Origin of the sequence: Streptomyces sp. NPDC048197 (assembly GCF_043202395.1) — a bacterium.
Classification (GTDB): Bacteria; Actinomycetota; Actinomycetes; order Streptomycetales; family Streptomycetaceae; genus Streptomyces; species Streptomyces siderophoricus.
Genome location: NZ_JBIDAJ010000024.1, coordinates 56,741 through 106,290, shown reverse-complemented (window position 1 = coordinate 106,290; position 49,550 = coordinate 56,741). Strand labels below are relative to the sequence as shown.

The following is a 49,550-nucleotide window of genomic DNA, read 5'->3' as shown; positions in this document are numbered from 1 at the left end:
GCCACTCGCTACGACAAGACCACCGAGTCCTACCAGGCCGCCGTCACCCTCGCCTCGCTCCTGATGTGGGCGTGACATTTGAAGACATCTCCTAGCGAGCCCCGCACCTCCCCGTACGCGGCCGCCGGGGCCCCGTACGACCCGGCTGGCCCCGCCGGGCTGGCGCGCGTCGCGGTCCGCCCGGAAGCTGGCCTGGTCAGCGGTTCACCGCCCGCCGGCTGCAGCAGGAGGACCCGTGCCTCCGCGGGACGTGCGCCTCGGTAGGAAAGTGTCCCGGGAAGGTGTTCTCCCATGGCGGAGCGATCGCCCCTCATCTATCTGCGTGGGTACGCCGGCCCGCCCAGCGGGGTGGACAAGCAGGTCGACGACCCGTTCTACGGGCTCAACAGCGGCGCCACCCACATCCGCGTGGACGGCGACGGCGCGCCGCGCTTCTACCAGTTCGAGGGGCCGCTGCTGCGGCTGATGATCGACGAGGACTACGAGCTCCTGGTGCGCGGCGATCAGCATGCGTACCTCGAAGCACAGGACGACGGTACGGTCCCGGCCGAGTCCGTCTGGGTGTTCCGTTTCTACGACTACGCCGCCTCCACCTTCGGCACGTCCGTGACGGCGTCCCCGGAGGAATTCGACCTGGAGAAGGCGGCGGAGCGGCTGTACGACTTCGTGCAACTCGTCCGCCGGAAGACCGGCGCAGCCAAGGTGCATCTGGTGGCCCATTCCATGGGTGGCCTGGTGGCCCGCTGCATGATCCAGAAGGTGTCCCACACCGCGGATCCGAGTGCGGGCACCCCGCGCGTTCCCGGTGCCGATCTGGTGGACAAATTCTTCACCTACGGCACTCCGCACGGGGGCATTTCCTTCGACGTCGGCGGGGGACTGGTCGACTGGGCGATGGAGACCTTCGGGCCGGCCGGGTCGGCGATGTTCGCCCCGGACCGGATGTACACCTATCTCACCCCCGGGGCGTCCGACGGCGCGGAACCGCCCGCCGGCTGGCAGCCGCAGGACATCCCGGAATCCGCATTCGACGTGCAGCGGGTGTTCTGCCTCGTCGGTACCAATGCCGCCGATTACGGACTGGTGGAGAAGGCGGTCGGCCCGCGCAGCGACGGTCTGGTGCACATCGACAACGCCTATGTGCACCAGGCACATCGGGCGTACGTCCACCGCTCCCACTCGGGACGCTACGGACTGGTCAATTCCGAAGAGGGCTACCAGAATCTGCGCCGTTTCCTCTTCGGGAAGTACCGGGTCCGGGTCGATCTGTGCCGGCTAGCCCTGCGCCGGCGCCCCGGTGACGCGGAGACGGTCTGGCAGGCGGAGGCGCGTCTGGCGGTGCGCGGCCTGCCGGTGGTACTGCACGAGCAGAGCGCGGCGCACTACTGCCCGATCCAACTGAATCAGGAAGCCGCCCAGCACGCCGATGCGGACGGCCGGGTCGCCCCGGTCCCGCTGGCCACCGCATTCCTCCTCGACCCGGAGCAGGCCCGGGCGCGCAGCCAGGAACAGTCTCCGAACCGCGCGCGCTACACGTTGGCGCTGCGGGTTTTCCACCTCGTCGAACGGAGCGGCCGGTTCTTCTGGGAGGACCACCTGGAGCAGGTGGCCGACTGGGAGGACACGCTCATCGTGGACGTCGGCCACCCTGATCAGGCACCGGACAACGGACTGCACGTGTGGGCCGGGTGGAATTCGGAGGTCGCGGGTGAGGTCGATCGGGTCGATCCGATCAAGCGGGACCCGTGTTCCCTGACCGCCGAGGACGGGGAACTGCACACCGAAATCCCGCTGCCCGGACCGGCCCTTCCTCTTCTCGGCACGGAGTCCTGTCTCCGTCTCACCGTCAGCCGGTTCGGCTGAGCGGCCCGGATTCAGCCGGGCTGCATCACAGCCGTGGACCACTGCTTGAGCGCTTCCTTGTCCTTGAAGTTCCCGACGTTCGTGTCGATCGGGCGATCGGTGAATTGGTGGAAGACCCACGGGTGCCGGATGTCGGGGTTACCGGGTTGGCCGTTGTACTGGGCGATCCACAGGCCGTCACCGGCGAACGCGGACTGGTCACGGTGCAGCCAGAAATCCCGGTTGCAGTAAAGGATCACCTTGTGGCCGGCGGCGCGCTGCCGGGCCTCCTTGAGCCAGCTGTCCTTCCAGGCACTTGAGAGGCGCGGATCCTCCCAGTCGAGGACGAGGATGTCCCCCGCCACGAGGTTGATTTTGGAGAGGAAGAAATCGACCTGGTCCGAGACGGAGCCGGGGCGGCCGAAATGGTAGAACCCGGTCACCAGCCCGGCGTCACGGGCGGTCTTCCGCTGGCCGACCCAGTTCTTGTTGGTGAATCCGGTCCCTTCGGTGATTTTGATGAACACGAAGTCGGAGCCGGCGGTCCGGTACTTCTCCGGCTGGAATGCCGAGACATCGATTCCTTTGATGGTCATGATCGTTCCCTGTGAGGGCCCATGGCGAGGGCGGCATGGTGAGGGGCATGGGGGCGTGCGCGGGCGGTTGGGCCGGGCCCGGGTGTCCGGTCGTGGGACCGTCAGCCCGTCTGCCGGCGGAACGCCTGCCGCGCCAGGGCGTCGTCGGGGGGAAGGACGGCGCCCTTCCACTCCTCGGCCCGTGCTTCGGGCTCCGCATGCGCGGCGGAACGGGGTGCGGCGGCCGCGGGTGGAGTGACAAGGCACTCCGCGTAGGAAGAGTTGGGATGGGCCGCGAGGACGCGCACCCTGCCGTCACCGGAGCCGCGCGGCGCGACCGGCACGACCGCCACCGAGAAGCCCTTCTCATCGGTGACGAACAGCTCGAAGTCGTCATGGCGGAAGTGGTCGATGTCCACGATCGGCTTCGGGTAATGGTGGTATCCGGCCGCTTTCGGAAGCACCCCGGAGTGGGTACCGGCGGGCAGCGGGACCGAGGCGTTGAATATCGAGTCCGTCCACTCGGCCACCTGGTCGGCATTCTTTATGGCGGTGGTCAGGAGCCGTTCGCCGTCGTCGTAGCCGAAGCCCGCATAACCGGGCAGGGTGTCCGGGAACGCGCCGACCACCCGGGCCGCGCACTGGCGCACGCGGTCCACCTTCGCGGGGTCCGCGCAGAATTGCGCCGACCACTCGATGCCGAGCGGGAGGAACAGGCAGATCCAGCCGTCGTTGTCCTTGACCCAGACCCCGCCGCCGTGGTGGTCCTGGTACGGGCCGGGGGCGAACGTCCAGTCGTCCGTCGTGTCGACGAGCTTCCGCATCAGCTTGCGGCTGGCTATGTACTGTGCACTGTCGCTGCGGGGCGGGTGGTCGGCGATGGATATGGTCCAGGGGAAGTCTTCGTGTTCCGGGTGTGACCGTGCCGGGCTGTTCATGACGATCTCCTTGTCGAAAACCCGATACCTGGGCTTCAACAACACCCGGAAGCACCTCAGTCCCGCTCCGTGGACCGGCTCAGCTCACTTCGACGAGGCGAAAGTTGAAGCCGCGAGCGCCTCGAACTCCTCGATCCGGCGATGCTTCTGAAATTCCCTGCTCTACGGGCGATGCTACCCCTGGCCCGGTGCCGGTGCGCGGCGTAGCGGTCCTGCGCAGAGTCTGTAGTGGCCGGTGCAGTCGGTGCCGTTGATGCACGTGGCGTAGTTGGCGTGGTTACCGGGCGGGAACCTCAGAAGAAGCGCAATTATTGCCCGCAGGCGTTGCTGCGCTGATCAACCGCTGTCAGGGTTTCGGCAATCTCAACCCTCGTCGAGAGACCCCCGGAGGCGTCTTGCCTGTCCGTCGTCGTGTCGTGGTCGCCGCCGCATCCGTTGTCGCGGTCACCGTTCCCCTCGTCTTCTCCCTCAGCGCAGGTGCCCAGCCGGGCACCGGGTCCGCGTCCCGTGCCGCGTTGGCCGGGGCGGAAACCGGACTCCGGCCGCCTGCCAAGGAGTCCGTCGCCACCGGCAGCGGCGGCGCCGTCTCCAGCGTCAACCCCTACGCGTCCCGGGCCGGCATCGAAGTGCTGCGGCACGGCGGCAACGCCGCCGACGCCGCGGTCGCCACCGCCGCGGCCCTGGGCGTCGTCGAGCCGTACTCGGCGGGCATCGGGGGCGGCGGCTACTTCACGTACTACAACGCCCGGACCGGCAAGGTCAGCACGATCGACGGCCGGGAGACCGCGCCGGCCCGGATGAAGTCGGACGCGTTCGTCGATCCTGCGACGGGCAAGCCGATTCCGTTCCCCGAGGCCGTCAACTCCGGCCTGTCCGTGGGGGTTCCGGGTACCCCGGCGACCTGGCGGAAGGCGCTGCGCGACTGGGGAACGCTCTCCCCGGCCAAGGCCCTGCGGCCCGCGACGCGGATCGCCGAGGACGGTTTCGTCGTCAACGAGGAGTTCCGCGCCCAGACCGAGATGAACGAGAAGCGCTTCCGGAACATCTCCTCCACCGCGAAGCTCTTCCTGCCGCACGGCAAACTCCCGGTCGTCGGTTCCCGCTTCCGCAACCCGGACCTCGCCCGTACGTACCGGCAACTCGCCACCGAGGGCATGGACGCGCTCTACAAGGGCGCGATCGGCCGCGATGTCGTCCGGACCGTCCAGCACCCGCCGGTGGCCCCCGGTGCCGATGCGAAGGTCCGCCCCGGTCTGATGGCGGCCGGTGACCTCGCGAAGTACACCGCACTGCGCCGCGAGCCGACCCACACCACCTACCGCGGCCTCGACGTCTACTCCATGGCGCCCTCGTCGTCCGGCGGCACCACCGTCGGTGAGGCCCTCAACATCCTGGGGAACTTCCACCTCTCCGCGGCCGACCGGGTCCAGGCGCTCCACCACTACCTCGAAGCCAGCCGCATCGCGTTCGCCGACCGCAACCGGTGGGTGGGCGACCCGGCCTTCTCCGATGTGCCCACCAAGGAACTTATGGCGAAGAAGTTCGCCGAGGAGCGCGCCTGCCTGATCAAGCCGACCAGCACCCTGACCAGCCCGGTCGCGCCCGCGGACCCGCGGCATCCCGGTAACGGCTGCACCAAGGGCTCCGGCAACCACGAGCCCTACGAAGGCCCCTCGACCACGCACCTGGTGGCGTCCGACCGCTGGGGCAACGTGGTGTCGTACACCCTCACCATCGAGCAGACCGGCGGTTCCGCGATCACCGTCCCCGGACGCGGCTTCCTGCTCAACAACGAACTGACCGACTTCGACTTCACGCCGCTCGCCAAGGACGTGCCCGACCCCAACCTGCCCGGGCCCGGCAAGCGGCCGCGCAGCAGCATGTCCCCGGTCATCGTCCTGAAGGACGGCAAGCCGCGCTACGCCGTCGGCTCGCCCGGAGGCGCCACGATCATCACGACCGTGCTGCAGACCCTGGTCAACCGCATCGACCTGGGGATGACCCTGCCCGAAGCGGTCGCCGCACCGCGGATCTCGCAGCGCAACCGCCCGGACACCGAGGCGGAGCCGGCGTTCCTCAAGTCTCCCGAGCGCGCGGCCCTGGAACGGCTCGGCCAGCACTTCGTCGAGGCCCCGAAGACGTTCACCCCGTCACCGGAGATCGGTGCGGTCGCCGCCCTGGAGTTCCTCCGCGACGGCCGGACCCAGGCGGTCGCCGAACCGAAGCGCCGGGGCGGCGGGTCCGCGATGGTGCTCCACAAGACGGACGGTGCGGCGGGAGCCGCCCACTAGGAACGGACCGTCCTTCTCGCTCCCTCGGGCCCGCGGCGTTCGCCAGCCGCGGGCCCGCATGCCGTGCGCTTCCGGGCAGTTGAGCGTGCGCAGCGCCGCCGGACCGTACGCCGCCGGCTCGCCGAACCGGCCGGAAAGGGACCTGAGCCGCGCGGTCCGCCCGGTTGGCATACTTGCCCGTCGGCGCGACGTGTTGATTCCCGCAGATGAGGAGCAGTCATGGCCGACCAGCCCACCGCCGAGAGGACCACCTTCCGGACGGTCTTCGAAGTGGGCCCCGACGCCCTGGCGCAGACACAGCGCATCGCCGACACCTTCCAGCGCGCGCTCGCCGGCCGGGCGACCGAGGGTCCCGACTTCGGCGCGATCAGCCGCGCGGCGGGGACGCTCCCCGACAGCGCGACGGTCAAGATCATCCCCGGCTGGGGACTCCAGGAGACCGCCCCGGTCGGGGTCATGGTGCTCTCCCTCAGGGAGACCGTTCGCCAGGCGCTGGGGCGGTCCTTCGGCAACCCGGCCTTCTGGGAAAAGGCCGAGGCGGCGCTCGCCGCTGCGTTCGTCGGCGGGGAGGCCGCCGACGGCACCAGCTACCGCTGCAACCTGCTGTTCGCGCTCCAGGACGAGGAGACCGAGGGCTTTGTGCACGTCGTTGCCCTCTGTGCCGAGGTGACCCTCGCGCGGGACGCCGCGCAGGCCCGCCCGCTGACCCTGGAGGACATCGCACGCTTCACCATCCGGCTGAACGCCCTCGGGGTGCGCCAGGCACTCCAGCCCGTCGGCTGACCCGTCGGCCGCCCGACCCCACGGGAACCGGGGCGTGACACCGCGCCGCGCCCCGGTGCCTCGGCGGTCCGGCCACGCTCCCGTCGCTGCGCGACGGGAGGTGCCATCGGCCGATCAGAAAGGCTTGGTGGGCAGATACTTGCCGTCGAGGGTGATGACGGCCCGCTCGCCGCCCTCGGGGTCGGCGACCTTCTGCACATCGAGCCTGAAGTTGATCGCGGAGATGATGCCGTCGCCGAACTGCTCGTGGATCAGGGCCTTGAGGGTGGTCCCGTAGACCTGCAGCATCTCGTAGAAGCGGTAGATCGTCGGGTCGGTGGGGATGCCACCCTCGATCGAGCCGCGGGTCGGAATGGTCTGCAGCAGCCGTACCGCGTCCTCGTCCAGCCCCAGCAGGTCGGCGACGGCCCGCGCGGAGTCCGCGGGCAGCGCGTGCTGGCCGAGGACGGCGGCGGTCACGAAGGCGACCGACAGGCCGGCGGCGTCCGCGAGCTGCTGCCAGGACAGGTCACGACGGGTCTTGGCCTCGACCGCGGCGATCGCGAGCTGCTGACGGGCGGTGGGATCGAACTGAGCGTGCACCATGAGAGGGCTTTTCCTTTCGGGAGGGGCCGTTCACCGGGGGAGTGGACGGCGGATGTGAGAACGGCGGATGAGGGGACGGCGGAGGAGGGGACCGCCGAGGGGGAGGAGGTTCAGACCGGGTGTGGCTCCGGCCGGGCCCCGAGGTGGGCGCCGTCGCTGAGGTCTTCGACCGCCCCGGTGGCGATGTCGAAGACCCAGCCGTGCAGCCGGACCGCGTCACCGGCCAGGGCCCGGGCCACGGAGGGATGGGTGGCGAGGTTCGCCAGCTGCGCCGCGACGTTCGCCCGTACCAGCGCGGCCACCCGGTCCTGCCCGGCGGGGCGGTCGGCGGCGGCGGTGCGGGCCTGCGCCGCACCGGCATGCCGTAGCCAGTCGGCGACCGCCGGTGCGTCCCTCAGGTCATGGCCTTCGGCGAGGGCGGTCATGGCCCCGCAGCCGGAGTGCCCGCAGACGACGATGTCCGCCACGCCCAGCACGGCGACCGCGTACTCGATGCTCGCCGCGATCCCGTCGGTGCCCGGCGCGTAGGCCGGGACCAGGTTGCCGGCCGTGCGGATGACGAACAGCTCGCCGGGTTCCGTCTGCGTGACCAGCTCAGGCACGACGCGGGCATCGGAGCAGCCGATGAACAGCGTGCCCGGCTGATGGCTGGTGGCCAGCCGGGCGAAGAGACCGGCCTTGGCGGGGAGCACCTCCCGCTGGAAGCGCGCGATGCCCTCGGTGAGATGACGCGGGTGGCCACCGAGGTGGTCCGCGTGGTGCGTACGACCGGACCGCCCTGGCTGACCGGACGGGTATGCGGCGTCGGAAGGTCGCACTTGCTGTCTCCCTTCTCTCTCAGGATCGTCTTTCTGCGACGACATTCACCCTGCTCGACCAGCACCTATAGCGTCCAATACCTGCTACCGATCACATCTATCGCTGACATCTATACTTGTCCCCATGAAGCCGGAGCTGCGTCATCTGCGGTACCTGCTCGCCGTGGCCGAGCACGCCAACTTCACCCGCGCCGCCGAAGAGCTGCACATCTCCCAGCCCACGCTCTCCCAGCAGATCAAGCAGCTGGAGAAGGCCCTCGGCGTCCAGTTGCTGGACCGCACCGGCCGCACGGTGCGGCTGACCGATGCCGGCGAGACCTACGTCCACCACGCCCGGCGCGCCCTGCAGGACCTGGCGGCGGGCGAACGGGCCGTCCTGGACGTGCAGGACCTCTCCCGCGGTCACCTCCGGCTCGCGGTGACGCCCACCTTCACCGCTTATCTCACCGGCCCGCTGGTGGCCGACTTCTACGCCCGGCACCCCGGCATCAGCCTGGAGGTGCGGGAAATGACCCAGGACCGCATCGAAGCCGAACTCCTCGACGACCGCCTCGACCTCGGCATCGCCTTCGCCGGCTCCCATCTGCCCGGCGTCCGGGCCACCGCGCTCTTCACCGAGACCCTCAGCCTCGTCGTCGGGCCCCGGCACCCGGACCTGGGCACCCCCGGCCCCCAACCGGTCAGCGCCCTCGACGACCGCCAACTCGCCCTGCTCAGCGGCGATTTCGCCACCCGACGGCACATCGACGCCTACCTCGCCCGGCACGGGGCACGCCCCCGGATCGCGGTGGAGGCGAACTCCCTCCTCGCCCTCACCGAGATCGTCCGGCGCAGCCCGCTCGTTACCGTCCTGCCCGATGCCCTCACCCGCGGCCACCCGCACCTGGCACCCATCGCGCTCGCCCCGGCGCTGCCCGCCCGTACCGTCACCCTGCTCCGCCGCGAGACGACGTACCAGAGCGCGGCCGCCCGCGCCTTCACCCGCCTGACCACCCGCTGGGCCCGCGCCCAGGGCTTCCCCGAGGCCTGAGGACGGGAATTGCACCCGCCGGGCTTGAAACTGCCGTAGCGGCAGCTTCTACCGTTCTGGCCAGGGCCGGAAGGACCGGCCCGGTGAAGCACTCGTGAGGGGGCGGCGATGGCCTGGCCGACCGCGGAGGTGGCACGGATGTCGGGCGTGACGGCCCGGACGCTGCGGCACTACGACGAGGTCGGCCTGCTGCCGCCGGCCCGGATCGGCGCGAACGGCCACCGTTACTACGAGGAGCGCCAGCTGCTGCGGCTGCAGCAGATCCTGGTACTGCGGGCGCTGGGCCTGGGGCTGACCGAGATCGGCCGGATCCTGGCCGCGCAGGTCGACGAACTCCAGGCGCTGCGCGGTCATCACCGCCGGCTGCTCGCCGAGCGCGACCGGCTCGACGCCCTGGCCGGCACCGTCGCCCGCACGCTCACCGAACTGGAGCAGTCCAGAAAGGACGGCAGCCCCATGGCCGGCATCAACCGACCGGAGAACCTCTTCGAGGGCGTCCGGCCCGACCAGTACGGGGCGAACCTGCGGGAGTTCCCGGAGCTGGCCGTGGAGGTCGAGCGGCACGCGTCGACGATGACCGAGGCCGAGATCGACGCCGGGCACCGGGCGCGTACGGCCCAGATGATCCGGCTGGCCGAGCTGATGGCCGCCGGTGAGCCCGTCGAATCCGACGCGGTCCAGGCGCACATCGACGCCCAGTACCGGACGCTGGCCGGGATCCGGGAGGTCCCGTCCGAGGAGCACCGGTCCATCGGACGTGCCTGTGTGGAGAACGAGCAGTGGCGCGCCGCATACGAGTCGATCGCGCCGGGCCTGGCCGCGTACCAGCGCGACGCCATCGAGGTGTACGCCAGCCGGCAGAACTGAGCCGGAGGGGCCGTCGTGGTGAGGGCCCGCACCTACGGCGGCGGCGCTGACCGGCCCGTCGGGACTACCACAAGTCACCCATCTCCGCCCCCGATTTCGCCCCAGATCGAAGAGATGGTGCGACCGCGGCATCTGGTGAAAAATCCTGTTGCGACCGCCCTACGACACCTCGCGCCGCATACCGCCGGGTTGCTGTGCAGCGGTCACGCAGACCAGACCACCAGGGGGAAAACCATGCGAAAGATCACCAAGGCCGCCGCGCTGGCGTGCGCCGTCGGTGCGCTGGCCACGGTCGGTGCGACCGGCGCCCACGCCGCCCAGGCCGCGGGCAGCCTGCACGGCTGCCCGTCCGGGGCCGTCTGCGTCTACCCGCAGAACGCCGGGTGGAACGGCGACCGCCCGTCCCTCGCCTTCTACAGCTACGGGCCCCACAACCTCAGCAACCAGGTGGGGCAGCACTACGTCCTGAACAACCAGACCGGCGGCGCGACGGCCCGCACCTGCACCGGCTACAACGGTACCGGCGACTGCCAGGGTTACCTCTGGGCCGGCTACTACATCGACAAGGACCTGACGCCGATCAACTCGATCCTCCTCGTCCGTCCGTAAGGCGGTAACTGCCTTACGTTGCACGTGAGTTGCCTGGGACGGACCTCTGACGGAGAGATCCGGCTCAGGCATCCGCGCGGCACGGCACGGCGTCGCAGCCGCTCCCGGTGCCCTCTTGCGGCGGATCGCCGGAATGTAGTCCGCTGCCCCTCATGGGAAAGCGACCCCTCATGAGAAGCCGGAGCATGGTCACGCTGCTCGTCGCCCTGGGTGCCGGAGCCCTCGTCATCCCAGGGGCGTCGCAGCCACGTGCCGAAGCCGTTACCGCCGCGCTCAGCGCCAACTTCGCACAGCAGCAAGGCAATTCACGCGCCACGTCAGGACTCGATCATCTCGACACCGTGACCATCCCGGAGTTACAGGCGCGGATGGCGCACGGTTCGCTGACCGCGTCCGCGCTGACCCGGGCCTATCTGCGGCGGATCGCGACCATCGACCCCGTGACCCACGCGGTGCTGCGCACCGACCCGACGGCCCTGCGCCAGGCGGCCGCCAGTGACGCCAGGCACCGGCACGGCACCACCCGCGGCCCGCTCGACGGCATTCCCGTCCTGCTCAAGGACAACGTGGACACCCACGACATGCCGACCACGGCCGGCTCGCTCGCGCTCGCCGGGACCCCACCGGACCGCGACGCCGCCCTGGTGACCCGGCTGCGGGACGCGGGGGCGGTGATCCTCGGCAAGACCAACCTCTCCGAGTGGGCGAACTTCCGCGCGGAGAAGCCGACATCAGGGTGGTCCGCAGTGGGCGGGCAGACCCACAACCCGTACGTCCTGGACCGGAATCCCTGCGGGTCGTCCGCCGGTTCGGCCGCCGCGCTCGCCGCGTCGTTGTCGCAGGTGGCGATCGGCACCGAAACCGACGGCTCGATCGTCTGCCCCGCCGGGATGAACGGGGTGGTCGGCCACAAACCCACCCTCGGGCTGGTCAGCCGGTCCGGCGTGGTGCCGATCTCCGCCGAACAGGACACCGCCGGCCCCATGGCGCGCAATGTCACCGACGTCGCGCTCACCCTCGCGGTGCTCAGCGGCGACAACAGCATCCACCCCAGTACGCCCGGCGGCCCCGGCGACCCCATCGGCACCAGCGGCCCCGGCGGTCTGCGCGGAAAGCGGATCGGTCTGTGGCGGCTGCCCTCGCTCGGTCCGAAGGTCGACGCCCTGATGACCCGTACGGCACAGCGGCTGCGCTCCGCGGGAGCCGAGGTCGTCGAGGTGACGCCGCCGTACCAGGACCGGCTCGCCGAGCTCGAATTCCCGGCGCTGTTCAGCGAATTCCACCGGGACATCGACGCCTACCTCGCCACCCGCCACGGGCCGCGGAACCTCGCCGGGCTCATCGCGTTCGACCGCGCCCACCCGGCCGAACGGACCTGCTTCGCCGGTCAGGAACTGTTCGAGCGGGCGCTCGCCGCGCCGCCCACCACCGACCCCGCCTACCGGGCGAAAGCCGCCGAGTTGCGGAACCTGTCCCGGCGCTCCCTCGACGAGACGATCGCCGCCCACCGGCTGGACGCCATCGCCGCGCCGACCAACCCGCCGGCCTGGACGACCGATTGCGCGCGGGGCGACAACGACGTGATCCCGTCCTCCACGCCCGCGGCCGTGGCCGGCTACCCGTCCCTGTCGGTGCCCGCCGGGTTCGTCGACGAGCTGCCGGTCGGCCTGCTTCTGATGGCCGGTGGCCACCGGGACGCCGCGCTGCTGTCGTTGGGGGCCGCGGTGGAGCACCGTCTGCACGCCTGGCGAGCGCCGCGCTACCTGCCGTCGGTGAGCCCGGAGAGCTCCCGGGGCTGAGCGGACCGAGGGCGCCGCTCCGGTGTGGCCGGGGCACGACGGTGATGCCACCACGGCACGAGCTGGACCACGCCGAACGCCACCTCGACGACGAAGAACGGCCACAGCACCCGCGGGGCCCCGTGGGCCAGCGCGTACGCCTGCCAGGAAGCGAACAGCGTGCGCGCGGCGGCGTCGAACAGCCCGTGCACCGGCAGCGGCCGCACGACGCGCAGCAGCGCCCAGACGACCACCACCGAGCCCATCAGGTTCGCGTACAGGGTCTGCAGGGGTTCGCGGGCCGGCATGGCGCCCAGCCCGAGCGCGCCGCCCCACGACGACAGCGCGCCGTGCACCAGCGCGTATGTCCACGGGGTCGCGAACCCCGCCGTGACGACGAGGTCGTACCAGGCACTGGTGCGCACCACGCGCAGATAGGACGGGCGGGACGGGGCGACAAGGCGTATCACGGCGCAGCTCCTGTTGTTGTCCTGGCCCGGTCTCAGGGCCCGGTCTCATGACGGATCTCATGACGCGATCTCATGCCGCGGTCTCACGACGGCGACGCCGCACGCTAAAGGGTGGAGTAGGGTCCAAGGTCAAGCCCACGACCTGACGGGGACTCATGCTCATCGGGGAACTCGCCGCGCAAGCGGGCATGACCAAGGACACCATCCGCTTCTACGAGAAGCTCGGGCTCGTCACCGGCCGTCGGCTGCCCAACGGCTATCGCGACTTCCCGCCCGAGACCGTGCCCTGGCTGCTCTACGTCCGCACCGCGCAGACGCTCGGCTTCTCCCTCGCGGAGATCGCCCGGCTCGGCGAGGAACTGCGCGACGCACCGGACTCCGCGACGGCCCTGTCCGAGCTGTTCGCGGAGAAGATCGCCCTCATCGATGCCCGGATGGCCGAACTCGCCGCGTTGCGCGCCGAACTCGACGCCCGCGTCGGGACCGGCTGCCCCCTCCGGGCGGGCCGGCCGGCGGACTGAGGGCCCACGACGGAATTCCATGGTCGACTCCGCGCCGCGGCTCCTATGATGGCCGGATCTGACCACTGACGGCCAACTGCCGCCCTGTCCGCGCCGCCCGGCCCACGCACCGCACGTCCGCCGGCGCAGGGATGAATGACTGCCGATCACCTACCGCACACCTTCCAGGTCGATCTCCGCGGCCTGGTGGACCTGCTCTCCCACCACCTCTACTCCAGCCCCAGGGTCTATCTGCGCGAACTGCTGCAGAACGCCGTGGACGCCATCACCGCGCGCCGCGCCGAACAGCCCGACGCGCCAGCCCGGGTGCGCCTGTACGTCGACGCACCAGGTGTGCTGCGTGTGGCGGACTCCGGGGTCGGGCTGACCGAGGCCGATGTGCACAATCTGCTGGCCACCATCGGGCGCAGCTCCAAACGCGACGGCCTGGAGTCGGCCCGGGCCGGCTTCCTCGGCCAGTTCGGCATCGGGCTGCTGGCGTGTTTCGTCGTCGCGGAGGAGATCCGCGTGGTCAGCCGGTCGGCGCGGGACGCCGCCGCCCCACCCGTGGAGTGGACGGCCCGGGACGACGGTTCGTACACGGTGCGCACACTGCCCGACGGCGCGCGTCCGGAGCCCGGCACCACCGTGCACCTCACCGCCCGGCCCGGCGCCGCCGAATGGCTCACCGAGGCACGGGTCGCCGCACTGGCACGGGACTTCGGATCGCTGCTGCCCTATGACGTACGGGTCGGGGACGAGCCGGTCACCGATCGCCCGGCCGTCTGGGAGCGCCCCCACCCCGGCGCGGCCGCGCGGCGCGCCGCCCTCGCCCGCCACTGTCACCAGCAGTTCGGCTTCACGCCGCTCGACGCCATCGACCTCGACCTGCCGGTCGCAGGGGTACGCGGTGTCGCCTACGTCCTGCCCTCCGCCGTCAGCCCCGCGCAGCGGGCCGGGCACCGGGTCCACCTCAAGGGCATGCTGCTCACCGAACGGGCCGACGAGCTGCTGCCCGACTGGGCGTTCTTCGTCCGCTGCGTCATCGACACCGACAGCCTGCGCCCCACCGCCTCCCGCGAGAGCCTCTACGCCGACGAGACCCTCGCGGCGGTCCGCGACGCGCTCGGCGCGACGATCAAGGAATGGTTCACCGGTCTCGCCGGCGGGGACCCCGAGCGGCTCGCACACTTCCTCTCCGTGCACCACCTGGGCGTGAAGTCGCTGGCCCGGCACGACCGGGAGGTGCTGACCACCATGCTGCCGTGGCTGCCGTTCGAGACCACGGACGGGCAGCTGCCCCTGGAGGAGTTCGCCCGCCGGCACCCCGTGGTGCACTTCACCCGGACCGTCGAGGAGTACCGGCAGGTCGCCGCCATCGCCGCCGCCCAGGGCATCGGCGTCGTCAACGGCGGCTACACGTACGACACCGAGCTCATCGAGCTGCTGCCGACGGTTCGGCCCGGCACGCATGTCGCCGAGCTCGACGCCGACACCGTCGCCGCCCACCTCGACCCGGTCGACCCCGCCGAAGAACTGGCGGTGTCGGGATTCCTCGGTGCCGCCCGCGGCAAGCTCGACCCGCTCGGTGTCGACGTGGTGCTGCGCACCTTCCACCCGGTGTCCGTCCCCGCGCTCCACCTCGACGACCGCTCGGCCCGGCAGGAACGCGCCCGGGCCGAGGAGGAGGCGCAGGCGGACGACCTCTGGGCCGGCATCCTCGGCAGCCTGCGCGGCAGCGCACCGCGCGCCCGGCTCGTCCTCAACCACCACAACCCGCTGGTCCGCGGCATCGCCCGGATCGCCGACCGGGAACTCGCCGGCACCGCCGCCGAGGCACTGTACGGCCAGGCCCTGCTGATGGCCCAACGCCCGCTCCGTCCCGCCGACTCGGCGCTGCTCAACCGGTCGTTCCTGGAGCTGCTGCGCCGGGCCACGCACTCCGACGGCCCGGGGGAGGCCCGATGAACGACGTCCGCAGGCTCCGCGAGATCGCGGAGATCCGCCGGGGGCTGGCGGACAACCTGGAGGCCCCCAACGGCCCGGCCCGCAACGGCCGGGCCGAGGAACTCGTGGACCGGTCCGAGCGGACCGGCGACCGGCGACTGCTCCTCGACGCGATCTTCGGGCTGATCAGCGGCTACCAGTTCAGCGCGGAGAGCGAGAAGATGTTCGTGCCGTTCTCCCGGCTGCTGCGCATGTGGGACGAGGATCCCGGAGACTTCGACGGCTACGCCGTCCACCGCCTCCACTGGCGCTTCAAGTGGGTCAGCAGCGGCATGATCGACCACCCCGGCATTCCGCCGGCCGCCATCCGCCGCTGGCTCACGGAGATGAGCCACCGCTACCGCACGGCCGGGTACTCGCTGCGTGCGGTCCGTGCCGCCGAGTTCCGCCTCGCCGAGCACCTGGGCGACGATGCCCTCGCCGGCCGGCTGCTGGCGGAGTGGATCGCCGCCGACCGCGACGAGATGAGCGACTGCCACGCCTGCGAACGCAACGCGCAGGGTGCCTGGTACGCCGACCACGGTGACGACGCACGTGCCCTCGCCCTCTGGGCGCCCGTGCTGAACGGCGAACTCAGCTGCCGCGAGGAACCGCACCGCGTCCTCTCCCGGTCCCTGCTGTCCCTGGTGCGCCTCGGACGGTACGACGAGGCCCGCCACCACCATCTGCGCGGCTACCGCATGGCCCGCGGCAACGAGAGCCTCCTGCCGACCATCGGCCGCCACATCGAATTCTGCGCTCTGACCGGCAACGAGGCCCGCGGCCTGGAGATCCTGGCCGAGCACACGGCACATCTCGGCAGTGACGGGGACCTGCTCGACCGGCTGGACCTGCTCGCCCCGACGACCCTGCTGCTACGGAGGCTGGTGGCACTGGGCCACGGCGACCGGCCCGTGCCCGCACCGGGCGGCACCAGCTCCACCACCGCCCACCTCCTGGCGCGTACCGAGGCCGCGGCCGGCGGCCTGGCCAGGCGCTTCGACGAACGTAACGGCACCGATGCGGTCAGCAGCCGGATGGCCCGGCGGATGGCCGGCACACCGCTCACCGACCGGCTGCCCCTCGGTGTCCGCGCCGCCCGGCTCGTGCCGCCCACCACCGCCCGCCCGGAGGCCGCTGCTCCGGAGCCCGCCCCCGTGCCCGCCCCGGCGGAGGCGGCAGCGGCAGCCCAAGTCGCCGACGACGTCGACGCGTTGCTGGCCGAGGCCCGCCGCCTGACCCGGGCCCAGCACCCCGATGCCCACGCCGCCTGGCGTGCCGTCGCCGGCGCCGCGGAACGCACCGGCACCGAACTGGACGCGCGCGCCCGCGCCGAGGCGACGGACCACCTGGCCAGGGACGCCTTCGACGACCCGGACACCGCGATACCCCTGTTCCGCACGGCCGCCGAGCGGTTCGAGGCCGCCGGTGACCCCGGCGAGGCCGCCCTCTGCCGGGTGCGCGCCGCCTCGTGCGCCGCCGTCTCCGGCCGTCCGGAGGAGGGCCTCGCGGAACTCGACGCGGCCTGCGGCGATCTGGGTGCGCTGCATGCCGAACGCAGGGCCACCGCCCACCAGTTGGTCGTGGCGCGCAACACCGCCGCCCGTACCCGTCTGGGTGTGCTCCACGCGGCGCCGGACCCGGCGGCGTCCGCGGCAGCCCTGGAGGGCGAGCTGTGCGCGGTGCTCGCCCTCGCCGAACAGCACCGCGGCGAGGAGCGGATGCCGACCGGTCTCGCCGACGCCACCTGTCTGCTGGGCAGCGTGGTCGAGGAACGCGGCGACGCACCGCGGGCGGTCGAGCTGTTCGGCCGGGCGGCGGAGCTGTTCCACGAGGCGGGCGTGCCCTGGTACGCCGCCGAGGCCGAGGCCCAGCTGGCCGAGCTGTCCTTCCAGGAGGGAGATCCGCGGACCGCCGAGAGGTCCGCCCGGGCCGCCCTCGAACACGGCGGTGAACTGCTCAACCCCGTAGGCTCCGCCCGCCTCCGTCTCGTCCTCGCCGAGGCGCTGGCCGCCCTCGGTGGCAACGATGCCGAGGTGGCCGCCCATGCGCTCGACGCCACACACCGGGCGGACGAGGCCGCCGACAGCGCCGGGCTCGGTGCCTGGGCGCGGTTGGTGCTCGGCGGTGCCCTCCGCCGCCTCCGGCGCTTCGACGAGGCGGCATCCGTGCTGGAGAGCGCCCTGCCCGACCTCCAGGAGCACCACACCGAAGGCCGGATCGTCCAGGCCCGCCGGTGGCTGGGCCAATGCCTCGACGCGCTCGGCGACGCGCGGGAGGCGAGCGAACAGTTCCTGCTCGCCGCCGACATCGCCAAGGGCTGGGACGCCCAGCGCGACCATGCCGTGCTCGCCCATCTCGCCGGTGACGCCCTCCACCGCGCCGGGTTGCACGAACAGGCCGCCGCCTACGCCCGTGCCGAGGAGCTCTGGCGCGCCCTCGGCCAGCCGCACAGCGCGGCCCGCGCCGTGCGGGCCCGCGCATGGCTCGCCCTGCGGGACGCGGAGAGCGGCCCGCAGGGCGCCCTGGTCCTGATGGCCACGGCCGAGCAGCTGCTCACCGGGGCCCTCGCCGCGACGGCGGACGACGAGCGGCGCAACCGGCTGCGGTCCGAACTCGCCGGCACCCACCGCCAGACCGCCGAACTGCTGCTCCGTGTCCGCGGGTCCGGGCCCGGGTCCGCCGCCGACGACGCCGCCGCCGACGACGCCGCCGACCACGACAAGAACAGCGACGGCACCGTACAGCGCGCCCGCGAAGCGGCCCTCGGCCATCTGGAGAAGGCCATCGCGCTCTACGCCGCCCTCGGCCAGGGCGGCCGGCACGACCACAACTCCGCCCAGTTGACGGCCGGTTGGCTGGAGGCTGGCCTCGGCCGCCGCTCCGCCGCCGGCGCCCGTGCCCGTACCGTCCTGGACGATTACGACCACGACCACGACCATGACCACGGCGACGTGGGCGGGGCGGCGGACGGCGAGCGGGAGACCGTGCAGCGGCACCGGGCGGACGCCCGGGCCCTGCTCGACCGCGTCGGGTAGGCCGCCGTTGCGGGCTACTTCGCCTTCTGCGCCTGCGCCACGATCTTCTTGGTCAGGTCGAGTCCGGCGGCGCCCTGGTCGTGGGACTGGACGTTGTAGAAGGTGGTGACCACGACGTTGGCGACCCGGGACGCCACCAGCGTGGTGCCGCCCTCCCACTCGGGGGCGGTGAGGACGGCCTTGAGCGTCTGGTCGCCCACCTTCGGAACGGTGGTGGTCTTGACCGTCACCGCGGCGGTGGTGCCGTTGGACTTGTCGGTGAAGTGCGCACAGTGCCGCAGCACCTGGCCCAGGCGCAGCATGACCGTCTGCGCGTCCTTGCCCCGGAAACTGTCGACCTCCTGATTGAACTCCTCCTGGGAGGCGTTCTCGAAGTCGCCCTGGGCGAAGGCGGCACTTTCCAGGCCGGCGGTCTGGATCCAGGCGCTCGCCTCCAGCTTCGGGCAGGCGCCGGCCAGGTCGAGGGGCGCCTTCGACGAGGCGGGCGCGAAGGCGGTCCCCGAGTCACGGGTGGCGTGCGGGTCGGCCTTGTAGCCCTTGGGCAGTTCGCCGACCGGAAGCAGCAGGGCCTTCAGCCGGGTGCCGTTGAGCAGGCCCGCGTCCGGTCCGCCGGCAGTGTCCGAGGACCCCTTGTGGCCTGCGGACGCGTCGGACGACGGGTGGTCGGAGCCACCGGGGGAACAGGCGGCGAGGGCGAGCGGCAGCACGGCGGTCGCGGCGACCGCCGTCAAGGCACGACGAAGCTTCATGAAGCCTTCTTCTGGATCAAGAAAGGAAGTGAGGAAAGCACGACGAGCCGTCGCGGTATGGGGGTGCGCGGTGCGGCAGGCGCTGATCGTAAGGCTGAGCGGTCATGGCGCCCAGTGATCTGCCGTGGGCCGGCCGTCGGTGACCGGGTAACCGGAGGGGAAAATTCCGTTAAACCGGGCAGTTGCCCTTGAATTCCGAGAATTTCCTATGGTGAATGTCACGCCGCGGCGGTTCTCGTCAGCGTCGGCGGGGGCGACGGTGCGCGGCGCGCAACGCACTCCGTGTTACATGTATCCATATGTGGCTGAAAAACGGTCAAATCTGGCTCCGTCGCGTGCGCACCGCGTTCGCCCGACGAGCCGAGGACCCACGCCACGGAACGGGCGGCCGGTCCAGCGTCGCCGCCCAGGTCTTCGTCCTGATGTCGGCCATCGTGATCGTGCTGATCGCGGCCGCGGGTGCGGTGCAGGTGGTGCAGGCCCGGCGCGAGAGCGAGCAGACCGCCGGCGCCCGGTCCCTCGGGGTGGCGGTGGCGTTCGCCCATGCGCCCGGTACGGCAGCGGCGTTGCGCTCTCCGGACCCCACGGCCGTGCTGCAGCCCCGCACCCAGGCCACCCGGCGCGAGTCCGGGGTCGACTTCGTCGCCGTGCTCAGCCCCACCGGCATCCGCTACACCGACCCCGTCCCGGCGCTGATCGGCCACCCGGCCTCGGGTGACTGGGCACGGGCGCTGCACGGGGAGTCGTTCACCGAGAAGTTCACCGGCGCACCCCGCGACGCGATCCGCGCCGTGGTCCCGGTGACCGACGCCCGCGGTGTCGTGGTGGGGGTGGTCACCGCGGGCGTGCAGATCACCACCGTGTCCGAAGCGGTGAACCGCGAGCTGCCGCTGCTCGTGGGCGCGGTGGCCGCGGCGCTCGCGCTGGCCGTCGGCGGCGCGGCACTGGTGAGCCGGCGGCTGCGCCGGCAGACCCACGGCCTGGGGCCCGCCGAGGTGACGCGGATGTACGAGCACCACGACGCGGTGCTGCACGCCGTCCGGGAGGGGGTGCTCATCGTCGGCCCGGACCGGCGGCTGCTGTTGGTCAACGACGAGGCCCGGCGGCTGCTGGAACTGCCCCGGGGCGCCGAACAGGGCGACGTCCGCGAACTGGGCCTGGAGGCCGAGTTCGCCGGTCTGCTGGCCTCCTGCCGGGAGGCGACGGACGAGGTCCACCGGGTGCACGACCGGCTGCTCGCCGCCAGCTGCCGCCCGACCGGCCCGCACGGCGGCAGCGTGGTCACCCTGCGGGACACCACGGAGCTGCGGGCCGTCACCGGACGCGCCGAGGTCGCCCGGGAACGCCTCCAGCTGCTCTACGACGCCAGCCTGCTCATCGGGACCACACTGGACGTGACGCACACCGCCGAGGAGCTGACGCGGGTGGCGACCCCGCGCTTCGCCGACGCCGTGACGGTCGACGTGCCGGAGTGGGTGCTGCGCGGTGAGGAACCCGGTGTGAAGGCGCCGGGGGAGATGCGGCGCGCGGCAGTCGCCGGGGCGCCCGAGGTCGCCGCGGTGCCGGCGGAGACCGTGGCCTTCGTCAGACCCGAGACCGATCCCCAGGTGCTGCTGGTGCCCGACCTGGAGGTCGCGAGCGGCTGGCGGTCACGCGGACCGGAGCTGGCCCGGACCCTCCTCCGCAGCGGATTCCGCTCCCTGATCACCGCCTCCCTGCGCACCGGGGACGCGGAACTCGGTGTGGTCCACTTCTGGCGCACCGGCGGGCGCGCCCCCTTCGAGGGCGATGACCGCTCGGCGGCGACGGAGCTGGTGGCCCGCGCCGCCCTCTGCATCGACAACGCCCGCCGCTACACGCGCGAGCACGCCACGGCCGTGGCCCTCCAGCGCAGCCTGCTCCCGCGCGATCTGCCGAGCCAGGACGCGGTCCAGGTCGCCCACCGCTACCTGCCGGCCCGGGCCGGCGTCGGCGGCGACTGGTTCGACGTCATCCCGCTGGCCGGGGAGCGGGTCGCCCTGGTGGTCGGCGACGTGGTGGGGCACGGGCTGCACGCCGCCGCCACCATGGGCCGGCTGCGCACCGCGATCCACAACTTCGCCGGCCTCGACATGCCGCCCGACGAACTGCTCAGCCACCTCGACGAACTCGTCGACCGGATCGACCGCGACGAAACCGCCGACAGCGAGGCGGCCACCGTCACCGGAGCCACGGTCCTGTACGCGATCTATGACTCGGTCTCCGGGCAGTGCACCATGGCCCGGGCCGGCCATCCACCGCCGGCGCTGATCTTTCCCGACGGCACGGTCACCATCCCGGACGTCCCCGCGGGCCCGCCCCTCGGCCTGACCCAACTCCCCTTCGAGAGCAGCGAACACCACCTGCCCGAAGGCACCCGGATCGTCCTCTACACCGACGGCCTGATCCGCAGCCGCGACCGCTCCCTCGACACCGGTCTGACCCTGCTGCGCCGCGCCCTGACCGGCGCCGGGGACCGCAACGTCGACCAGATCTGCGAGGACGCCTGCCACACCCTGCTGCCCGCCGAGCAGGAGGACGACATCGTGCTCCTCGTAGCCCGCACCCGGCGCCTCCCGGCCGCCCAGGTCGCCCACTGGGACGTGCCGCACGAGCCGTCCGCCGTCGCGCCCGTCCGCACCGCCGTCAGCGAGAAACTCGCCGAATGGGGCCTCGCGGAGACCGCCTTCACCACCGAACTCATCCTCAGCGAACTCGTCACCAACGCCATCCGGTACGGCACCCCGCCGGTCGCCGTCCGCCTCCTCCGCGACCGCACGCTGACCTGCGAGGTCTTTGACGGCAGCAGCACCGCCCCGCACCTGCGCTACGCCGCCACCACGGACGAGGGCGGCCGCGGCCTGTACCTGGTCGCCCATCTCGCCGACCGCTGGGGCACCCGCTACACCCCCGAAGGAAAGATCATCTGGACCGAGCAGCACGTCAGGTGAGGAGCCGGACGGCGGGGCCGGGGCGGGCTGCCGAGGGGACGTCAGGGTGAGCCGGGTCTCAACCTGACGTCCCCTCTTGTTTATGCAACGAGTTGCATAGAAGGATCGGGGCATGGCGCTCGAACACGCGATCCTCGTCTCGCTGCTGGAGCGGCCGGGCTCCGGCTATGAGCTGTCCCGGCGCTTCGAGCGGTCCATCGGCTACTTCTGGACCGCCACCCACCAGCAGATCTACCGCGTGCTCAAGCGCATGGAGAGCGACGGCTGGATCGACGTCCGCGAGGTGCCGCAGCAGGCCCGGCCGGACAAGAAGGAATACTCCGTCGCCGCCCGCGGCCGGACCGCCCTCTCCGAGTGGCTCCATGAGCCGATCGAACCGGAAAGCGTCCGGCACGACCTCGCGGTGAAGATCCGCGGCGCCGCCTTCGACGATCCGTCCGCGCTGATCCGCGAGGTCGAACGGCACCACCGGGCACACACCGACCGGCTCGCGCACTACCTCGCGGGCGAGCACCGGGACTTCACCGGCCCCGACGCCCCCACGGCACCCGACGCCGGACAGCAGCTCCAGCACGTGGTGCTGCGCGGCGGCATCGCCTACGAGCGGATGACGCTGGACTGGCTCGACGACGTCCTCGCCACCCTCCGCCGGCTCGGCGCGACACCACCGTCCGCCGACCCGGCCCCGTAAGCACACCCCTCCACCACCGACCCCCGGAAGGCGAACCCTCCATGGCCGACCAGCTGCTGTTCAACCCGCGCACCTACGACCCGGCGCACTTCGACCCCGAGACCCGCAGGCTGCTGCGCGCCACCGTCGACTGGTTCGAGAGCCGGGGCAAGCGCAAGCTGATCGAGGACTACCGCTCCCGTGCCTGGCTGGCGGACTTCCTCGCGTTCTCCGCCCGGGAAGGACTGTTCGCGACCTTCCTCACCCCGGCCGCGGCCGCCGGCGACGAACCGGGGGCCAAGCGCTGGGACACCGCCCGGATCGCCGCGCTCAACGAGATCTTCGGCTTCTACGGGCTCGACTACTGGTACGCCTGGCAGGTCACCATCCTCGGCCTCGGCCCGGTCTGGCAGAGCGACAACGCCACCGTCCGCGCCCGCGCGGCCGAACTCCTCGACCAGGGCGAGGTGTTCGCGTTCGGCCTGTCCGAGAAGGCGCACGGCGCCGACATCTACTCCACCGACATGCTGCTGGAGCCCGACGGCGCCGGCGGCTTCCGCGCCACCGGTTCCAAGTACTACATAGGCAACGGCAACGCCGCCGGCCTGGTCTCCGTCTTCGGCCGCCGCACCGACATCGAGGGCCCGGACGGCTATGTTTTCTTCGCCGCCGACAGCCGCCACGAGGCGTACCACCTGGTGAAGAACGTCGTGGACTCCTCCAAGTACGTCAGTGAGTTCCGCCTGGAGGACTACCCGGTCGCGGCGGAGGACGTCCTGCACACCGGCCGCGCCGCCTTCGACGCCGCCCTCAACACCGTCAACGTAGGCAAGTTCAACCTGTGCACCGGCGCCATCGGCATCTGCGAACACGCGATGTACGAGGCCGTCACCCACGCCCAGAACCGCATCCTCTACGGCCGCCCGGTCACCGCCTTCCCGCACGTGCGCCGCGAACTGACCGACGCCTACGTCCGGCTCGTCGGCATGAAGCTGTTCAGCGACCGGGCCGTCGACTACTTCCGGTCCGCCGGCCCCGACGACCGCCGCTACCTGCTCTTCAACCCCATGACGAAGATGAAGGTGACCACCGAGGGCGAGAAGGTCATCGACCTGATGTGGGACGTGATCGCCGCCAAGGGCTTCGAGAAGGACACCTACTTCACCCAGGCCGCCACCGAGATCCGCGGTCTGCCGAAGCTGGAGGGCACCGTCCACGTCAACCTGGCGCTGATCCTCAAGTTCATGGGCAACCACCTGCTCGCCCCGGCCGAGTACGAGCCCGTGCCCACCCGCCTCGACGCGGCCGACGACGAGTTCCTCTTCCGCCAGGGACCGGCTCGCGGCCTGGGCGCCGTCCGCTTCCACGACTGGCGCACCGCCTACGACGCCCACGCCCACCTTCCCAACGTCGCCCGCTTCCGCGAACAGGCCGACGCGCTCTGCGAGTTCGTCACCACCGCCGCCCCCGACGAGAAGCAGAGCCGCGACCTGGACCTCCTGCTCGCCATCGGCCAGCTCTTCGCCCTGGTCGTGCACGGCCAGCTGATCCTGGAGCAGGCCCAGCTCACCACCCTCGACGAGGACGTGCTGGACGAACTCTTCGCCGTCCTGGTCAGGGACTTCTCCGCACACGCCGTCGAGCTGCACGGCAAGGACTCCGCCACCGAGGCCCAGCAGACCTGGGCCCTGGGCGCGGTCCGCCGCCCGGCCGTCGACGACGGCCGCTCGGCACGCGTCTGGGAGCGGGTGGAGGCGCTGGCAGGGGCTTACGAGATGGCGCCGTAACGCCAACTCGCCTGCCTCACAGCACATGTGATGGCGCATCAGGTCCGGCCGGCGTTCGGGAACGCCGGCCGGCCCGCCGTGCCGGCCTGCTCGCACCCGACGACTATTCGGCCCATTCCGCCCAGGTCAGCGCGTACTCGACGTCGCCGTGCTCGGAGCCGGGGATGGCTTCGGGCCAGTCGCCGAAGTCGGTGCGGACGTAGCGCAGGCCGGCCTTCTCCATCACGCGTCGTGAGGCGGCATTGACGGCCATGGTATGCGCGGTCACCCGCTGGACACCGAGTTCGGTGAATCCCTTACGGACCAAGGCCCGGGCGCCCTCGGTGGCGTAGCCGTGGCCCCAGGCAGCCCGGCGCAGGCGATAGCCGAGCTCGACCACGGCCGGGCTGTCCTCCTCGACGGGACGGAAGTGGAACCAGCCGAGGAACGCCTGGGTGTCCTTGGCCTCGGCGGCCCAGTAACCCACGGTTCCGGTCGCGGCGAAGGTGCGCATCAGGCGCGGCAGGCGCTCGGTGCGGATCGTCTCGCGCGGCGTCGGCCGCCCGCCGTTGAGGTACCGCATCACCTCGGGGTCACCGTCCAGATCGGCCAGTCGGTCCACGTCCCCCGCGGTGAACGGCCGAAGCGCGATCCGCCCGGTCTCCAGAAAGATGCTCATACGGCTCCTCATACCACTGCTGATGCGGCTCCTACCCCCGAGTGGTGCGGCTCCTACCCCCGCGCACCCCGGCGTGCCGAGCTGGTGCGCAGGGCGTCCGGCCCACCCGTGCGATGACACTTCCCGCGCTCGTAGAGGTCCACTTGGCGGCCCCGGACGACGCTGGCCGAGCAGCGTACGAAGCGGGTCCGCAGCACCCGCTGCTTGGTGAGGTCGCGAACGGTGTCGGCCCGGAGCGGCCCGGGGTCGGTGACGAGCACTATCCGCCGGGCGCCCAGCATGGCGCGCTCTATGTCGCGTGGTTCGGCCTCTATGCCCTTGAGCGTGCCTGATGCCACCGGCCCCTGGGCCAGGGCCAGATCGCGCAGGCCGGTGAACTCATGGGGCGACACGAGAGCGGTGTCGCGGCGCGCGGCGGGGATGTAGAGGACGCCGTCGGCGGTGTCGCGCACGTCGCCGACCCTGGCTGCCGCGCTGAGTACGTCGTCGATGCGGCTCTCTTCGGTACGCAGGCGGAGCTCGAACGGGAGCAGCGCCAGGAGGGCCAGGGTGACGGCGACGGGGAGCAGCACCCGGGCGTCCGTCCTGAGGCGTCCGGCGATCGTGGCGATCAGCACACCGATGAGAAGCGCGAGCCCTACGTACGCGAACAGCACGTAGCGCGTCACATAGAGGGGTTTGACCAGGGAGATCAGCGCCAGTCCGACCTGCGGTACCGCGCAGAGCGGGAGCGCGACGACCGCGAGGTTCAGGCGCGTCAGCGGCGCCTGCGCGCGCGGGCGCGCCATCCCGCGGGCCTGCGGCAGGCGCGTGCAGAGGGCCGCGACCGCCACGGTGATCAGCACACCCAGTACGGTCGACCAGCCGAGCGGCTTGATCCACGAGACCTGGGAGGACTGGAGCCGGCTGGTCAGGATCACCGGCAGGGCCGCGGCAACGGCCCCGGAGGCGGCAAGTGCCCACCTCACAAGGCGGGTTCGGCCGGGCCGGAGGCACACCATGGTGACGCCGTGCGCGACCAGCGCGAACAGCGAGAACCAGTTGAGCCATGCGGCGATCAGCGTGGCGGCCGCGTACCCGGCCCACCGCCGACCGTCCGGCCGCTCAAGTGCGCTCACCAGCAACCACGTCGCGAGGACGACGAAGGCGAGCACGAGGGCGTACGACCGTCCCTCCTGGGCGTGCTCCTGAACCGCCGGAACGACCGCCAGTGCGAGCCCCGCGGCGGTCCCCGCCACGCCGGTGGAGAGCCGGGCGCCGACCAGCGCGGTCAGTCCGCATGCGGTGGCGGTGGCGAGCACCGAGGGCAACCGCAGGGTGACCAGACTGTCGCCGAAGAGGGCGAAGACTCCGTGCATCACCGCGTAGTACAGGCCGTGGACGACGTCGACCTGGCCGACCATGTGTCCTATCTCGGTCAGCGACCGATGTGCCGCTTGCCAGGTCGCTGCCTCATCCCGCCACATGCTGTGCTCGCGCGTGATGCCCCACAGTCCGAGAGCGAGCGCAAGGACGGCCGGAGCGGTGCAGATGGATATGCGGCCGTGCCGCACGGTGCCCCCCAAATACCTCAATGCGGAAAATACCGGAACGCCTGCTGGAGCGTGCGTTCCGCCAAAGCCGAAGGGGCGAGCCGTAATTGAGCCCGATGATCTCCCCGTCGTCCGGAATCTATGCGCAGTGGGCAGATTTCCTCGCCGCCATGTCACATCCAGGAACAGGTTCCGGCGAAGATCACATCGAGATTTGCCGAATTGGCGGTAAATGCCCTGCCTATCGGCTTCTGTGGGGCCCGGGTCGCCGTTGAAGGTCGGGGCGTCCCCGCGTTCCCGGGGGCGAGGGTCCGGTATCGACGGCACGAGGTAATAAAATCGAAAAAACTCGGGCAGGTCCGAGTGCTTCATTGCCCGAAGGGATCCGCATGACCACGCCCACTTCTTCCGACGGCTCCTCCTCCTCGGGCAGACCGTCGCCGGACCACGACCCGTGGGCTCCGCCTTCCTCCGCGGCGGGTGAGGCCGAAGTACCCCGCCTGCCGTACCCGGTGCCGACGGCGCAGCCGCGTAACGGCATGGGCATCACGGCTCTGGTGCTCGGCCTCGTCGGTATCGGCCTCGGCGTGTTCATCCTCTTGTTCTGGATTTCCTGGTTGCCGGCACTGCTGGCCGTGATCTTCGGCTCGATCGGCCTGAGCCATGTCCGCAAGGGCCTGGCCACGAACCGGGCCATGGCCGTCAGCGGTCTCGTCATGGGCATCGTCGGCCTGCTGATCGCCGCGGGCACCGGAGTCTTCATGGTCCTGACGGTCAAACACGCCGTCGACCACGCCCGGGCGAAGGTCAGGGAGGTCAAGAAGGAGGCCAAGGAGGAGAGGGAGGAGGCGGCAGCCGAGGAGAAGGCCCGGCATCTGCCCTTCGGGAAGTCATACACCTTCGGTGACGGGCTGAAAGTCACCGTGGCCAAGCCGACGCCGTTCACCCCGGACGCCTTCGCCAACGGTCACGCCAAGGGCAACAAGGCCGTTCAGGTCACGATCACGGTGGTCAACACCGGAAAGGAACGGGTCTCGATCGAGACCGGGCTGCCCGACGTCAACGACGCCGACGGAGCCTCGGCGCAGCTGGTGATCGACGGAAGCGGCCGGCAGAAGGTCCTCACCGGTTACCTCCTGCCCGGCCGGAAGGCCGTCGGCAAGTACGCCTTCTCGCTGCCGCCCACTGCCGCCGACCGGGCCGAGGTCGAGTTCAGCCCCGACGTGATGCGGTGGGACGACGCCTACTGGAGCGGCTCGACCCGCTGATCCGACTCCTGGCACGGCGTCATGAGGGGGTCCCCGCTCCGAGGGTGAGGGGCGGGGGTTTCCCCATGGGTAGGTAATGAACAAGACATGAGATTGTCATGTTCATTCAACGCGCGTAGCGCCCGGTTCCCCTCGTGCGGTTCCCTGAAGTGTCTCTCCAACCCCCCACACTTCTGGAGACCCCATGCGTCGTGCCGTTTTCGGCCTCTCTGCCGCCGCCGTCACCCTCGTCGGCCTGACCGCCGCACCGGCGCTGGCCGAACCGCCCGCCCCGCCCTCGACGGCCACCGCCCGCGCCGAACTCGCCGCCCTCACCGTCGCGCCCCCGCATTCCATGGACGGCTACGCCCGCGACAAATTCGACATATGGGCCAAGCAGCCCGACGGCTGCACCACCCGCCAGGACGTCCTCGCCCGCGACGGCAAGAACGTCGTCGACGAGTCCGGCAACTGCCAGCCGTCCAGCGGAAGTTGGTACTCGGCCTACGACGACACCACCGTCACCGACGTCGCCCAGGCCACCATCGACCACATGGTCCCGCTCGCCGAAGCCTGGCGCTCCGGCGCCGACTCCTGGAGCGCCGACCAGCGCAAGGCCTTCGGCAACGACCTCAAGGACCCCCAGCTCCTGATCGCCTCGGAGTCCTCCAACAGCTCCAAGAGCGACAGCGGACCGGCCGACTGGAAGCCCACCAACCACGCCTTCTGGTGCACCTACGCCAAGGACTACACCCACATCAAGTCCATCTGGAAGCTCACCACCACCGACAAGGAGAAGACCGCCCTGTCCTCCATGCTCGACAGCTGCACCAACTGACCGACGGCGGACGGGGGATGAGCACTCCGCCGCCTCTCGCTCCGCTCGGCACAGGCCCGTAACGCGGTGTCCGGCCGGCCCTCCCTCCGGCCGGACACCGCGGCCGGCTCAGAAGGCCCTGCGGCCGGAAAGCCCGACCTTTCAGGAGGACTGCACCGCGTCCGAGGGCGCAGGCGCGGACGTGGGGGCCCACACCCCCGCAGCGGTTCCGTTGCGCACGTGCTGCTCGTACGTGACGACCTTGGCGTGGATGACGTCCAGGCAGGCGTGCAGGTCCGCCATCTTCGCTTCCACCGCGCGCTCGTGCTCGCGCAGCAGCGCCAGCCGGTCCGGTTCATTGCCCGGACCGGAGCGGACGAGGTCCGCGAACTTCCTGATCGTGGCGATCGGCATGCCGGAGGCGCGCAGCCGGTCGCACAGCGCGAGCCAGTCCACGTCCGCCTGCACATAGACGCGCTGCCCACCGGCGGAGCGCGGGATCTCCCGCAGGAACAGCCCCTCGCGCTCGAAGAACCGCAGCGCATGCACGCTCATCCCGGTCAACTCGGCGACCCTGCCTATGGACATGCCGTTCGCGTGCTCACCCATCCTGCCCACCCCTCCATCCCGGTTCATCCCGGTACATCCCCTTCATCTGCTCCCTCGGCGAACCGTACCTTGACCTAGCGTGCACTCCAGCTTTTAGCGTCGTCCGCATGATCATGAAGCAGCAGAAGATCGGCACGGGATTCGGCGCGCACAGTACGGCCGACGAGGTCCTGGCCGGTATCGACCTGGCCGGCAGCACCGCGCTGGTCACCGGCGGATACTCCGGACTCGGCCTGGAAGCGACTCGCGCCCTGGCCCGCGCCGGGGCCCGCGTCATCGTCCCCGCCCGGCGGGCGGCCGTCGCCGAGGAAGCCCTGCAGGACGTCCCCGGGGCCGAGGTCCGCACGCTCGACCTGGCCGACCTGGAAAGCGTCCGGACCTTCTCCGACCGCTTCCTGCGGACCGGGCGCACCCTCGACATCCTCATCAACAACGCCGGAATCATGGCCTGTCCGGAGACCCGCATCGGGCCCGGCTGGGAAGCCCACTTCGCCGTCAACCACCTCGGGCACTTCGCGCTCGTCAACCGTCTCCGTCCCTGCCTCGCCCCCGGCGCCCGGGTGGTGGCCGTGGCCTCCTCGGGGCACTTCCTCTCCGGCATCCGCTGGGACGACCTCCACTTCCGGACCGGCTACGACCGCTGGCTCGCCTACGCGCAGTCCAAGACGGCCAACGCCCTCTTCGCCCACCACCTCGACCGCCTCGGCGCCGCGGGCGGACTGCACGCCTTCGCCGTGCACCCGGGCAGCATCCTGACTCCGCTGCAACGCCACGTCCCGCGCGAGGAGTGGCTCGCCCACGGCTGGGTCACCCCCGACGGACGGCCGGCCGACGGCTTCAAGACACCGCAACAGGGCGCGGCCACCGCGGTCTGGGCCGCGACCTCACCGCTGCTCGACGCGTACGGCGGTGCCTACTGCCAGGACTGCGACCTCGCGGACCCGGCCGAAACCGATGACATGCTCGTCGGCGGCGTCAAACCCTGGGCCACCGACCCCGAAGCCGCCGCCCGCCTCTGGGAACTCTCCAGCGCACTCACGGAGACGGACTTCTGAGCCGTCCGGGCGTCGCCGGCCGCCCGCGCCCCTGCCCGCGGCAACCGTCCGGCGGAAGGGACCGGCGGAGGTGACCGGCGCTCCCCTGCTCCCGCCGGACGCCGGCGGTGCTGGGCAACGCCGGCGGGACATGGCACCATCGCGCTCGTGACCAGCAGACCCACCACGGCCCAGTCCCTGCGCGATCTCGCGCTGCTGCGCCGCGTCCGCGACCGGATCGACCGGGAGTACGCCCAGCCGTTGAACGTCGAGGCGCTCGCCCGTGGCGTGAACATGTCGGCCGGGCACCTCAGCCGCCAGTTCCGGCTGGCGTACGGCGAGTCCCCGTACTCCTACCTGATGACGCGGCGCATCGAGCGCGCGATGGCCCTCCTGCGCCGTGGCGACCTCAGCGTCACCGAGGTCTGTTTCGCGGTCGGCTGCTCGTCACTGGGCACCTTCAGCACGCGCTTCACCGAGCTGGTCGGGATGCCGCCCAGTGCCTACCGGCGCCAGGCGGCGCTCGCCCCGGCGGAGCTGCCGCCGTGCCTGGCGAAGCAGGTGACCAGACCGATCAGGAATCGAGAAGCGCAGGTCACCGAGCGCCTCTAGCGTGGGAGCCATGGACATCACCATTCACACCAGCTTCCTCCCGCACGACGACCCGGACGCCTCCCTGGCCTTCTACCGCGACACCCTCGGCTTCGAGGTCCGCAACGACGTCGGGAACGGCAAGATGCGCTGGATCACGGTCGGCCCCGCCGGCCAGCCCGACACGTCGATCCTCCTGGCGCCGCCGGCCGCCGACCCCGGCGTCACCGACGACGAGCGCCGCACCATCACGGAGATGATGGCGAAGGGCACCTACGGCTGGATCCTGCTGGCCACCAAGGACCTCGACGGCACCTTCGAACGGGTGCAGGCCGGCGACGCCGAGGTCGTCCAGGAGCCGACCGAGCAGCCGTACGGCATCCGCGACTGCGCCTTCCGCGACCCCGCGGGCAACCTGATCCGCATCCAGGAGCTGCGCTGAGCCGGCCGGCGGGCGCAGCCATGACCACGGCGAGGGGGCGGGGCCGCGACGCCCCGCCCCCTCCGCCTGCCGAGTGAGCGCGTACTCACGGCGCCGGAACGGAACGCAGCCTCAGCCCGTGCCGGCGGAGCGCGCCGCCCAGCGCTTCTCGACGCCGGCCAGGCGCCAGTACGCCAGCGCCGCGGCCCACACCACCACGAACAGGCCGACGATGATGAAGCCGACGTTGTCGAGGTCGAGGCCGGAGATCCAGCCGGTCACCGGGTCGCTGAGACCGAGCTTGTCGTGGAGCACGGTCACCAGCTCGATGGTGCCGATGAAGAGCGCGACGGCGATCGACAGGCCGGTGATGGTGAGGTTGTAGTAGACCTTGCGCACCGGGTTGGAGAACGCCCACTGGTAGGCGAAGTTCATGAAGGTGCCGTCGAGGGTGTCGAACAGGCTCATGCCCGCGGCGAAGAGCAGCGGCAGGCACAGGATCGCGTACCAGGGCAGGCCGGCCGCGGCGCCGCTGCCCGCCATCACCATCAGCGTGACCTCGGTGGCGGTGTCGAAGCCGAGCCCGAAGAGGAAGCCGAGCGGGAACATCTGGCCGGGGCGGGAGATCGAGCGGGTGAACCGGCCCAGGAAGCGGTTCATGAAGCCCCGCGAATCCAGCTGCTGCTCCAGCTCCGCCTCGTCGAGGCGGCCTTCGCGCATCCCGCGGAACACCCGCCAGATCCCGGTCAGCGCAATGAGGTTGAGGGCGGCGATGAGGTAGAGGAACGTGCCCGAGACCGTGGTGCCGACGGTGCCCAGGATCTGGTGGGTGCGGGATTCGTCGTTGAGGAGGGTGCCGGCGAGCTGAGCACCGCCGGCGACGAGGGCGGCCATGGCGACCACGACGCTGGAGTGGCCCAGGGCGAACCAGAAGCCGACCGACACGGGACGCTTGCCGTCGGCCATCAGCTTGCGGGTGGTGTTGTCGATCGCGGCGATGTGGTCGGCGTCGAAGGCGTGCCGCATGCCCAGGGTGTAGGCGGTGATGCCGAGTCCGACGCCGAAGACCTGGCTGCCGACGGAGTAGTGGTGGGGCACCACGAGCAGGAACAGCACGCCGAAGGCGACGACGTGCAGCCCGGCTATGACGGCCATCAGGCCCGCGGTACGGACGGTGTCCTGCCGGCGCCAGCGGAACGTGGCGGGGGCAGGGGTGGTCGGGGTATCGGTGGACAGGGCCATCCGGCGGTCACGCTCCAGCACCTCGTGGATCACTTCGTGAGATGCCGTGGCCGGTCTCCTGGCTTTGGGGTATCACCCTGCTCCTTTAGAGCTTGGGGAAGGGTGCACGCGTCCTGCCCCGCCTTCCCGGCCGCAGGCTGCGGTCAGTGGCGTCGTTACGCGCACCGTGCGCGTAACGAAAAGGGCCGGAAACTCCCCGATCACAGTGGCGAGGGCCGCGCCGGTCTGGGACCACAAGGTCCGTCACCGGCTTCCCGAGCACCACGGCGCGCCAACCTTACGGGTCGTCCGACGATTCCTTCAAGCCTGCACAACTGTGCAGGTATCCAAGATCACATTCGGTGACCTGCAAAGATGTCCTCATGCATCTCGTCCCGGCCGAGCGCGCCGACCACCGCACCATCGACGGCCACCGCGTCTGCGACGCCATCGCCGCCATCGGTGAGCCGGGCGAGGTCCGGGCCTGGGCCGACCGCTTCGCCCTGCTCGCCGATCCCGGGCGCCTCGCCCTGCTGCTCGCCCTCCACGGGGCCGGCCCCATCGCCGTCTCCGACCTGGCGGTCGCCACCGGCATGAAGGACACCGCGGTCTCGCAGGCATTGCGCCTGCTCCGGGCCGCCGGCGTGGTCGAGGGCGCCAAGGACGGCCGGGTGGTGCGCTACCGCGTGGTCGACGACGCGACCGCGGAACTGCTGACGCAGTGCACGACGGCGGGGCCCGCTGTGCTGGACAGCGGGCCCCGCGCCGTGCGGTCGCCCCGGGCTACTTGACCGAACCGGCCATGATCCCCTGGACGAAGTGCCGTTGGAACGCGAAGAACACGATCAGCGGCACGATCAGGGACAGGAAGGCGCCGGGCGCCAGCACGCCGATGTTGCTGCCGAACTGCCGCATCTGCGACTGCAGGGCGACCGTCAGCGGCTGCGACTCGTTGTCCGCGAAGAGCAGGGCGACCAGCATGTCGTTCCAGACCCACAGGAACTGGAAGATGGCCAGGCTGGCGATGGCCGGGCGGCCCAGCGGCAGGATCAGCTGGGAGAAGATCCGCCATTCCCCACCGCCGTCCATCCGCGCGGCCTCCAGCATCTCCTTGGGGATCTCCGCGAAGTAGTTGCGCAGCAGGAAGATGGCGAACGGCAGACCGTACGCGGTGTGGAACAGGATGACGCCGGGGATGGAGCCGAACAGGCCGAGCGCGCCGAACAGTTTGGCCACCGGCAGCAGGCCGATCTGCACCGGCACCACCAGCATGGCGACCACGACCAGGAAGATCCAGTCCCGGCCGGCGAAGTCCATCCAGGCGAAGGCGTAGCCGGCCAGTGCGGCGATCACCACGACGGCGATCGTGGTGGGCACCGAGATCAGCACGGTGTTCCAGAAGGCCTGGACGATGCCCGAATCCTTCAGCAGCGCCGCGTAGTTGTCGAGCGACAGCCGGCCGGGCGCGGTCAGCGCGGTCCACCAGCCGCTGTTGGCGTTCGCCTCCTCCGTACGCAGCGAGGAGATGAACAGGCCGGCGGCCGGGGTGAGCCAGACCAGGCCGATGACGAGCAGGAACAGCTGGATCACGGCCCGGCTGATCCGCTTCGCCGGGCGGGCCGACCGCCTGCGCGGCGGGACGGGTTGCTGGACGGTGGTCATGACTGGCTCCTGCGGAAGCGACGGATGTTGAGGGCCATGGCCGGCACCACCAGGAGCAGCAGCAGGACGCCGAGGGCGCTGCCCAGTCCCTGGTTGTTGCCGCCGCCGAAGGAGACCAGCCACATCTGCAGGGCCAGGACGTTGGCGTCCTGCTGTACGGGCCCGGGCGCGATGATGTAGACGAGGTCGAAGACCTTCATCACGTTGATCACCATCGTCACGAACACCACGCCCAGGACGGGCCCGAGCAGCGGCACGGTGATCCGGCGGAACACCTGCCACTTGTTGGCGCCGTCCATCCGCGCGGCCTCCAGCACGTCCCGCGGCATCGAGGAGAGCCCGGCGCCGATGAGGACCAGGGCGAAACCGGTCCAGATCCACATGTAGGCGCCGATGATGGCGGGGGTGATGAGGGCCGGGCCGAGCCAGGCGATGCCCTCGTACGGCGGGGCGAAGTCCTTCGCCGGGAGCTGCAGGGCGTATGACCCCGGAGCGAGACCGGTCAGCCGGTAGGAGCCGTCGGCCGCGGTGGTCGCGGTACCGGCCACCTTGCCACGGGAGTCGACGGCCTCGACGGTGAGCTTCGGCAGCCCGCGTTCACCGCGGTCCACGGTGCCGGGCTTGCCGCCACCGCCGGGGGTGAAGTCGAGGTAGACCACACCGCGCAGTTCACCGGGGCCGGCCGAGGCCCCCGCGGCCCCGGCCGCGGGCCGCGCCGCGTGCGGCATGTCCTTCGGCGCCACACCGACCAGCCCGAGGTTGACGACCTGGCCGGGACCGGTGCGGTGCGCCGTGCGGTAGCCGCCGTCGGGGAGCTTGGTCAGCTGCTTGTCGCCGAGCCGGGCCTTGGCCGTCGGGAAGGACGTGGACTCGCCCTGGAAGCTGTCGTGGATGCCGACGGTGACCGCGTTGAGCACACCGCGCTGCGGATCCTGCTCGTACGCGAGCCGGAAGATGATGCCGGCGGCGAGGAAGGAGATCGCCATCGGCATGAACATCAGCAGCTTGAACGCCGTCTTCCAGCGGATCTTCTCGGTCAGCACGGCCAGCACCAGACCGAGTCCGGTCAGCAGCGCGGGGGCGAAGACGACCCAGATCGCACTGTTGCGGATGGCCCGGAGCGTGGCCGGGTCCTGGAACATCTGGGTGTAGTTGCCGACCCCGACGAAGGTGTCACCCGAGGCGTCGTACAGGCTGCGGATGACCGAGAACACGATGGGGTACGCGACGAGCGCTCCCAGCAGCAACAGCGCGGGGAAGAGGAACACCGCGGCGATCCGGCGGCGGCGCCGGACGGCGCGCCGCGCGGGGGCGGCGGCCGTCCGGCGGGGAGTGCCGCCCGGGGGGAGGGGCGGGCCGCCGCGCGTGGTGGCGGGCGGCACCGCTGAAGTGGTGGCAGGCATGGCTGGAGCCTCGGTCCTTACTTTCCGTACGCCTTGGCCGCGGCCGCTTCGAGCTTCTGCGCCGTGCCCTTGGGGTCGGACGGGTCACGCAGGAAGTCCTGCAGCAGCTTCCACTCGCCGGCGCCCTGGGTGCCGCCGAAGGCCGCGGGTGCCTGGTCGGACATGTCGAAGCGCACCGAATTCCCTGCGCCGGTCAGCGACTTGGCCGCATTGCGGGTGACCTCGTCGTGGTAGGCGGACGCCGGCACCTTCTTGTTGGGCGAGATGTAGCCGCCCGCCTTGGCCCAGATCGCCGACGCCTCGGGCGTGCCCAGGTACTTGACCAGTTCCATGGCGGCCTTCTTGTTCTTGCCGGCCTTGAGCACCACCGCGGCGTCACCGCCGCTGACCACCGGCGCCTTGCCGCCGTCGACCGACGGGAACGGGAAGAACTTGGCGTCCTCGCCGACCTTCTTGTGCAGCTCGTCGGTGACCAGGGCGCTGACGAAGTCGCCCTCGTAGACCATGGCGGCCTTCTGCTCGGCGCCGAAGACCTGCTGGACGGACTCGGGGAAGTCGGTGCGCAGCGCGCCCGATCCGCCGCCGGCCACCAGGTTCTTGTCGCCGAAGAGCTTGCCGAGCGTGGTCAGCGCCTTGACCACGGAGGGGTCGGTCCACGCGATCTTGTGGGCGGCCAGCTGGTCGTACTTCTCCTGTCCGGCCTGGGAGAGGTAGATGTTCTCGAACCAGTCGGTGAGCGGCCAGCCGGCCTCACCGGCGACCGAGAAGGCCGGCACACCCGAGTCGGAGAGGGTGCGGCCGGACTTCAGCATCTCCTGGTACGTCTTCGCGGGCTTCACCCCGGCCTGCGAGAACGCCTCCGGGCTGTACCAGACCGTCGACTTGTGCGACGCCTTGAAGTACAGGCCGTAGTACGTCTTGTCGACCGTGCCGTAGTCCTTCCAGACCTGCGCGAAGTTCCGCTTGGCCTCGGCGCCGATCTCCGCCGAGAGGGGCGCCAGCCAGCCCTTCTTGGCGAACTGCTGCAGCACGCCGACCTGCGGCACCATCACGACGTCGGGCGCGTTGCCGCCCTCGATCTGGCTGCCGACGACGGTCGAGACGTTGTCGCCGGTGGAGGAGAAGACCACCTTGGCGCCGGTCTTCTCGGAGAACCCGTCCAGCACCTTCTTGAAGTTGGTCTGTTCCACGCCGGTCCAGACACCGGCCACGGTGAGGGTCTGGCCGCTGAGTTCCTGCTTGCCGCCGCCGGCCGAGGCGCCGCCGCCGCATGCGGTGGCGGACAGCGCCAGGCCGAGCACGGCCGCGCCGGAGAGGGCGGCTCGGGTGTGTCGTACGGAGGGTCGTCTCATGGTGGTTTTCCCTTCGGGAGGACTGGCGGGGCGTCGGGGGGAGGGGTGTGGGGCTATCGGGGGGCGGGTACGGAGGCGGACCCTGGGGCGTGCATCCACCAGGCGGCGGTGGAGCCGGGCAGCGTTCCCGCGGGGCAGTCGCCGCTGGCCAGCAGCGGGACGCCGGGGGCGGGGGCGGGCACCGGCCCGGTGCCGAAGTTGATGGCACAGACCAGACCGTCGCCGCGTTCGAAGGCCAGGACCTGGGGCGGGGAGGGGAGCCAGCGCAGCGTTCCCTCGCCGAGCTGGGGGAGGCTGCGGCGCAGCTGCAGTCCCTCGCGGTACAGGTGCCAGAACGACCGGGTGTCGGCCAGCGCCCGGTCCGTGGCGTGGTCGGCGAACCACTCCGGCTGCGGCAGCCAGGGCCGCGCCGCGTCGGTACCCGCGGTGAAGCCGAACGGGGAGGCGTGCCCGGACCAGGGGAGCGGCACCCGGCAGCCGTCGCGGATGTGCTGCCGGCTGCCGGTGCGGTGGAATATCGGGTCGGTCAGGACCTCGTCCGGCAGGTCGACGACCTCCGGCAGCCCCAGCTCCTCGCCCTGGTAGATGTACGCCGCGCCGGGCAGCGCCAGCATCAGCAGCGCGGCGGCCCGGGCCCGGGCGGGCCCGAGACCTCCCCCAGACTTCGTCCGGGAGGTGCCCCCAGGCCCACTGCTGGGTTCGGTCGCGTACCGGGTGACGGTGCGGACCTGGTCGTGGTTGTTGAGGACCCAGGTGACGGTGGAGCCGGTGCCCGCGATGTCGGTCAGCGCCTCGGAGATCACCGTGCGGAAGGTATCGACGTCCCAGCGCGCGGTCAGCAGGTGGAAGAAGAACGCCTGGTGCAGCTCGTCGGGCCGGACGTACGCGGCCTGTTCGCTCGGGGTACGCACCGAGACCTCGCCGACCAGCAGCCGGTCGCGGCCGTCGCGCGCGGTGTACTCCTCGCACAGTGCGCGCCAGTCGCGCCACACCTGGTGCACCTCGGGCTGGTTCCAGGCCAGCGGGTTCACCGAGTCGCGGGTCCGCTCGTCGGCCGACGGGTCGGGGGAGTCCGGGAGCTCGGGGTGCTTGAACAGCCCGGCGGCCACGTCGATCCGGAAGCCGTCGACGCCGCGGTCCAGCCAGAAGCGCAGCACCTTGTCGAAGTCGGCGGGCACCACGGGGTTGCGCCAGTTCAGGTCGGGCTGCTCGGGCGTGAACATGTGGAGGTACCACTGGCCCGCGGTCCCGTCCGCCTCGGTGACCCGGGACCAGGCGGGGCCGCCGAACATCGCCCGCCAGTTGTTGGGCGGCAGTTCACCGTCCGCACCGCGCCCGTCGGCGAAGTGGAACAACGCGCGGGCCTCGCTGCCCGGTCCGTCCTCCAGGGCCGCGCGGAACCACGGGTGCTCGCTGGAGCAGTGGTTGGGGACGATGTCCAGCAGGACCTTCAGGCCCAGCCGGTGCGCGTCGGCCACCAGCAGGTCGAATTCGGCGAGGTCGCCGTAGACCGGGTCGACGTCGCGGTAGTCGGCGACGTCGTAACCGTGGTCGTGCTGCGGGGAGGGGTAGAAGGGGCTGAGCCAGATGCCGTCCACCCCGAGCTTCTTGAGGTACGGCAGCCCCGTGCGGACACCGGCCAGATCGCCGATGCCGTCACCGGTGCTGTCGAGGAAGCTGCGGACGTAGACCTGGTAGATCACCGCGTCGCGCCACCAGCGCTGAGCCGTGTCCGGGGACGTGGTCCCGGTGGCCGGCCGGACCGCGGGGGCGGCCGGACCGGTGAGGGGGAGGGAGGGCGCGTCTTCGGCCGGGGAGCCGTTGTCTGCGGTGGCGATGAGCATCTGCCGTGATCCCGTTCTTGCATGAGCATGCCGTGCGGCCTGCCGGGGTCGCTGTTATGCATGCATGTTAAGTAGGCATGTCTTTTCGGTGTCAACGAAAAGGAAAGAACTCCTTGCAGGGTGCCCCGATTTGTCCCGCATTCTGATGCGTGTCGACGCACGTCCGTTACTTAACAAGTAACTATGTGAGGGGGAGGGGAGGTCGGGCGAGGGTCAGCCGCGGCTGACGATGGCCCGCAGTTCGCGCTCCAGGCGCGCGACGGTGGCGTCCGTGCTCAGCCGGTGGACCAGCGCGTCGTGCATCACGGCCTGCACCGCCAGGCTCACCTGGTCGTAGCGCGGGCTCTTCAGCCGCGGCCGGGCGGTCAGCACCGCCCGCTTGAGCGTCGGCAGATACGGGAACCGCCGCACCAACTGCGGATCCGCGTACAGATCGGCCCACACCGGCGGCAGCGCGCCCTCCGTGAGCACCCGGCGCTGCACCGGCTCGGACGTCAGATAGGAGATCAGCGCAGCGGCCGTCTCCGGATGCCTCGAATGCGCGTTGACGGCCAGATTGGAGCCGCCCAGCGCGCTGGCGCCCGGCCCGTCGGGACCCGGCAGCGGCACCGCGCCGAACTTCCCCGCCACCTTCGAGGTCGGGCCGCCGGCCAGCGCGTACGCGTACGGCCAATTCCGCAGGAACAGCAGATGGCCGTCCTGGAAGGACTTGCGGGACTCCTCCTCCTTGTACGCCAGCGCCCGCTGGGGGATCCACCCCTCGCGCACCCCGTCGAGCAGGAACGACAGGCCCCGGCGGGCCGCGGGGGAGTCCACGGTCACCCGTGTGCCCTCACCGGCCAGCACCGAACCGCCCGCCGACTGCACCGCCTCGACGACGTTGGCGGTGAGCCCCTCGTACGGCAGGAACTGGCCCGCGTAGCCGTCCAGTCCGTACTTGGGCGCGACCGTCTTCGCCAGATGAGCCAACTCGGCCCAGGTGCGCGGCGGCCGGGCACCCTCCCGGTCGAGGACGTCCTTGCGGTAGTAGAGCAGCCCCGCGTTGGTCACGTACGGAACCGCGTAGAGCCGGCCGCGGAAGGTGGCGGTGTCCACCACGGGAGGCAGGAAGCGCTTCAGCGGGAACCGCGCGCCGTCCACCGGTCTGATCCAGCCCGCGGCCGCGAACTCCGACGTCCAGGCCACGTCGATGTTCAGCACGTCGAAGCGGGCGCTGTGCGAGCGCAGCTCGGTGACCATCTGGGCCCGGACCTCGTCGGCCGCGTCCGGCAGCTCGACCAGCGTCACCTTCTCGCGCGGGTGGTGGACGTTCCAGCCGTCGAGGACGCCGCGCAGATAGCCCGTGAGGTCGCCGCCGGTCACGAGCGTGATGGGGCCCCGGCCGTCCGGGTCGCCGAGCGGCTCACCGGCCCGGGCGCCCGCACTCCCCGCGAACAGCAGCGAAAAGACCAGCAGAGCCCTCGTCGCGGCACGCTTCCACCGCATGGGCTCCTCCTTGAACCAGGCGTCGACGGGACACTGGACCGACAGCCCGCCCCATGTATACCTGTTAGCCATGCGGGATACTAGATGTCGCAGGGAGATACGACGACCGACCGGCTCACACCCGGATGAGTTCACATAACCGGCATGTAGGGCGGGGAGGGAGAGGAAGAGCGTGCGGCTGCCACTCCTTGCTCTGTTGGTCGGCGGACCCGCACACGGCTACGAACTCAAACAGGCCCTTGAGAACCTCCTCGGCGCGGCATACCCTCAGCCGAACGTCGGCCAGATCTACGTCACCCTGAGCAGGCTGGAGAAGTCGGGCCTGATCGAGGGCGAGGACGTCGAGCAGTCGGACCGGCCCAACAAGCGCATCTACCGGATCACCGCCGCGGGGCGGGAGGCGGTGGACGCCTGGTTCGACGAGGCCACCGCCGAACCGCGGGTGCGGGACGAATTCTTCATGAAGCTCGCCGTCGCCTCGCAGACCGGGACCGCGGACCGGATCGCCCTGATCAACAAACAGCGCCGCCTGTACCTCAACACCATGCGCGACCTGTCGAAACTCGCGGCGGTGGAGGACCGGGGCAACCCGATCGCACAGCTGCTGATCGAGGGCGCGATGCTGCATCTCCAGGCGGATCTGGACTGGCTGGAGCGTTGTCAAGAGGAGTTGGAATGAACCGGGACGAGCCGTCCGGCCCGATAGTGCGGGCAGCCGGCCTGGTCAAGACCCACCGGCCGGAAGGTGCCGCCCCCGTCCATGCGGTGCGGGGCGTCGACCTGACCGTCGAGCGCGGCGAATTCGTCGCTGTGACCGGCCCCTCGGGTGCGGGCAAATCCACCCTTCTGCACCTTCTGGGCGGCCTCGACCGCCCCGACAGCGGCTCCCTGTGGCTCGACGGCCGTCAGGTCGACGGCTACCGCGAGGCCCGCTGGGCGGAGCTGCGCCGCAACCACATCGGCATCGTCTTCCAGTTCTTCAACCTGGTCTCCAACCTCTCCGTCGCCGACAACGTCGAACTCCCCGCGCTGCTGGCCGGCCGCTCCCCCCGGCAGGCCCGTACCGCCCGCACCGAGCTGCTCGACGAGCTGGGCCTGACCGGCAAGGAGAACTGCACGCCCGGCGAGCTCTCCGGCGGCGAACAGCAGCGGGTCGCCCTCGCCCGGGCCCTGGTCAACGCCCCCAGCCTGCTGCTCGCCGACGAACCCGCCGGCAGCCTGGACAGCAAGGGCACCCGGGAGGTGCTGCGGCTGCTCGCCCGCTTCCACCGGCGCGGCCAGACCATCCTCCTGGTCACCCATGACGCCAGGATCGCCAGCGCCGCGGACCGGGTGATCAGCTTCTTCGACGGCCAGGTCGTCGACGACGCCCACCTCGGCAGCGAGCCCGGCCGCCCGGCGACCGGCGTGTCCGACGTACTGAAGCTCAAGGGCTGACCCGTGCGAGCGGCAGCACGCTGGACCCAGGCACATCTGAGAGCACACCGCCCGGCGGCCGTGCTCATCGTGCTCGCCACCGCCGGGATCACCGTCTCCCTGCTCCTGGCCACCGCCCTCTTCTCCTACGCCACCGACCCCTGGCAGCGGATCTTCACCCAGTCCTCCGGCGCCCACGTCTGGCTCCACACCCAGGCCGGGGCCCGCGCCGGCTCGCTCGCCGCACTCGACGAGGTACGGACCGCCGCCGGCCCCTACCCCACGGTGCGGACGACCGCGAGCCTGCAGCCCGGCGGCGCCCGGGCGGCACTCGAACTGCGCGGCGTCCGCGGGCGTCCCGCGACCGCCGTCCCGCAGACCGTCGCGGGCCGCTGGCTCGACCCGCACACCGATGCGGGGAGCACCCGGGGCATCGTGCTCGACAGCTCGGTAGCCCGGGCAATCTGGGCCAAACCAGGCGATTCGCTGGCGCTGAGCGGCTTCCCGGCGCCCCTGCATGTGGTGGGCATCGCCGACACCGCCGAAGCGCCCTTCCGGGCGGGTGAGACCCCCGGCGTCGCCTGGGTTCTCCCGCAGACCCTCGCCGCCTCCGACGCCGGCGCCGACCAGCGCGGCCGCGCCATCGGCCTCCGGCTCACCCACCCCGAGGACACCGACTACGTCGTCCAGCGGGCGGTCACCCAGCTCGGCGCCGACCAGATCACCGACGTCTCCACCTGGCGCCAGGCCAAGGCCGCGGCCGCCGGCGACAACGGCCTGCTCGCGCGGCTGCTCGGCCTCTTCGGCCTCGGTGCCCTGCTCGCCGCCGCGCTCGCCGTGGGCGGCGCCATCAGCACCAGGATCCGCGGCCACCTCCGCGACATCTCCGTCCTCAAGGCCATCGGCTTCACCCCGGGCCAGGTGGTCCGGATGTTCCTCGTCCTGCACCTCGGCTTCGCGCTGCTGGGCGTCACCCTCGGAGCCCTGGTCACCCAGTTGCTCGGCCCCCTGGTCCCCGGCCGGATCGGCGAGGCGACGGCCCTGTGGGCACAACTCCCCGCACACACCTGGCTGCCCCTCGCCGTATGCGGTGGCGTGGTGGCCTTCATCGGCGCGGCCACCTGCCTGACCGCATGGCGCGCCGGCCGGGTGCCACCCGTCCCGGTCGCCCGCGCCGCCGCACCCACCGCCGGCGGCGGATCCGGCCTGACCCGGCGTGCCCTCGGCCTCAAGATCCCGCCGGCCCTGGTCCTCGGCTGGCGCGGCGCCTTCCACCGCCCGCTGCGCTCCTGGGCGGCGGTGGCGCGCCTCGCCGTTCCGCTGCTGCTCATCACCATCGCCCTGGGCGCCTGGAGCACCCTGGACCGCTTCACCTCCCGCCCGGAAAGCGTCGGCCTGGCCGCATCGCTCACCGTGCGCTCGGACTCACTGAGCGACCAGCAAGTACATCAACTCCTCGCGAAACACGGCAAGGTGACGTCCTACCCCGGCGCCGAGGTGCAGGCGCTGGTCCCCGGCCAGACCGGCACGATCACCCTGCGCGGCCTCGGTACCGACGCCCACCCCTACCCCTTCGCCCTCGCGGAGGGCCGCGCCGCCCACGGCCCGGACGAGGCGGTCGCCGGCGCCGGCCTGCTGGAACTCCTCGACGCACACGTCGGTGACTGGGTCCGGATGACCGTCGCCGGCCGCCCGCACGTCCTGCACCTCGTCGGCCGCAGCATCGAGACCGAAGACGCCGGCCGGGTCATCTCCACCACCCTCGACACCCTGCGCGACGACGGCCCCGGCGCCCCGGCGGCCCGCCCCGACTTCTACAACCTGGTCCTGCCCCACGGCACCGACCCCGCCGCCGTACGCGACGCCCTCACCAAGGCCTCCGCGGGCCGCCTCGAAGTACGCCAGATCCCCAACCCCGCCGACCAGCTCTCCGCGGTCCGCGGGGTCGCCGCCGGACTGATCGCGGTGCTCACCCTGATCGGACTCGCGGAACTGGCGACCACGGTCGGCGCCGCCGTACGCGACCGCAGCCGCGACCTGCTCGCCCTGCGGGCCGTCGGCCTCACCCCCCGCCAGATCACCGCCGTCATCGTCTCGGCCACCGCCTTCATCACCCTGGCCGCCGCGCTCACCGGCACCGCGCTCGGCCTGCTCGCCTCCCAGTGGCTGATCGACCTCCAGGGCGAAACGAGCGGCTGGGGCACCGGCATCGCCCAACTCCCGCCGGCCGGAATCCTGGCCCTGGTCGTCGCCCTCGCCGTCACGATCTCTGCGGCGGCCGCCATCCTCCCGGCCACCCGTACGGCACGCCGACGCCTGGCGGACTCGGCGGCAGAGGTGCTGTAACGGGTAGGGAAATCCACCGGTCCAGCGGTGGGGCCAGCCGCATTCTCCTGCCGGAAGCCGGCTCATAGCGTCAGTGCCATGACCACTTCTCTCCCTGTGCCGGCGGCCTTACCCCGCCCCCGTTGTGGACTGCTGGTGTTCCTCGGCCTCGCGTACCTCGGCATGTGGCTGGCCATGTCGCCGCTCCTGCTGGGCGGCTTCCGCCGGAGCGACGGCCGGGCGGAGACCGGAGATCTGGAGCAGGTGTGCATCTCGGTGGCGATGCTGGCGCCGGCTCTCGCCGCGGTCCTCGTCATCCGGTTCATCGAACCGGGCGGCAGGGGACGGGTGCGGGACGCCCTTGCCCTGCGGTGGCCCGCACCCCCGGGACGTGCTGTGCGGGCGTGCCTGCTGGCCGTCGCCGTCCCTGCCGTCCTCACCGTCGCGGCGCTCTGCATCGGCAGCGCGGCCGGCGTCTACTCCTGGGGCGAGCTGCGCCGGGACGAACTCGGTGCGTGGGCAGCACGGATGCTGCCGGAGTTGGTGATCTCGCTGCCCCTGTTCTTCGGGGAGGAACTGGGCTGGCAGGGGTACCTGTTTCCGCGTCTGGCGCGGGACGGGCGGGGCCTGCGCCTGGTGTGGGCGTACGTGGCCACCAGCATCGCGTTCGCCCTGTGGCACCTGCCCACCCTGCTGGTGGGCGGGCAGTATCCAGGGCAGCCCTGGTACGTGTCCGTGCCCGCGATGCTGGTGAGTTGTACCCTCGGGCTGCCGATCTTCACCTGGCTGCGGCTGCGTTCCGGGTCGGTGATCCCCGCGGTCGTCGGCCATGCCTGTGTCAGCACGGTCAGCGTGAACATGGTCAAGGAATTCGCCGACCCGCACCTGAAGCTGGACCCCCTGCACATGGGGCTCTTCGGCTGGCCCGGCTGGCTCACCATGGGCGCGTTCGTCGCCTTCCTGGCCCTGACGGGACGGCTCCGCCTGCCGTCGGCCGCTTCCTGAAGCACACCGGCCGCGGCGCACGTGGCCGTCACTCCGTGGCCGTCACTCCGTGGCGGGGCCGAGTTGGACGCAGCATTCCCCCGGACGCGGTGCGAGGACGGCCTCGACGCCGCTGACCTTCAAACCCTGCAGATATCCGGCGATGAAGGCGTGGTTCATCCCGCACACCAGCTCGGGGGCCCGGGCTGCCAGCGGATGGAAGGGGCAGTTGCGCAGCCGGAGTTGGGTGGACGTTTCGCGGAACGGCTCGAAGCCGTGCTGGTCGAGCATCCGCTCACAGACATTGAGCCCGCGTTCCGTGCCGAGCCGACCGGGGCGGGTCTGCTCCCGTTCGGCCTCGCCCAGTTCCCGGCCGCGCCGGCCGGCCGTGCGTACCGCGGCGTGGGTCGCGGTTTCGCCCTCGTCCTCGCTCAGGACGGCCTCCAGCAGGAGATCGGCGAGGAGCTCGTGGCGGCGGTCGGGGATGCTGACGCGGATCTCGCTGTCGGTGGGTTCGTAGACCTTGGGCTGCCGGCCGACCTTCCGGATGCCGCCGGGTGAGGCGTAGCGGGCGCGCAGCAGACCGGCGTCCACCAGCTTGTCGAGATGGAAGGCGGCGAGCTTACGGGAGATGCCCACACTGGCGGCCGCCTCGTCCCGGGTGACGGGGCGGCCCTGGCGCCGGATGAACGCGAACATCTGCCGCCGGGAGTCCTCATTGAGGACGCTCACGGATTCGATCGCGGCGTCGTCCGGGCGCCTCTGCGGCGTTGCGTCGGGATCCACCCCTCCACGATAACGCGCACACCGGTAGGTCCAACCAGGAAATCGTCACGATGTGCGGCGCTCACCTGCCCGTCTTGACGCCTCCCCGGAATAAGACCAAGATTTGTTGGTGAAAAAGGAGGTGGTCGGCATGGCTGATCCGTTGTCCGGCCGTGCCAAGCGGCCGGTGAGTGCCGCACTGGCCGGTCCGTACGGGCACCCGTTCCATCCGATCCTGGTCACGGTCCCCATCGGCGCCTGGGTGGCCAGCGTGGTCTTCGACATCGCTTCGCACCTCGTGCACGATCCGGTCTTCCTGGCCCAGGGCGCGATGTGGCTGATCGCGCTGGGCGTGGTCGGCGCGCTGGTCGCCGCGACGGTGGGGTTCCTGGACCTGTTCGCGATTCCGCCCGGGACCCGGGCGTTCCGCGTCGGTCTGCTGCACATGACACTGAACCTGCTGGTCACCGCCGCTTACGCGGGCAACTTCCTGTGGCGGCACGCCGGTCACGGCCCCGCGGGCAGCGTCGGGGCCGGGATGCTCACGCTGAACGCCGTGAGCCTGGTGGTCCTGGGCGTCTCGGGATACCTCGGCGGCAAGCTCGCCTACCGCTACGGGGTGCGGGTCGCCGACGACACCACGCAGGCCGAGGGCTTCGCTGCCGTACGACCCGGAGCGGACCGAAGCGCCGGCTGACCCTTCCCCTCCACCGCGGTCGCGCGTCGTCGCGGACGCGGTGGCCAACCCGTTCACCAAGAGGCGTAAGAGGAGTCCCGATGGACATCGCCGCACTGATCGCTTGGCTGATCACCGCTTTGGGCGGCTTCTACATGCTCGGCACCTGGCTCTCCCGCGGAGGGGCCTCCGGCGGCACCAGCCGGCTGCCCGTCCCGGTCGTCTTCGGACACTTCGCGCTGGCCGCGGCCGGCCTGGTCGTCTGGATCGTCTACCTGATCACCGACAAGCACGCGCTGGCCTGGACCGCCTTCGGCCTGCTCGTGCCCGTGGCCCTGCTCGGCTTCACGATGCTGGCCCGTTGGATCCCCGTCCACCGGGCCCGCGCCGCCGCCGACGCCACCACGGGGACGCAGACCGGGCCCGCCGAGCGGCACTTCCCCGTACCGGTGGTCGTCGGCCACGGACTCTTCGCCGTCATCACGGTCGTCCTGGTCCTGCTCACCGCCCTGGGAATCGGTGGCAGCTGAGATGACCCACCGACCCCAGGCCACCATGGACCTCGCCGCCGAGGATCCGGAGATACCGATACCCGCCCCGGCCGCGTTGCGCGTCGTCCACGAAACGGACGGCATCGACCTGGCCGCCGCCGAACGCGCGGCGGGACGGTTCCTGCAGGCTCTCGGCATCTCCACCGAGAACGAGAGCCTGCGCGGGACCCCCGGCCGCATGGCCCGTGCGTACGCGGAGCTGTTCAGCCCCCGCCCCTTCGACCTCACGACCTTCCCCAACGACGAGGGGTACGACGAACTGGTGCTGGCCCGCAGCATCCCGGTGCGGTCGGTGTGCGAGCACCATCTGCTGCCGTTCGTCGGCACCGCCCACGTCGGCTACCTGCCCGGACGGCGGATCCTGGGCCTGTCCAAACTGGCCCGGGTGGTCGAGCACTTCGCCTGCCGCCCCCAGGTCCAGGAACGCCTCACCAAACAGGTCGCCGACTGGTTGCAGACACAGCTGGACCCCAAGGGCGTGGGCGTCGTCATCGAAGCCGAACACACCTGTATGACGCTCCGCGGCGTCCAGGCCACCGGCTCCAGCACCCTCACCTCCACCCTCCTGGGCACCCTGCGCAACGACGCCCGCTCACGCGCCGAATTCCTCGCCCTGAGCGGCCTGCCCACCCGATAGCCCGTACCCAACAGGCTCCCCGAAGCCCATTCTTCACCTCGTCACGGAACGGACCGAAAGACCGCCGCATGGAAATCTGGATCAATCCCGCCTGCTCCAAGTGCCGGTCCGCCCTGTCACTGCTGGACGCGGAAGCAGCGCAGTACACGGTGCGGCACTACCTGGAGGACCCGCCGACCGTGGACGAACTCGCCGCTGTCCTCGATCGACTGGGACTGGAGCCGTGGGACATCACCCGCCTCGGCGAACCCGCGGCGGCCGAACTGGCCCTCGCCACATGGCCGCGTGAACCCGCCGACCGCACCCGGTGGATCGAGACGCTGGCCGCCCATCCGGCGCTGATCCAGCGCCCGATCATCACCGCCGACGACGGCACGGCGGTGGTGGCCCGCTCACCGGAATCGGTGCGCTCGGCGCTGCGGTAGCCCGGCATGGCGGGGGCTGGCACGATGAGCGTCCATGGATGATCACGTCGCCCCCGCCACCCAAGCGCTGGACCTGATCAAGGACCGCTTTCCGCATGCCCTGGGTGCCATTCTCGGGGGCTCGGCCGCCCACGGCCGGGCCACCCCGACCAGCGATCTGGACGTGGCAGTTCTCCTCCCGGACGGGGACACCAGCCGCCGCGAGGTGGTACGCCACAGCGGCCGCCTGGCCGAACTCTTCCTGCACACCCGCGCGGATGCCCCGGAACACTTCGAGCGGGACAGATCCCTGCGCCGGGGCACCCTGCTCTTCATCCACGACCAGGGTCTTCCCCTGGCCGACCCGCACGGCCATCTGGCCCGTATCCGCGAACAGGCCCGAGCGGTGCTCGCGGCGGGCCCTCCGCCGCTCACCCCGGCGGAATGGGAACGAGGACGCTATGTCCTCACCTGTTTCCTGGACGACCTGACCGACACGTCACCCGCCACGTCACCGACCGGGCGGTACGAACAGCTCTCCCTCGCCGACTTCACGCTCCGTGAGGCGGCGCACCTCCTCATCGCTCACCACGGCGGCTGGACGGGCATCGGCAAATGGCTGCCCCGCAGGCTGCTGAGTGCGGACCCGGAACGGGGCAAGGCCCTGCTGGACGGCCATCGGGCCGTGGCCGAACGCGCGGACCCGGCCGCCTTGGCGGAGGCCACCGAGCAGGTGCTCGACGTTCTCGGCGGACCGCTCAGGGAGGGGTACACGCAACGCTGGCGCGCCTGAGCCGGCCCGTCATGGCCGTCAGGCGGTCAGCCGGCGGACCAGGGTGACGAGGCTCTCGCGCCGGGCTTCCGGTCCCGCCCCGGCGACGGCGGGCATGAGCATGCAGGCCAGCTGCGGCAGCGTGAACCAGGATGCGGTCAGCACGATCACCGCGTGCATCAACTGGCCTGCGCCGACCTCGTCGTTGAGGGCCCCGGACTTCTGGGCCCGGGCGACCGCGGCGACCTTCTCGTCGTAGTGGCCGGTGCGTGCGGACTCGGCGACCACCCGGTCCTGGCACTGCAGGCCTTCCCAGGCGAGCAGCCGCACGAAATGCGGGTGCTCGCGGTGGTAGTCGAAGACCCGGCCCGCATAGTCGCCCAGGTCCTGGGCCTGTTCGGCGGTGAGTGGTACCGCAGCCGCGATCTTCTGCAGTTCGGATTCCTGCACCGCCACGAACAGCTTTTCCTTGCTGCCGAAGTACTGGTAGATCCGCTCCTTGTTGACGCCCGCCCGGGTCGCCACCCGCGCCACCCGGGCGCCTTCCGGGCCGAACTCGGCGAACTCCTCCACCGCCGCATCGAGCAGCAGCTGTTTCGTACGTGCTGTGTCCCAGGCCATGCCGCCACCCTAACCCACCTCCAACCAAAGGGTTGGATTCTGCTGCGGGCCTGTGCCAGACTCCAACCTGCCGGTTGGAAAATGCTCCGACCCACCTGACCAGGGGGAATCCATGTCCACGTCCATGTCCGCGTCCACGTCCACGTCCGCGTCCACCGGTACGTGCACGTGCACGACCAGGTCCCACTCCATGAGCACGCCCGCCCGTGTCCCGTCCGTCCACCGTCGGGCGCTGATC

The 49,550-nt window shown here is 71.2% G+C and carries 47 protein-coding genes, 1 pseudogene and 1 riboswitch (1 of these 49 cut by a window edge); of the genes and pseudogenes, 30 read left to right on the top strand and 18 right to left on the bottom strand.

Going from position 1 to position 49,550, the window contains the following annotated elements; all coding sequences use genetic code 11:
- Nucleotides 1-291: 291 nt before the first annotated feature.
- A complete protein-coding gene (locus ACGF4C_RS27610) occupies nucleotides 292-1,863 on the top strand; it encodes an esterase/lipase family protein (protein WP_393569487.1) in 1,572 nt (523 codons plus the stop codon).
- A gap of 11 nt (nucleotides 1,864-1,874) precedes the next feature.
- On the opposite strand, the gene ACGF4C_RS27605 is transcribed toward ACGF4C_RS27610, so the two are convergent.
- Together ACGF4C_RS27605 and ACGF4C_RS27600 are read right to left on the bottom strand one after the other, a co-directional pair.
- Complete coding sequence (locus tag ACGF4C_RS27605) at nucleotides 1,875-2,438, bottom strand: glycoside hydrolase family 25 protein (protein ID WP_393569486.1); 564 nt, start codon at nucleotides 2,436-2,438, stop codon at nucleotides 1,875-1,877.
- Between the two features lie 101 nt (nucleotides 2,439-2,539).
- Nucleotides 2,540-3,355, bottom strand: a complete 816-nt coding sequence (locus tag ACGF4C_RS27600; RefSeq protein ID WP_393569485.1) for a DUF6424 family protein — start codon at nucleotides 3,353-3,355, stop codon at nucleotides 2,540-2,542.
- 395 nt (nucleotides 3,356-3,750) lie between these two features.
- On the opposite strand from ACGF4C_RS27600, the gene ggt reads away from it, so the two are divergent.
- Nucleotides 3,751-5,646: a gamma-glutamyltransferase gene (ggt, locus tag ACGF4C_RS27595; RefSeq protein WP_393569484.1), complete on the top strand. Its 1,896-nt coding sequence runs from the start codon at nucleotides 3,751-3,753 to the stop codon at nucleotides 5,644-5,646.
- A gap of 219 nt (nucleotides 5,647-5,865) precedes the next feature.
- The gene (locus ACGF4C_RS27590; RefSeq protein ID WP_393569483.1) at nucleotides 5,866-6,429 is read left to right on the top strand and encodes a Type-2Aa cytolytic delta-endotoxin; all 564 of its coding nucleotides are present in this window, start codon (nucleotides 5,866-5,868) and stop codon (nucleotides 6,427-6,429) included.
- Between the two features lie 114 nt (nucleotides 6,430-6,543).
- On the opposite strand, the gene cynS is transcribed toward ACGF4C_RS27590, so the two are convergent.
- Nucleotides 6,544-7,014, bottom strand: a complete 471-nt coding sequence (gene cynS / locus ACGF4C_RS27585; RefSeq protein ID WP_393569482.1) for a cyanase — start codon at nucleotides 7,012-7,014, stop codon at nucleotides 6,544-6,546.
- 110 nt (nucleotides 7,015-7,124) lie between these two features.
- A complete protein-coding gene (locus ACGF4C_RS27580; RefSeq protein WP_393569493.1) occupies nucleotides 7,125-7,727 on the bottom strand; it encodes a carbonic anhydrase in 603 nt (200 codons plus the stop codon).
- 229 nt (nucleotides 7,728-7,956) lie between these two features.
- Between ACGF4C_RS27580 and cynR the strand changes: the two genes are divergently transcribed.
- The 4 genes from cynR (at nucleotide 7,957) to ACGF4C_RS27560 (ending at nucleotide 12,137) form a co-directional block, all read left to right on the top strand.
- The gene (gene cynR / locus ACGF4C_RS27575; RefSeq protein ID WP_393569481.1) at nucleotides 7,957-8,862 is read left to right on the top strand and encodes a transcriptional regulator CynR; all 906 of its coding nucleotides are present in this window, start codon (nucleotides 7,957-7,959) and stop codon (nucleotides 8,860-8,862) included.
- Between the two features lie 108 nt (nucleotides 8,863-8,970).
- Nucleotides 8,971-9,729 (top strand): MerR family transcriptional regulator, encoded by a 759-nt coding sequence (locus ACGF4C_RS27570; RefSeq protein WP_393569480.1) that lies wholly within the window; start codon nucleotides 8,971-8,973, stop codon nucleotides 9,727-9,729.
- A 234-nt stretch (nucleotides 9,730-9,963) separates the two neighbouring features.
- Complete coding sequence (locus tag ACGF4C_RS27565) at nucleotides 9,964-10,338, top strand: hypothetical protein (RefSeq protein WP_393569479.1); 375 nt, start codon at nucleotides 9,964-9,966, stop codon at nucleotides 10,336-10,338.
- Nucleotides 10,339-10,508: 170 nt separating this feature from the next.
- Nucleotides 10,509-12,137 (top strand): amidase, encoded by a 1,629-nt coding sequence (locus ACGF4C_RS27560; protein ID WP_393569478.1) that lies wholly within the window; start codon nucleotides 10,509-10,511, stop codon nucleotides 12,135-12,137.
- On the opposite strand, the gene ACGF4C_RS27555 is transcribed toward ACGF4C_RS27560, so the two are convergent.
- Complete coding sequence (locus ACGF4C_RS27555; protein ID WP_393569477.1) at nucleotides 12,098-12,586, bottom strand: hypothetical protein; 489 nt, start codon at nucleotides 12,584-12,586, stop codon at nucleotides 12,098-12,100. The two genes, ACGF4C_RS27560 and ACGF4C_RS27555, sit on opposite strands and share 40 nt — an antisense overlap.
- 155 nt (nucleotides 12,587-12,741) lie before the next feature.
- On the opposite strand from ACGF4C_RS27555, the gene ACGF4C_RS27550 reads away from it, so the two are divergent.
- From ACGF4C_RS27550 to ACGF4C_RS27540, 3 genes are all read left to right on the top strand, one after another.
- The gene (locus ACGF4C_RS27550) at nucleotides 12,742-13,107 is read left to right on the top strand and encodes a MerR family transcriptional regulator (RefSeq protein ID WP_393569476.1); all 366 of its coding nucleotides are present in this window, start codon (nucleotides 12,742-12,744) and stop codon (nucleotides 13,105-13,107) included.
- Nucleotides 13,108-13,242: 135 nt separating this feature from the next.
- Entirely contained in the window at nucleotides 13,243-15,054 is a 1,812-nt protein-coding gene (locus ACGF4C_RS27545) for an HSP90 family protein (RefSeq protein WP_393569475.1), read from the top strand.
- Entirely contained in the window at nucleotides 15,051-18,110 is a 3,060-nt protein-coding gene (locus ACGF4C_RS27540) for a tetratricopeptide repeat protein (RefSeq protein ID WP_393569474.1), read from the top strand. Before ACGF4C_RS27545 ends, ACGF4C_RS27540 begins: the two co-directional genes overlap by 4 nt.
- 14 nt (nucleotides 18,111-18,124) lie before the next feature.
- On the opposite strand, the gene ACGF4C_RS27535 is transcribed toward ACGF4C_RS27540, so the two are convergent.
- Nucleotides 18,125-18,859 carry a hypothetical protein gene (locus ACGF4C_RS27535; protein ID WP_393569473.1) on the bottom strand — a complete coding sequence of 245 codons (735 nt, stop codon included), beginning with the start codon at nucleotides 18,857-18,859 and terminating at the stop codon, nucleotides 18,125-18,127.
- 422 nt (nucleotides 18,860-19,281) lie between these two features.
- Between ACGF4C_RS27535 and ACGF4C_RS27530 the strand changes: the two genes are divergently transcribed.
- The 3 genes from ACGF4C_RS27530 (at nucleotide 19,282) to ACGF4C_RS27520 (ending at nucleotide 24,285) form a co-directional block, all read left to right on the top strand.
- A complete protein-coding gene (locus tag ACGF4C_RS27530; RefSeq protein WP_393569492.1) occupies nucleotides 19,282-21,828 on the top strand; it encodes a SpoIIE family protein phosphatase in 2,547 nt (848 codons plus the stop codon).
- Between the two features lie 112 nt (nucleotides 21,829-21,940).
- Complete coding sequence (locus ACGF4C_RS27525) at nucleotides 21,941-22,519, top strand: PadR family transcriptional regulator (RefSeq protein ID WP_393569472.1); 579 nt, start codon at nucleotides 21,941-21,943, stop codon at nucleotides 22,517-22,519.
- A 41-nt stretch (nucleotides 22,520-22,560) separates the two neighbouring features.
- Complete coding sequence (locus tag ACGF4C_RS27520; protein WP_393569471.1) at nucleotides 22,561-24,285, top strand: acyl-CoA dehydrogenase family protein; 1,725 nt, start codon at nucleotides 22,561-22,563, stop codon at nucleotides 24,283-24,285.
- Nucleotides 24,286-24,388: 103 nt separating this feature from the next.
- On the opposite strand, the gene ACGF4C_RS27515 is transcribed toward ACGF4C_RS27520, so the two are convergent.
- Both ACGF4C_RS27515 and ACGF4C_RS27510 read right to left on the bottom strand, forming a co-directional pair.
- Nucleotides 24,389-24,943 carry a GNAT family N-acetyltransferase gene (locus tag ACGF4C_RS27515; RefSeq protein ID WP_393569470.1) on the bottom strand — a complete coding sequence of 185 codons (555 nt, stop codon included), beginning with the start codon at nucleotides 24,941-24,943 and terminating at the stop codon, nucleotides 24,389-24,391.
- 53 nt (nucleotides 24,944-24,996) lie between these two features.
- The gene (locus ACGF4C_RS27510) at nucleotides 24,997-26,346 is read right to left on the bottom strand and encodes a glycosyltransferase family 39 protein (protein WP_393569469.1); all 1,350 of its coding nucleotides are present in this window, start codon (nucleotides 26,344-26,346) and stop codon (nucleotides 24,997-24,999) included.
- A 518-nt stretch (nucleotides 26,347-26,864) separates the two neighbouring features.
- On the opposite strand from ACGF4C_RS27510, the gene ACGF4C_RS27505 reads away from it, so the two are divergent.
- Nucleotides 26,865-27,743, top strand: a complete 879-nt coding sequence (locus ACGF4C_RS27505) for a DUF4190 domain-containing protein (protein ID WP_393569468.1) — start codon at nucleotides 26,865-26,867, stop codon at nucleotides 27,741-27,743.
- A 184-nt stretch (nucleotides 27,744-27,927) separates the two neighbouring features.
- Nucleotides 27,928-28,560: a DUF1524 domain-containing protein gene (locus tag ACGF4C_RS27500; RefSeq protein ID WP_393569467.1), complete on the top strand. Its 633-nt coding sequence runs from the start codon at nucleotides 27,928-27,930 to the stop codon at nucleotides 28,558-28,560.
- 141 nt (nucleotides 28,561-28,701) lie between these two features.
- Here ACGF4C_RS27500 and ACGF4C_RS27495 read toward each other — a convergent pair whose 3' ends face one another.
- A complete protein-coding gene (locus ACGF4C_RS27495) occupies nucleotides 28,702-29,148 on the bottom strand; it encodes a MerR family transcriptional regulator (protein ID WP_393569466.1) in 447 nt (148 codons plus the stop codon).
- A 107-nt stretch (nucleotides 29,149-29,255) separates the two neighbouring features.
- On the opposite strand from ACGF4C_RS27495, the gene ACGF4C_RS27490 reads away from it, so the two are divergent.
- From ACGF4C_RS27490 to ACGF4C_RS27480, 3 genes are all read left to right on the top strand, one after another.
- Nucleotides 29,256-30,203: an SDR family NAD(P)-dependent oxidoreductase gene (locus ACGF4C_RS27490; RefSeq protein ID WP_393569465.1), complete on the top strand. Its 948-nt coding sequence runs from the start codon at nucleotides 29,256-29,258 to the stop codon at nucleotides 30,201-30,203.
- Between the two features lie 147 nt (nucleotides 30,204-30,350).
- Complete coding sequence (locus ACGF4C_RS27485; protein ID WP_030412697.1) at nucleotides 30,351-30,794, top strand: helix-turn-helix transcriptional regulator; 444 nt, start codon at nucleotides 30,351-30,353, stop codon at nucleotides 30,792-30,794.
- 10 nt (nucleotides 30,795-30,804) lie between these two features.
- A complete protein-coding gene (locus tag ACGF4C_RS27480; protein ID WP_030412696.1) occupies nucleotides 30,805-31,215 on the top strand; it encodes a VOC family protein in 411 nt (136 codons plus the stop codon).
- A 111-nt stretch (nucleotides 31,216-31,326) separates the two neighbouring features.
- On the opposite strand, the gene ACGF4C_RS27475 is transcribed toward ACGF4C_RS27480, so the two are convergent.
- Nucleotides 31,327-32,436, bottom strand: coding sequence for a HoxN/HupN/NixA family nickel/cobalt transporter (locus ACGF4C_RS27475; protein WP_393569491.1), 1,110 nt, complete (start codon nucleotides 32,434-32,436; stop codon nucleotides 31,327-31,329).
- A 30-nt stretch (nucleotides 32,437-32,466) separates the two neighbouring features.
- Nucleotides 32,467-32,717: riboswitch (cobalamin riboswitch) on the bottom strand.
- An 81-nt stretch (nucleotides 32,718-32,798) separates the two neighbouring features.
- Here ACGF4C_RS27475 and ACGF4C_RS27470 point away from each other — a divergent pair.
- Entirely contained in the window at nucleotides 32,799-33,206 is a 408-nt protein-coding gene (locus ACGF4C_RS27470; protein ID WP_051823270.1) for a metalloregulator ArsR/SmtB family transcription factor, read from the top strand.
- Here the strand turns inward: ACGF4C_RS27470 and ACGF4C_RS27465 are convergent.
- From ACGF4C_RS27465 to ACGF4C_RS27445, 5 genes are all read right to left on the bottom strand, one after another.
- Nucleotides 33,199-34,077 carry a carbohydrate ABC transporter permease gene (locus tag ACGF4C_RS27465; protein WP_393569464.1) on the bottom strand — a complete coding sequence of 293 codons (879 nt, stop codon included), beginning with the start codon at nucleotides 34,075-34,077 and terminating at the stop codon, nucleotides 33,199-33,201. The genes ACGF4C_RS27470 and ACGF4C_RS27465 overlap by 8 nt on opposite strands.
- On the bottom strand, nucleotides 34,074-35,480 hold the full coding sequence (locus ACGF4C_RS27460; RefSeq protein ID WP_393569463.1) for an ABC transporter permease subunit: 1,407 nt from the start codon (nucleotides 35,478-35,480) through the stop codon (nucleotides 34,074-34,076). Before ACGF4C_RS27460 ends, ACGF4C_RS27465 begins: the two co-directional genes overlap by 4 nt.
- A 17-nt stretch (nucleotides 35,481-35,497) precedes the next feature.
- A complete protein-coding gene (locus tag ACGF4C_RS27455; protein ID WP_393569462.1) occupies nucleotides 35,498-36,832 on the bottom strand; it encodes an ABC transporter substrate-binding protein in 1,335 nt (444 codons plus the stop codon).
- Nucleotides 36,833-36,885: 53 nt separating this feature from the next.
- The gene (locus ACGF4C_RS27450; RefSeq protein ID WP_393569461.1) at nucleotides 36,886-38,676 is read right to left on the bottom strand and encodes a glycoside hydrolase family 13 protein; all 1,791 of its coding nucleotides are present in this window, start codon (nucleotides 38,674-38,676) and stop codon (nucleotides 36,886-36,888) included.
- Between the two features lie 213 nt (nucleotides 38,677-38,889).
- A complete protein-coding gene (locus ACGF4C_RS27445; protein ID WP_393569460.1) occupies nucleotides 38,890-40,161 on the bottom strand; it encodes an ABC transporter substrate-binding protein in 1,272 nt (423 codons plus the stop codon).
- A gap of 172 nt (nucleotides 40,162-40,333) precedes the next feature.
- On the opposite strand from ACGF4C_RS27445, the pseudogene ACGF4C_RS27440 reads away from it, so the two are divergent.
- Nucleotides 40,334-40,555: pseudogene (locus ACGF4C_RS27440) on the top strand (PadR family transcriptional regulator); the annotation flags it as partial.
- Here the strand turns inward: ACGF4C_RS27440 and ACGF4C_RS27435 are convergent.
- Nucleotides 40,534-40,623: a hypothetical protein gene (locus ACGF4C_RS27435; protein WP_362141304.1), complete on the bottom strand. Its 90-nt coding sequence runs from the start codon at nucleotides 40,621-40,623 to the stop codon at nucleotides 40,534-40,536. The pseudogene ACGF4C_RS27440 and the gene ACGF4C_RS27435 overlap by 22 nt on opposite strands.
- Here ACGF4C_RS27435 and ACGF4C_RS27430 point away from each other — a divergent pair.
- The 4 genes from ACGF4C_RS27430 (at nucleotide 40,622) to ACGF4C_RS27415 (ending at nucleotide 44,907) form a co-directional block, all read left to right on the top strand.
- Nucleotides 40,622-40,840, top strand: coding sequence for a hypothetical protein (locus ACGF4C_RS27430; protein ID WP_393569490.1), 219 nt, complete (start codon nucleotides 40,622-40,624; stop codon nucleotides 40,838-40,840). The two genes, ACGF4C_RS27435 and ACGF4C_RS27430, sit on opposite strands and share 2 nt — an antisense overlap.
- Nucleotides 40,837-41,598, top strand: coding sequence for an ABC transporter ATP-binding protein (locus ACGF4C_RS27425; protein WP_393569459.1), 762 nt, complete (start codon nucleotides 40,837-40,839; stop codon nucleotides 41,596-41,598). The genes ACGF4C_RS27430 and ACGF4C_RS27425 overlap by 4 nt, the downstream gene beginning before the upstream one ends.
- A 3-nt stretch (nucleotides 41,599-41,601) precedes the next feature.
- Nucleotides 41,602-43,923: an ABC transporter permease gene (locus tag ACGF4C_RS27420; RefSeq protein WP_393569458.1), complete on the top strand. Its 2,322-nt coding sequence runs from the start codon at nucleotides 41,602-41,604 to the stop codon at nucleotides 43,921-43,923.
- 78 nt (nucleotides 43,924-44,001) lie between these two features.
- Nucleotides 44,002-44,907 (top strand): type II CAAX prenyl endopeptidase Rce1 family protein, encoded by a 906-nt coding sequence (locus tag ACGF4C_RS27415; RefSeq protein ID WP_393569457.1) that lies wholly within the window; start codon nucleotides 44,002-44,004, stop codon nucleotides 44,905-44,907.
- Nucleotides 44,908-44,949: 42 nt separating this feature from the next.
- On the opposite strand, the gene ACGF4C_RS27410 is transcribed toward ACGF4C_RS27415, so the two are convergent.
- On the bottom strand, nucleotides 44,950-45,672 hold the full coding sequence (locus ACGF4C_RS27410; RefSeq protein WP_393569456.1) for a helix-turn-helix transcriptional regulator: 723 nt from the start codon (nucleotides 45,670-45,672) through the stop codon (nucleotides 44,950-44,952).
- A gap of 130 nt (nucleotides 45,673-45,802) precedes the next feature.
- Here ACGF4C_RS27410 and ACGF4C_RS27405 point away from each other — a divergent pair, with 130 nt between their 5' ends.
- The 5 genes from ACGF4C_RS27405 (at nucleotide 45,803) to ACGF4C_RS27385 (ending at nucleotide 48,712) form a co-directional block, all read left to right on the top strand.
- Nucleotides 45,803-46,348: a DUF2231 domain-containing protein gene (locus ACGF4C_RS27405; protein WP_393569455.1), complete on the top strand. Its 546-nt coding sequence runs from the start codon at nucleotides 45,803-45,805 to the stop codon at nucleotides 46,346-46,348.
- A gap of 80 nt (nucleotides 46,349-46,428) precedes the next feature.
- Complete coding sequence (locus tag ACGF4C_RS27400) at nucleotides 46,429-46,857, top strand: hypothetical protein (protein ID WP_393569454.1); 429 nt, start codon at nucleotides 46,429-46,431, stop codon at nucleotides 46,855-46,857.
- Between the two features lie 25 nt (nucleotides 46,858-46,882).
- Nucleotides 46,883-47,515 (top strand): GTP cyclohydrolase I FolE, encoded by a 633-nt coding sequence (gene folE, locus ACGF4C_RS27395; RefSeq protein ID WP_393569489.1) that lies wholly within the window; start codon nucleotides 46,883-46,885, stop codon nucleotides 47,513-47,515.
- A gap of 68 nt (nucleotides 47,516-47,583) precedes the next feature.
- Nucleotides 47,584-47,940, top strand: a complete 357-nt coding sequence (locus tag ACGF4C_RS27390) for an ArsC/Spx/MgsR family protein (RefSeq protein ID WP_393569453.1) — start codon at nucleotides 47,584-47,586, stop codon at nucleotides 47,938-47,940.
- A 34-nt stretch (nucleotides 47,941-47,974) separates the two neighbouring features.
- Nucleotides 47,975-48,712, top strand: a complete 738-nt coding sequence (locus tag ACGF4C_RS27385) for a nucleotidyltransferase domain-containing protein (protein WP_393569452.1) — start codon at nucleotides 47,975-47,977, stop codon at nucleotides 48,710-48,712.
- A gap of 18 nt (nucleotides 48,713-48,730) precedes the next feature.
- Here ACGF4C_RS27385 and ACGF4C_RS27380 read toward each other — a convergent pair whose 3' ends face one another.
- Nucleotides 48,731-49,312 (bottom strand): TetR family transcriptional regulator, encoded by a 582-nt coding sequence (locus ACGF4C_RS27380; RefSeq protein ID WP_393569451.1) that lies wholly within the window; start codon nucleotides 49,310-49,312, stop codon nucleotides 48,731-48,733.
- Between the two features lie 190 nt (nucleotides 49,313-49,502).
- Here ACGF4C_RS27380 and ACGF4C_RS27375 point away from each other — a divergent pair, with 190 nt between their 5' ends.
- Nucleotides 49,503-49,550: the start of a hypothetical protein gene (locus ACGF4C_RS27375; RefSeq protein WP_393569450.1), read on the top strand. 177 nt of this gene lie beyond the right edge of the window; only the first 48 of its 225 coding nucleotides appear in the window; it begins with the start codon at nucleotides 49,503-49,505; its stop codon lies beyond the right edge, outside the window.

Excerpts from the sequence above, each read along its gene's own strand:
- ACGF4C_RS27610 (WP_393569487.1), top strand. The coding sequence starts at position 292 with ATGGCGGAGCGATCGCCCCTCATCTATCTGCGTGGGTACGCCGGCCCG.
- ACGF4C_RS27605 (WP_393569486.1), bottom strand. The coding sequence starts at position 2,438 with ATGACCATCAAAGGAATCGATGTCTCGGCATTCCAGCCGGAGAAGTAC.
- ACGF4C_RS27600 (WP_393569485.1), bottom strand. The coding sequence starts at position 3,355 with ATGAACAGCCCGGCACGGTCACACCCGGAACACGAAGACTTCCCCTGG.
- ACGF4C_RS27590 (WP_393569483.1), top strand. The coding sequence starts at position 5,866 with ATGGCCGACCAGCCCACCGCCGAGAGGACCACCTTCCGGACGGTCTTC.
- cynS (WP_393569482.1), bottom strand. The coding sequence starts at position 7,014 with ATGGTGCACGCTCAGTTCGATCCCACCGCCCGTCAGCAGCTCGCGATC.
- cynR (WP_393569481.1), top strand. The coding sequence starts at position 7,957 with ATGAAGCCGGAGCTGCGTCATCTGCGGTACCTGCTCGCCGTGGCCGAG.
- ACGF4C_RS27570 (WP_393569480.1), top strand. The coding sequence starts at position 8,971 with ATGGCCTGGCCGACCGCGGAGGTGGCACGGATGTCGGGCGTGACGGCC.
- ACGF4C_RS27565 (WP_393569479.1), top strand. The coding sequence starts at position 9,964 with ATGCGAAAGATCACCAAGGCCGCCGCGCTGGCGTGCGCCGTCGGTGCG.
- ACGF4C_RS27560 (WP_393569478.1), top strand. The coding sequence starts at position 10,509 with ATGAGAAGCCGGAGCATGGTCACGCTGCTCGTCGCCCTGGGTGCCGGA.
- ACGF4C_RS27550 (WP_393569476.1), top strand. The coding sequence starts at position 12,742 with ATGCTCATCGGGGAACTCGCCGCGCAAGCGGGCATGACCAAGGACACC.
- ACGF4C_RS27545 (WP_393569475.1), top strand. The coding sequence starts at position 13,243 with ATGACTGCCGATCACCTACCGCACACCTTCCAGGTCGATCTCCGCGGC.
- ACGF4C_RS27540 (WP_393569474.1), top strand. The coding sequence starts at position 15,051 with ATGAACGACGTCCGCAGGCTCCGCGAGATCGCGGAGATCCGCCGGGGG.
- ACGF4C_RS27535 (WP_393569473.1), bottom strand. The coding sequence starts at position 18,859 with ATGAAGCTTCGTCGTGCCTTGACGGCGGTCGCCGCGACCGCCGTGCTG.
- ACGF4C_RS27530 (WP_393569492.1), top strand. The coding sequence starts at position 19,282 with ATGTCGGCCATCGTGATCGTGCTGATCGCGGCCGCGGGTGCGGTGCAG.
- ACGF4C_RS27525 (WP_393569472.1), top strand. The coding sequence starts at position 21,941 with ATGGCGCTCGAACACGCGATCCTCGTCTCGCTGCTGGAGCGGCCGGGC.
- ACGF4C_RS27520 (WP_393569471.1), top strand. The coding sequence starts at position 22,561 with ATGGCCGACCAGCTGCTGTTCAACCCGCGCACCTACGACCCGGCGCAC.
- ACGF4C_RS27515 (WP_393569470.1), bottom strand. The coding sequence starts at position 24,943 with ATGAGCATCTTTCTGGAGACCGGGCGGATCGCGCTTCGGCCGTTCACC.
- ACGF4C_RS27510 (WP_393569469.1), bottom strand. The coding sequence starts at position 26,346 with ATGGTCGGCCAGGTCGACGTCGTCCACGGCCTGTACTACGCGGTGATG.
- ACGF4C_RS27505 (WP_393569468.1), top strand. The coding sequence starts at position 26,865 with ATGACCACGCCCACTTCTTCCGACGGCTCCTCCTCCTCGGGCAGACCG.
- ACGF4C_RS27500 (WP_393569467.1), top strand. The coding sequence starts at position 27,928 with ATGCGTCGTGCCGTTTTCGGCCTCTCTGCCGCCGCCGTCACCCTCGTC.
- ACGF4C_RS27495 (WP_393569466.1), bottom strand. The coding sequence starts at position 29,148 with ATGGGTGAGCACGCGAACGGCATGTCCATAGGCAGGGTCGCCGAGTTG.
- ACGF4C_RS27490 (WP_393569465.1), top strand. The coding sequence starts at position 29,256 with ATGATCATGAAGCAGCAGAAGATCGGCACGGGATTCGGCGCGCACAGT.
- ACGF4C_RS27480 (WP_030412696.1), top strand. The coding sequence starts at position 30,805 with ATGGACATCACCATTCACACCAGCTTCCTCCCGCACGACGACCCGGAC.
- ACGF4C_RS27475 (WP_393569491.1), bottom strand. The coding sequence starts at position 32,436 with ATGGCCCTGTCCACCGATACCCCGACCACCCCTGCCCCCGCCACGTTC.
- ACGF4C_RS27470 (WP_051823270.1), top strand. The coding sequence starts at position 32,799 with ATGCATCTCGTCCCGGCCGAGCGCGCCGACCACCGCACCATCGACGGC.
- ACGF4C_RS27465 (WP_393569464.1), bottom strand. The coding sequence starts at position 34,077 with ATGACCACCGTCCAGCAACCCGTCCCGCCGCGCAGGCGGTCGGCCCGC.
- ACGF4C_RS27460 (WP_393569463.1), bottom strand. The coding sequence starts at position 35,480 with ATGCCTGCCACCACTTCAGCGGTGCCGCCCGCCACCACGCGCGGCGGC.
- ACGF4C_RS27455 (WP_393569462.1), bottom strand. The coding sequence starts at position 36,832 with ATGAGACGACCCTCCGTACGACACACCCGAGCCGCCCTCTCCGGCGCG.
- ACGF4C_RS27450 (WP_393569461.1), bottom strand. The coding sequence starts at position 38,676 with ATGCTCATCGCCACCGCAGACAACGGCTCCCCGGCCGAAGACGCGCCC.
- ACGF4C_RS27445 (WP_393569460.1), bottom strand. The coding sequence starts at position 40,161 with ATGCGGTGGAAGCGTGCCGCGACGAGGGCTCTGCTGGTCTTTTCGCTG.
- ACGF4C_RS27430 (WP_393569490.1), top strand. The coding sequence starts at position 40,622 with ATGAAGCTCGCCGTCGCCTCGCAGACCGGGACCGCGGACCGGATCGCC.
- ACGF4C_RS27435 (WP_362141304.1), bottom strand. The coding sequence starts at position 40,623 with ATGAAGAATTCGTCCCGCACCCGCGGTTCGGCGGTGGCCTCGTCGAAC.
- ACGF4C_RS27425 (WP_393569459.1), top strand. The coding sequence starts at position 40,837 with ATGAACCGGGACGAGCCGTCCGGCCCGATAGTGCGGGCAGCCGGCCTG.
- ACGF4C_RS27415 (WP_393569457.1), top strand. The coding sequence starts at position 44,002 with ATGACCACTTCTCTCCCTGTGCCGGCGGCCTTACCCCGCCCCCGTTGT.
- ACGF4C_RS27405 (WP_393569455.1), top strand. The coding sequence starts at position 45,803 with ATGGCTGATCCGTTGTCCGGCCGTGCCAAGCGGCCGGTGAGTGCCGCA.
- ACGF4C_RS27400 (WP_393569454.1), top strand. The coding sequence starts at position 46,429 with ATGGACATCGCCGCACTGATCGCTTGGCTGATCACCGCTTTGGGCGGC.
- folE (WP_393569489.1), top strand. The coding sequence starts at position 46,883 with ATGGACCTCGCCGCCGAGGATCCGGAGATACCGATACCCGCCCCGGCC.
- ACGF4C_RS27390 (WP_393569453.1), top strand. The coding sequence starts at position 47,584 with ATGGAAATCTGGATCAATCCCGCCTGCTCCAAGTGCCGGTCCGCCCTG.
- ACGF4C_RS27385 (WP_393569452.1), top strand. The coding sequence starts at position 47,975 with ATGGATGATCACGTCGCCCCCGCCACCCAAGCGCTGGACCTGATCAAG.
- ACGF4C_RS27380 (WP_393569451.1), bottom strand. The coding sequence starts at position 49,312 with ATGGCCTGGGACACAGCACGTACGAAACAGCTGCTGCTCGATGCGGCG.